The sequence below is a fragment of the Microbacterium karelineae genome (genome assembly GCF_009745985.1).
Lineage (GTDB): Bacteria > Actinomycetota > Actinomycetes > Actinomycetales > Microbacteriaceae > Microbacterium > Microbacterium karelineae.
The window spans coordinates 113,765-171,228 of sequence record NZ_WFIX01000184.1 but is presented as its reverse complement, the minus strand read 5'-3'; the positions used below and the strand labels follow the sequence as shown (position 1 = coordinate 171,228).

The following is a 57,464-nucleotide window of genomic DNA, read 5'->3' as shown; positions in this document are numbered from 1 at the left end:
CGTCGGCGAACGCACGCCGCACGACATTGCCCTTGCCCTTGAGTCGCTCCTGGCGCACGATCGCCCCCGCCTGTGCCGCGACATCGACGGTGCGATCGGTGCTGTTGTTGTCGTAGACGTATACGACGATGTCGGGGACAGCGGAGCGCAGATCGGAGACGACCTGCCCGACGGCCGCCTCTTCGTTGTAGCAGGGGACGATCGCCGCGATGACGGGCTCGGTCATTTCACTCCGACGCGTAGGATGGACTGGCTGTGCCCCGACCGGTCGGCACGCGCCGTCAGAGCGAAAATCAGGCTAACACGCATGATGCCGCGGACCCGGAGGGCCACACATGCCGCAGAATCCCGTCGTGAAGAAGGTCCGTCAGGCCGGCGCCTTCCTCGTCATCGGCGGTGTCGCGTTCCTCGTCGACGCACTCACGTACAACGCCCTCGTGTTCTGGGTCACGGGCGACGGACCCATGCGCGAGTTGCCGATCGCCGCAAAGATCATCGCGATCGTCGTCGCGTCGATCGTGACGTACGTAGGCAACCGCTACTGGACGTTCAACGACCGCCACATCCCGCACAAGTGGTCGCGCTACGCCCTGTTCGTGCTGTTCAACCTGGTCGCGATGGGCCTGCAACTCGGATGTCTCGGATTCTCGCGGTACGTTCTCGGACTCGACAGCATCCTCGCCGACAACGTCGCGGGGACGTTCATCGGGCAGGCGCTCGCGACCCTCTTCCGATTCTTCACCTACGACCGGTTCGTGTTTCCGCACTCCGAGGAAATCGAACCCGCGACAGTTGACTGATCAGTGCAGTCCTTCGGGCCGAGCCAACTCGTGCTCCCCGATAGAGCCGAACGATTTCTCCGGAAGGCAATTGACTCAGCCTACTCCTTCGACACTCACCAGTCGATGCCTTTCCATGGCCTGCCGAACGCCCTAGATTGACCGGCGTACGCATACCTCGGAGAGTCGGAGTCGATCATGATGTTCAGGCCCAATGCTTCGCGCGGATTGCGACGGGCGAGCAGAGTGCGCATTGCACTCGCTTCCCTGAGCGAGATCGGCACGACTGAGCCCACGCGATCCCTGCTTCACTCCTCGACTGGCGGAGTAGCGGCGGCGATCGACGAGGACATGCGATTCTCGACCGATCCCGGCTCTGCGTCGCAACTGTCTGCGCTGCTGCCCGACGACCACGGGGGCGGGGAGGGTTCCGCGATCAGCAACGACGCGACGGCGTCGACGAAGTGCTCGACCACGGCTCCCTATGCCCGCACCGGGGAGCACTGGGGGTCTCATCGCTATACCTGGTGGTACAACGGCGACGGCAACCCAGGCACAGGCTCAGCGACGCGGATCCCGACGGCAGGCGAGTACCTCATGAACGGCCGGACGTGACCGATGATGGATGCGGTGCCGGTACGGGAGGCAATGTCATCGGCTGGAACACCGCTCTCGGGAAGCACGCTGACGCGGGCGTGCTGGTGGTTCAGCGGGGGCTGATCGCGATCTACGGTGATGGATGATCCCAATTCGTCTATTGCAAAGCAGGGAGCCCCCGTGCCTCCGTTGTCGACATGTCGAGCGTCGATCACGTCGGCAATCGGCGCCTCCATCGCGAGCCGGTGGTAGCAGATGTGGTCGCCCGTGATCTCGACGGGCGGCGCGACGCCGCCAATCATACTCACCTCCCACTCGTCGAGCAGAAGTACCCCGGCGAAGGCGATCCCCGTTCCCAGACTTCCGCGCGCAGACAGCGTCGTCGCTTCGCAACCTGTGATCGACACCGAGGCTGGGAGCGCATGGTTGTCATTCGACGAGCCGCGAGATCTCGCGTTCGAGATATGGGCGCAGCGTCTGCGCGAATGTACGGGTCAGATGTTGTCCGTCCCGCGTCACGATAACCCCGCCTACGACCATGTCGCATCGGACCGGCGCACATTCGACGTCCATCAGGTCGATCAAGTGGGCGTTCGGCATCAGCGCGACAGCCTCCGGGAATCCCGACTCTCGGATCGCTTCATCGCGCGGGATCGAGCATTCGCCGCGCTCGACCGCGTCGCCGTCCAGAAGACAGTCGAGCATCTCGCTCGGGAAGATCGGATTATCTCGGATCGCGAGGATCGGCACGTCATCCGAAGCGCGATGGCGCCATGCCTCGAGGATCAACTCCGTATGGAACTCCTTGACCGACATCCCCTCGGGAGCAGGACGGAACCATGAATTCGACGAAGCCGTCGTCAGGATCGCGTCATAGTCTCCCGATGCCGCGATCTCATCGATCTCCGAACGCCAGTCGGCGCATTCCACCTGGACCGACTCCGGCCCCGACCGGTCAGGAGCGGCGCTGGATACCCACTGGCACCCGGCGCGCGACGCGAGATCGAATCGCCAGCCCAGCGAGTCTGCGATCTCCGCATAGGCGTCGGACAGTGCGTGATTATGGGAGTCGCCGACGACGAGCAGTCGCTTGTCGAAGCCCGACGTCGGGCCGAGCGCACACACCTTCGCCTCTGCGTCGCCCCATCTCGCATAGCAGTCCGGCCTGTCCGGCGTGTCTTCCGAGAGCAGGTCCAACGACGGAATCGGGGATGCGCCTGCTCCTTCCGCGGCGCACTCCGGCCGATCTGAGTCGAGCGACGGCGCACCGGCGCAGGTGCCCACGGTGTGCGCAGACGAGTTCGCAAGGATGGCGGCGTGAGCACCCGCAGCGGGTGCCGCCGCGACGACGATCGCGATGAGGGCGATTGCGAGCGATCGGATGGCTCGGCCGCGCGTCGCCCACACTGTCGGCGCACGCAGGAGGACCCGGGTGAGCATCGTCGCTCCGACAGAGGCTGCAAGCACGATGACCGCACCGAACCAGCTGATCGCATCGCTGTCGGTCACCGTGAGGACGAGGATCAGAAGTGGCCAGTGCCATAGGTACAGACCGTACGAAATGCCGTCGAGCCGGCGCAGGGGGCGGCTCGTGAGCAGGGCCGTCGGCGATGCAGGGCCGCCCGATGCCGACAGGATGACGAGCACGGCGCCGCCGACGGGCAGGAGCGCCGCGGGACCGGGGTACATCGAGCCGCCGTCGAAGACGAAGCCGCTCACGACGACCATCGCGAGCCCCACCCACCCCGCGAGAGGCCGCAGGACGGCGGCGACCACGCGCCGCGCGAGAACGAGGCCAGCGACGAGCCCGCCGATCCCGAGCTCCCAGAATCGCGCGAAGCTGTCGAAGTAGGCGGATTGCGGATCCGCGCCGTTCTCGCGCCACGCGTATGCGAACGACGCCATCGTGGCGATCATCAGCAGTGCCCAGAACGCGCGTTCGCGCATGCCGCGGGAGTGCACTGTGACGACGATGAGCGCGGGAAGGAGCGGGAAGACGAGGAAGAACTGCGCCTGCACCGACAACGACCAGAAGTGCTGCAGTGGGCTGGTCGCAGGCCCGGCGGCGCCGTAGGAGAGCTGGGACGTGATGAGCTGCCAGTTCTCGACGTAGAGGGCGGCCGAGACGACTTCGACGAGATTCTGCGCACGCAGCCATGGCGAGTACACCATGAACGCGAGGAACGTCACCGCCACGAGAACCAGGGCGGCGGGTGGCGCGAGCCGAGCAAAGGTGCGCGCCCAGCGCTGCAGGATGCCGAGAGGGCGCCCCGCCCCCACGGCTCTTCCGAGCGAGAGGATCAGCAGGAAGCCGGAGACGGTGAGAAACACGTCCACGCCGCCGGACACGCGGCCATTCCCGAACAGATGGAAGACCACGACGAGCGTCAGGGCGATGCCGCGGAGCCCGTCGATCTCGCCTATCCGCACCGATGTACGGCGGCGCCGCAGGGGCGGCGCCACCCGCGCGTCGATCGTCACCATCCCATCCTGTCGCACGATCGAGCGATGCGGGGTACCCGGGCACTCCCGGGTGCGTCGCCTCAGTTGTCGGCGTTGTAGGTGTCGAGCACCTCGGCGATCGGCGCGTCCATCGCGAGGCGGTGGTCGCGGATGTAGAGGCCGCGGTCGCAGAACCGCTTGAGGTCGCCCTCGCGGTGGCTCACGAAGAACAGGGTGCGGCCGCCTTCGAGCATCTCGTCGATGCGGCGATAGCACTTCTCGCGGAACGCCTTGTCGCCGACGGCGAGCACCTCGTCGACGAGGAGGATCGGCTCGTCGAGCTGCGACACGACCGAGAACGCGAGGCGCACCTTCATGCCATTCGAGAGGTGCCGGTACGGAGTGTCCTGGAACTCCTCGAGCTCCGCGAATTCGATCATCTCGTCGTAGCGGGCCGCGATCTGCTGCCTGCTCATGCCGTGCAGCCCCGCCGTCAGGCGCACGTTCTCGCGCACCGTGAGGTCGCCGACGAAGCCACCCGTGATCTCGATGAGCGGCGCGACGCCGCCGTTCACGCGCACCTCGCCCTCGTCGGGCAGGAGGACGCCGGCGACGAGCTTCAGGAGCGTCGACTTGCCCTGTCCGTTGCGCCCCACGACGCCGATCGACTCCCCCGGACGGACCGTGAATGATACGTCGCGCAGCGCCCAGAACTCGCCCTTCGGCGTGCGCCGCGACGCGCCGGCGAACATCGACTTGATCGACCTGCGGCCGCGGCGATTCCGGCGGAACCGCACGCCCAGGCCGTCGACCTCGATCGCGTTCTGCGCACCCGGATCGGTCATCACAGCTCCTTCAGCAGGGGGCGCTCGAGGCGGCGGAAGACGAGCAGGCCCGCGCCGAGGAAGGCGAGGCACATGACCGCGCTCACGACGACCGTGAACGTGTCCCACAGCTCGGGGAAGAACGCGGCCCGATACAGGGTGAGGATGCCGGCGAGCGGATTGAAGGCACCGAGGTGGCGGACCACCTCCGGAAGGTCCGCCACGCTGTAGATGATCGGCGTCGCATAGAACAGGGCGCGCAGGATCAGTCGTGTCGTGCGCTCGAGGTCGCTGTAGAGCACGCACAGCGGCGCGACGAGCAGGCCGAGGCCGAGGAGCAGGATCGTCTGCATCAGCACGGCGACGGGGAACCAGAGCACACCCCAGCCGATGGCCGCGCCTCCGAAGACGGCGAACAGCACGAGCACCGGGATCGAGAAGAGGAACTCGACGCCCTTCGACAGCACGATGCGCCCCACCCAGATCGATCGCGGGATCGCCGTCGAACGCACGAGCTTGGCGTCCTTGTTGAACGCGCGCGTGAAATCGGTCACGGCCGAGTTGAACCACACCCACGGCAGCAGCGCCGCGATGAGGAACACGATATAGGGGTCCGACCCCACCTCGCGGTGGAAGATCTGCGTGAAGACGAACCAGTAGATGCCGCTCATCACGAGCGGATCGAGCACGCTCCAGAGGTACCCGAGCCAGCTCGTCGCGTACCGCACGCGCAGGTCACGCGCGGACAGCAGCCACAGCGAATGCAGGTACCGGCGCGGTGTGCCCGGTTCGGCGACGGCTGCCGTCGCGCGACCCCCATCATCTATCACCTCGTCAGCGCCCCCGACGCAGTGCGTCGCGCGCACGGGCGGCGACGCGGCGTGTCGCTTCCTTAGCCAACTCAGCCGTTCGAATATCCTCGGCCGTCGGCCCGGACGAGTCCGCCGCTGGTGCGTTCCGAACACGATCCTCCGCATCCGCGGCGAGCGCCTCCGACACGCGGACGGCCGCATCGACCGGCACGTGCGCTGCGCGGTTGTGGTCTGCGGCATCAGTGGATCGAGACGCTGCCCGCAGTGCGTCGAGCGAGCCGACGACGCGCACCCTCGTGGCCGCGATCTCGTCGGCGTGCCGCCGGCTGCGCTCGTCGACCAGCTCGGCCGCCCAGGTCGGGAACGTGAGCCGACGTTCCTCACCGCGTGGCTCACGACGCAGAAGCTGCCGAGGAATGTCGATAGGCAGTCGCCCCAGGCGCTTCATCAGTGCGGAATCGGGATCCGCGTAGGACCTGTTGAGCGCGAGCATGAGACTGCTCTCCTCGACGGTCATGCTGCGATTGGCGACCGTCCCCGATCCCTGTGTGGCAAGCAGCCCACGCTCCAGACCGAGCAAGTCCTCGAACGCATTGGTGAGCTGATCCGGGTGGTCGGGATCCACCACGATGACCGTCACGTTCTCGGCGCCGAGGATCCGACTCCACCGCTCGACGATCGTCCCCTGCTGCGCTCGGAGATCCACATGCTCGACCTGCCACGCGGTCTGCGGATCCGGCGCCTCCGCCTCCGTCAGGATGTACGCGATCCAGTCCTCGAACTCGTGCAGCATCGTCGACTTGAGAAACTCCTGCCAGGTCGACCTGAGGATCGTGCCATAGTGGCGCACCGAGATCACGGCGTGGAGTCGATCGCCCAACTCGTCACGGAAACGACCGACCTGCTCGTCATCGCTCTCGCTGATCCATTCGTGCGAGATCCAGGCCCGGCGCTCGCGGTCGTTCTCCATGCGCGCCATGAGGTCGTGCCAATGATCGATGCTCGGCACACCGTCCGCCGTGGCGAGCTTGAGACCCATCAGCGCCGCTGCCGGGAGAAGGTGATCGTGGCGCTTCGTCAACGTGCGCGGGTACAGAACCCCGGCGTCCGCGAGCTGTCCCCGGCGGCGCACGGCCATACGCTGCAGCGCGGTCGTGCCCGTCTTCGGCAGACCGACGTGCAGCAGCCGTGCGCGTTCTGGGAGCAGCAAGGAGTTCGCCATGGCAGAGAGATCAGGCCAGCTTGTTGTTCCACATCGACAGGGCCGACCCGATGGCCATATGCATGTCGAGGTACTGGTACGTGCCGAGGCGGCCGCCGAAGTGCACGTCCTTCTCGTCGTTCTGCAGCTCGCGGTAGGCGAGCAGGCCCGTGCGGTCCTCGGATGTGTTCACCGGGTAGTACGGCTCGTCGTCGCGCGCCGCGAAGCGCGAGAACTCGCGCATGATGACCGTCTTGTCGGCCGGGTACTGGTCGGCCCGCTCCGGGTGGAAGTGCCTGAACTCGTGGATGCGCGTGTACGGGATGTCGGCGTCCGGGTAGTTCATGACGGGCGTGCCCTGGAAGTCTCCGACCTGCAGCACCTCCTGCTCGAAGTCGAGCGTGCGCCAGCTGAGGGCGCCCTCCGAGTAGTCGAAGTAGCGGTCCACGGGCCCCGTGTAGACCACGGGGATCTGCTCGACGACGGCGCCCTTGTGGAACGGCTGCGACGCGTCGAAGAAGTCGGTATCGAGCCGGACCGTGATGTTCGGGTGGTCGGCCATCCGCTCGAGCCACGCCGTGTAACCGTCCGTCGGGAGGCCCTCGTGGGTGTCGTTGAAGTACCGGTTGTCGTACGTGTAGCGGACGGGGAGGCGGCTGACGATGTCACCCGAGAGCTTCTTGGGATCCGTCTGCCACTGCTTCGCCGTGTAGTCGCGGAAGAACGCCTCGAACAGCGGGCGCCCGACGAGCGCGATGCCCTTCTCCTCGAAGTTCTGGGCCGTCTTCACGTCGAACTCGCCCGCCTGCGCCTTCACGAGGGCGCGCGCCTCGTCGGGCGAGTACGAGGCCTGGAAGAACTGGTTGATCGTGCCGAGCGTGACCGGCATCGGGTAGACGACGTTCTTGTGGTTCGTGTACACGCGGTGCACGTAGCTCGTGAACGTCGTGAAGCGGTTGACGTACTCCCACACGGTCTCGTTCGAGGTGTGGAAGAGGTGGGCGCCGTAGCGGTGCACCTCGATGCCCGTCTCGGGCTCGGCCTCGCTGTAGGCGTTGCCGCCGATGTGGTTGCGGCGGTCGATCACGGTGACCTTGCGGCCCGCGTTCGCCGCGCGCTCGGCGATCGTGAGTCCGAAGAAGCCCGAGCCGACGACAAGAAGATCGGTGTCCATGACGTCATTGTTTCATTCGGCGCGCGCCGTTCCTGGCAGGCGCGGGTGAATGTCTCAGTGTGCGAGCCAGTGCGAGAGGTCTCGCCCGATGAGCGCCTGCAGTCGTTCCACTTCGGGCGCGTAGTGCTCGATGAGGCGCGATCGCGCGCTCTCCGACAGCGCGGGCATCGCCTCCCACTTCCTCCCTGACTGCTTCATCGCTGCTGAGTTCACCTCGAACTCGAGCTCATCCACAGGGATGTCGTTCTCGACACCGAGCTCGTTCATGACGGCATCGATCAGGGCTGGCTTGTCTTGAAGGTCGTCGTAGAGGTGGAAGTGGATGTTCGGGAAGCGCTCGAGCCAGCGCTCGGTGATCCTCGCGTACTCGCCGAGCTGCAGCATGCGGTGCGCGTCCTCGACCTGGTCGATCGTCTCGCTGTAGGGGAACCGGCCCGCGTGCATGTGATGGATGAAGGCAGATTCATATCGCTCGACAGGATCTCGGAAGAGGACGATGATCTCCGGCTCGCCGAGAACACTTGCGATACGCGACGGCACGTCCTCGGATTCGATGACAGGGCGGTAGTAGTTCGGGCTGCTCTCGTACGTGTACCGCGCCTCAGCGTTCGCCTCGAAGTGGGCCGAGTAGGCGTCCAGCCGCTCGGCGCAGTCGCGTCCGAGGAAGAAGTCGAGCTCCTTGTTGTCGGGCGGCTGGAAGTGCGCCGACATCTTCAACGTGTGGTGCAGCCACGTCGTGCCCGACTCCTGTGTGCCCGCGATGATGAGGTTGGGAAGCACTCGCGCTTCCGCCGGCGCGGCTGGGGCAGGAGGCACGGAGGTCCGACGCCGAAATCTCGAGAGGAGCGAGTTCAGGACGTTGTCGCCAGCCATGGGGCCGCCTTCCTATGGACGAGCGGGAGTCGATGTCGCAGGAATCCGACACTAGTCGACGTCGACCACCGAGTCGATCGATCACATCCGCTTGGAGTCGGTGTCCTCGTCGCCGGTGATCAGAGAGGTTTCGTCACCCGAGTTCCCCTGGCTCCTCACGTACTTCGGCTCATGAGGCGCCGCGCGCGGCGCGCGATCCGCTCGCGCAGCGTGCGTCCCTCGCACCTCCACCAGCGGACGATCCACGGGTGGGTGTGTGTGAGCCCGAACTCCGCCGCGACCGACCGCGGCAGCATCCGCGCGTCGCCGTCGATCCGCTTGCCCGAGTGATTCTCGCCCGTATCGACGTGATAGACGGATCCGGGGAATGGGAGGGGTTCGAGCGGGAATCCGTGCTCGGCGAACCAGAGATCGGCGTCGCGATGCTTGCCGAGGACGAAGCGCGCCCTCTCGCCGAACGCCGCGATCACCTCGTCCTGCGACGCCGTCGTCGGCAGGAGCTCCGGCACCGCGTAGGCGCGCCAGGGGACGATGTAGCACGTGCCGCATACGCGGTAGAGATCGTCTATGCGCTCCCCCGCGCCGCGCGCGCTCGAGTAGCGCCACCCGTCGGCGATCAGCCAACCACCCGATTCCGCAGACCGCGCACCGACCCATCTCACGAGGTCCCGGTGCACGAAGTCGTCGGCGTCGACCACCATCACATGGTCCGGCTCGTACTCGCGCGCGGCGAGCAGGCCGACCCCCAGCTTGCTCCCCTTGTCGACGACGACCGTCTCCCAGCGCTCCTCGCGCTTCGTCGGCTCCGGCTGCGGTGGGAAGTCCACGGGCACGAACCGCATACGCGGCGGGAGCGCGAACGACGGCGCACGATTGCCGACCACGATCACGACGTAGTCATCGCTCGTCTGCGCGGCGATCGAGCGCAGCGTGCGGCGCAACAGCTCCTCGACCCGGCCATAGTCGGCCGCATTGTCCGGATGCCGCAGTGACGTGACGAAGGCGAGCATCAGGCGGAGGTGCCAGGAGGAGGGAGACGCACGCGGGAAGTATATGCGGAACGTTCGAGCGCGCTCTCAGCGGGCTAGCCAGTGCGACAGGTCCCGGCCGATCATCCGCTGAAGTCGCTCCACCTCGGGAGCGTATATATCTCTGAGGCGCTCCCGCAATCCGCTCGCGAGGCGGGGCATCTCCGGCCAGTTGTTCTGCTTCAGCTTCTGACCGGCGGTGTTCACCTGGATCTCGAGCGCGGCCTCTTCGATGTCGTTGTCGAGGCCGAGCTCACCCATCACTCGATGGACAAGCGCCGGCTTGTCGTCGAGGTCGTCGTAGAGATGAGAACGCGTCTGCGGAAGCTGCTCGAGCCACTGCTCAAGGAGGGTCGCGTACCGGCCGCGCGTGGTGAGGAGGTAGTCATCGCTCAGCTCCGTGATCTCGGGCTCGTACGGGATACGACCCGCCGCGATGTGATGGATGTAGCACGACTCGTACCGGTCGATCGGATCGCGGAAGAGCAGAATGACGGCGGGAGCGTCCAGCGTACGGGCGATGTTCCCCGGAACATCGCGCTCGGTCGTCACAGGCTGCAGGTAGTTCGGGCTGCTCTCGTAGAAGTACGCCGCGTCTGATTCCTGCGGGAAGTGAGCCGCGTACTCGTCGAGGCAGTCCGCGAAATCCTCCCGATAGAAGAAGTTGAGCTCCTTCGTATCGGGGTTCTGCAGATGCGCGGACGTCTTGAGCACGTGATGCAGCCAGGTGGTCCCGGCCTTCTGTGCGCCCGCGATGATGAGATTCGGAAGACGTTCTCCGCGATAGGTTCTCGTGCTGGCGGGGATCACGGGTGACATCGTCATCAACGCACTCGCTTTCGGATTCGGAATGGAACCGTCATCGTGAAGCGGATGCCCGGTACCGGGCATCCTATGACAGCGGCCCGCACTGGTCGATGCGGTAGAGCTCCGAGTCTCCGTCCGTGTCGACGAGTGTGAACAGGCCGTCCTCAACGGCGTCGTGGGGGCCAGGGAAGTGGTTGCCCGATGGGTCTCCCCCGCCGAACTCGTGCGGGTCGTACACGACGTAGCGCACGCGCAGCGCGTCGAGCGCGTCGCAGATCGCAGGATCCTTGTCGATCCACTCGAGGTTCCACGCGAGCTCGAGGCGGTCCGGATCCCACTGGCCGTTGACGTGCGGGAAGACCGGCTCGCGACCCGCGAACAGGCCCGTCAGGGCGGATCCGTCCCACGGGTCGCCCAGCACCCGCTGATCGGCCGGGACCTCGCGCCGCACGACGTCGGCGAAGAACTCCTCCTGCGCCTCCGACACGACCGCGTCGGTCGCGCGCGCGGCGGGCTGGCCGAAGACGGATCCGATCGCGCCCGCCGTTCCCGTCGCGGCGAGGACGAACGCGGAGGTCGCCGCGACGACGACGGCCGCGCCTGCCGCCAGGCGGGCGGCCCCGGCGCGCGACCGCGACGCGGCGCGGGCGATCGCGAGGATCCCGAGCGTCGCAAGCGGCGCCGCGAGCACCGGGATCGCCGCCGCGAGGCGGAAGCGATCCTTGTACCAGACGCCGGTCGCGAGCTTCGCGAAACCGCCGTCGGATCCCGCCGCGAGGGCGAACAGCGCGCCGACGATCACGAACGCGACGACGATCCACCGCGTGCGGGCGCGGCGCAGAGCGACCCCCGCGCCGACGACGACCGCCGCCGCGAGCAGCACCGCTGGAGCCGCGGTCTCCGCACCGACGCCCGTCATGGGCATCTGCGCGAGCACCTGGATCACGCCGTCCCACACGGTCTGAACAGCCGCGGCCTGCGGGCCGGACAGGCGGTCGGCGAGCGGCTCGTCGAACAGCCCGAGCCCCACGACCGCGTAGGCGAATCCCGCGGCGCAGGCCGCGGTGATCCCCGCGGCGACGCCGACGAGCCACCCCACCGCCCTGCGGCGTGGCCGGCCGCCGCGGCGCCACCCGCGCCGGAACGCAGCGGACAGCTCCCAGGCGACGAACGGCACGCCGACGAGCGCCCACGTCGCGAGCACCCGCGGATGCGCGATGCCGAGCGCCCCGATCGCGGCGAGGACGCCGGCGGCGCCCGCGACGGCGGCCCCCGCTCGCCCGGCTGGCCGTGCGGCGCGCACGCCGCGGATCGCGACGATCGTGATCGCGATCGCCGCGGGCAGGAGCGCGTGCGCGAGGAACGTCGGGTAGATCGTGCCCCAGGCGAGGAGCGCGTACGGGAAGGCGCCGAACGCGGCGCCGAGCGGCAGCGCGACGAGCGCGACCTCGGCCGCGCGCCCCGGGAGGATCGCCTGCGCGAGCCACGCGAGCCCCGGCAGCCAGGCGAGCGTCGCGACGGCGATCCACACGGCGGTGAAGGAGACCGCGACCGACGCCCCCGAGAGCTGTGCCGTCGCGGCCGCGAGCAGATGCCAGCCCGCCGGATAGAACGCGATCCCGCCTCCCTCCGTCTCGATGAGCGAACGCAGTGTGAGCGGCGAGCCCGAGAAGCCGTCGAGGATGGCGGCCGTCGCCGAGAGGTGGAAGACGTTGTCGTATGTCTGCGAGATGCGGTCAGGGTCGGGCACAAGCCAGAAGGCGACGCCGATCACGAGCGCTGTCGAGAGGATCCACATCGCGGCGAGCGGGAGGCGGCGCGGCGTCTCGACGCCCACGGCGAGGGCGGGCACGAGGCGGCGCACGCCCCACGCGATGGCGGCCGCGACCGACGCCGGGACGAGCACCATCCACGCCTGGAACGCGAGGCCCGCGGCTCCCGAGACGGCGCCCGCGACGCCGTATGCGCACACGCTCACGAGCCCGGAGACCGCCGTGCGGGACAGAGCGCCCATCCGCAGCGGCCATGTGGCGAGCAGGCCGGGTGCGAGAAGCACGATCGCTGCGATGGCGATCGCCGGGGCGGCCTCGATCCAGTTCACGCGCCGCGCCTCCAGCGCGATCGCGCGCGTGCGAGCAGGCCGGGCGTCGCAGGATCCTCCGGGGGCAGGGGATCCGCCTCGCCGAGGTGGGCGAGCCCGTCCGCGGAATCTGCCTCGCCGCGCGCGATCGCCCGCGCAAGGCTCACCTTCCCCGTCGCCGCGACACGGCACACGACGCCGCCGGATCCGTCGCCCGCCCCGCGCTCGGCGATCGCGCGCCGCAGGGCGCGTGAGACGCGACGATCGATGTCGCCGCGTGCATCGTTCTCACGGAGATACCGGACGGTCGCCGATGCGAGGTACGACCCGGTGGCGCGCACGCCCTCCGAACATGCCTCGAGCAGCGCCGTCAGCGCGGGCGGCTGCTCCGCGACGAGCTGCTGCGCCCTGAGGAGTGCCTGGGCGGCGCTGTCCGGCGCGTCGCGACCGATCGCGAGAGCGATCTCGTCTCGTGCACGCCAGGAGGCGTCGCGCTGGCGCGCGTACGAGCGCGACGTCGGGTCGACGAGGCGGCGCTCTCCCGCTTCCCAGAGATCGTCCGGGAACGCGCTCGCGAGCAGATCGAGGTCGACCTCGGCGGACCCGACGGGGCCGAGGTCGAGGGCCTCCTCGACCGACGAGGCGAATCGGACGTCCGGGCGCCCCGTGCCGGCGTAGTAGTCGAGGTACTTGAACGGGTGCTCGGCGGCGGGCACGAGCGGCCGCGACGGCACGCCGAACGCGTCGGCGAGCACGAGCGCGTGCAGCGAGCTCGCGACGACGAACCGCGCGCCCGCGATGCGCCGGGCGATGGCGAGAGGATCCCCGAGGGGACTGAGCACGTGCTCCCCGCTCACGCGGCCCAGCTCGTTGAGATTCGGCATCACGATCAGGTCGCAGGGCGCGTCGGGGACGAGATCGGGAAGGAGGCGCGGCAGCAGCAGCGCGGGGTCACCGAACACCGCGGGAGTCGGGATCCCGAACCCCAGCAGCACCGCCCGCGTGAGCGGGCCTCGGACTGCGCGCACGTCGAGGGGATGGCGCAGGCGCTGGCGCACCTTGCCGTTGATGCCGGCGCCCCAGACGACATCCCCGGGCTCCGTGAACTGCAGCACGCTGCCCACGGACAGCAGCCGCGGTTCCCCTTCCGCGTGCGCTTCCCCCGCGAGGGCCCGCACAAGCAGCGGGCCGATCTCGTCGCCGAAGTTCGACGGCGCCTCGGGGTCGTCGGGCGTCCATCGAGGGACCCGCACGCCGCCGATGACGACGTCCTCGAAACTCACGACCGGCCTCCCCCGACGCGCCGCGCGTCAGGTGCCGACACGAGTCCCCTTGCCGGGCGTCCAGTGGATCCATCCGTGCTGGAACTGCTGGCGGCAGCCGCCATCGCCGTATCCGCACGTCTCGCGCGAGGTCGGGTACCCGAGCCAGCTGTGCTCGTTGCCGACGGCCTGGTAGCGGTTCATGATCGAACCATAGATCGGCTTCGACCCGATCCCCTTCTTCCAGTAGACCTTGCCGCCTTCGAACAGCTGATAGCAGCCGCCGCCCTTGATGCCGCAGCGCGTGCTCGAGACGGGGTAGCCGAGCTTCCCGCCCTCGCGGTTCTTCATGTCCCATCCGCGGATCATGCGATCGGCGACGCCGTGCGCACCTGAGGATGACGACCAGTAGGTCGCCCCGCCCTGGAACACCTGGTAGCACCCGCCGTCGGCCAGCCCGCAGCGCATCCTCCGCTCCGGGTAGCCGAGAGAGCCGTTCTCGCGCCCCATCTCACTCCAGCCGCTGAGCATGGCGCGCGTGACGGGCGCGGATCCGGATGCCTTCGTCCAGTAGACGGCGCCGCCCTCGAATGGCTGGTAGCACCCGCCGTTCGTCAGGCCGCAGCGCCGGTTCGACGTCGGATATCCGAGCGAGCCGTCTTCCTTGTTCACGGTGCGCCACCCCGTCATGATCTGGCCCCACACCGAATGCGCGCCGGTGTCGGGCGACCAGAAGATCGCGGCGTTCTGGAAGGTCTGGTAGCACCCTCCATCTGCGAGACCGCAGCGCTCATCGGAGGTGGGGTAGCCGTGGTTGCCGTACATCATCGATGTCCGCTTCCACTGCGCGAGGATCGAGCCCGTCGAGAAGTGCGCGCCCGTCGCCGGAGACCACACGATGATCCCGTTCGCGAACGACTGTCGGCAGCCGCCGTCGGCGATCCCGCATTTCTGCCCGGAGGTCGCCTTGCCGAGCTTGCCGTCGGCGCCGCCGAGCGAGCGCCACTTCTCGCCGATCGCGCCGGGGACGCTCGGCCCCGAGGGCGCGGATGGCGTCCCGCGCGTGCCGCCGAACCAGTCGGTGTAGTAGTTGTAGAAGTTCCTGTTGCCGTACGCCGAGCAGGAGTCGCCGACGCCGTATCCGGCGTTCAGCGCCGCCTTGTTCGGCTGGTACGGCGTGTAGTAGTACAGCGCCGCCGTCGCCTTGTTCTCGATGTAGACGCTGCCAGAACCGCAGCTCGCGTTCGGGTGATAGCGCACGGGCGACGACTTCCCGACCGGGTACCAGCTGAAGTACGAGTCCTTCGTGTACCGCTGCAGCTGGTAGGCCGCCATGTACATCTGGTTCTGGAAGCCCATGTAGGTGCGGTCGCACGCCGCGTCGTCGGGGCAGGCGTAGCCCATCGCGATGTCGTATCGCCAGTCGCTCGGCCACGTGTGGGTGACGAGGCCCTGCTCCTTCTGCAGCATCACCGTGAGGACCTTCTCGCTGACACCGCACGCCTTCGCGACCTTCGAGATGATCTGGGCCGCCGACTCGTTCCGCGCGCCCTGATACGAGTTCGAGCAGTAGCTGTTGGGCGACTTCGAGATGGTGTTCATCCGGAAGTCCTTCAGGCACGTGTACCCCGACTGGCAGCTCTTGACCTTCTGATCGAAGAAGTACTGCAGCTGCTTCGCCGACATCGTGCCCGAGGTGTACATCTTGGCATCGCTGATGAGGTTCCCGGGGCGGAAGCCCGACAGGCTCGTGGCGCGCAGCGAGTCGTCGTGTGCGGAGTACGCCCCCGGATCCGCCTCGTCCTCCGTGTTCGACCCGATGTAGTCGCCGTTCTCGGGTGTGGGGATCCCCGGGGTCTCTGTCGGCTCGGGGGTGGGTGCGGGCGTCGCGACCGTCGGGGGGTTCGCCTCGAAGGTGGGTTCGGGCGACGGCGTTGCGACGGGCTCCGGGCTCGACTCGATCGTCGGCTCCGGCGTCGGGCTCTGCGTCGACGTGGCGGTCGGCTCCGCCGTCGGCGTCGCGGTGGGCGACGGCGACGGATCCGGTGTCGCCTGCCCCACGGCCGCGGTCGGGATCATGGCGCCGCACAGTGCCACGACGACCGCGATGCCGAACGCGGCACGGCCGCGACGGGCAGAGTCGTAGGCGATTCTGATGCGACGCATGATAACCAGTGTGACAGATGTGATTTGAATGCAACACCCGAAATCCGCCGATCAGGCGGCGAGGAATACGATCGAGGGATGCGATCCGGCCCCCGTGTGCTCGTCTTCCCGGCGTATCTGAACAACGCCTTCCTCAACCTGCTGCAGCTCTCGGCCGCCGCCGACGGGTTCCGCGTCGAGTCCGCCCGGTCGTACGACGAGCTCATCTCGGGCGCCGCGACCCTCGACACCGGGGACGTCCTCCACGTGCACTGGACGACGCCGATCGTGCAGCAGGCGCAGTCGGAGCCCGACGCCCGCCGACGCCTGCACCAGGTCGCGACGATGCTCGACCGCCTGCAGGAGCGCGGCGCGAAGCTCGTGTGGACCGTGCACAACCGCCTCCCGCACGAGCTCACCTTCCACGACCTCGAGGTGCAGCTCATGCGGCTCATCGCCGAGCGCGCCGACGCGATCCACATCATGGCGCCCCACACGCCGGAGGCGATCGCCGATGTGACGACGCTCGACCCCGCGAAGCTGCGGCGGATCCCCCACCCCAGCTATGAGGGGGTCTACGACACGTCGGTCACGCGCGCCGACGCCCGCGCCTCGTTCGGCATCGCCCCCGACGCGACCTCCGTGCTGTTCCTCGGCCAGATCCGCCCGTACAAGGGCGTCGGTGCGCTCGCCGCCGCGGCCACCGCCGCGAATGCCGCGCGCGACGACGAGCTCGTGCTCATGCTCGCGGGCGCCGTCAAGGAGATGCCACGCGCCGAGTTCGAGGCCTCGCTCCCCGACGGCCTGCGCACGATCACCCACCTCGAGTTCGTCGACGACGCCGACATCGCGCGCTGGTTCCGCGCCGCCGATGTCGCATGCTTCCCCTATCGCGCGATCCTCAACTCGGGCAGCGTGCACCTCGCCGCGACGTTCCACGTGCCCGTGATCCTGCCGAGGGATCCTGGGCTCGTGGCGCAGTTCGGCGGCGAACGCTGGGTGGCGTTCTTCGATCCCGCGGATCCGAAGGGGTCCATCGCCGAGCTCCTCGCGGATCCTGCGCTGTTCGCGGGCGTCGGCCCGGCCGACTTCGAGGCATTCCTCACCCCGATCGCCCCATGGGAGGTATCGCGGGACTACTCGGCCCTCCTGCGCTCCCTCACGGCCTGATCCCGTCCTCGCTGGTGCCGATTGGTCGTCAACGGGGCCGGCACCGACCACCCGGCACCCGCGAGCCGTCAGCGGCGCCTGGCCCGCTCCGCCGCGACGAGGATCGCGCGGCGCGCGGCGCGAGGGATCCAGTGCCGTCGGCGGCGCACCACGAGGACGCCGTCGATGACGTCGTAGAGGAAGGCGTCACGCGGCGCATACGGCGGCAGCTCGGGTTCCGCCTCGACTCCGAGGACGGCGCCGGAGGGCGTCACGACGACGGGCGTGACAGGGCGGTGCAACGGCAGCCCGGTCGCGGGGAACGCCGCCGAGAAGCCGCGCACGCCGTCGGGCGACGTCGTCCACGTGACGCTCGCCGGCTCGATCAGCCGCAGCTCGCCCGCGTCGATGCTCGCCTCACCGTCGATCAGGGCGGGCCGCACATCGGCGGCGCCGGGATCCACGACGCCGTCGATCGCGAGCAGGTGGCCGCCCGCGACGCCCTCGACGCGGGCGGCGGTGCGCGCACGCTCGGCGATGCGCTCGCCATCGCCTCCTGATCCCTGCCAGGCATCGGCCGCGAACAGCCGCACGCGCGGCCCGAAGACCGCCTCGGCCTCGGCGAGCAGTGCGCGCCAAGGAGCCGGATCCGCGGGGCGCGGCTGCGCGAGCTGGCGCGCGAGGCGCTCGAGGATCGCGTCGCGCTCGTCGTCCGAGAGCGGGCGGTGTCCCGGGATCGCTGCGAGGAGCGCCCGCCACGTGCCGACGAGGTCCGCGCGCTGCTCCGAGGCGTCGTCGCCGTCGGGGGCTCCGGCCGCGACGCGTGCGACGGCGTGTGCCGCGGCGAAGTCGCCCGCGGCGGCGAGCTCGAGCGTCAGCCGGCGCAGCGGCGCGACGTCCGGTCCGGGCTCCGGAGCCACCTCGAGGAGCTCCGTGAGGTGCCGGGCGACGAGCTCGTCGCCCGCACCGGCCTCGCGCCACGCGAGGGCGTACCGCGCGACGGCCACGAAGCCGTCGCGATCCCACACGAGGTTCGAGAACACGCGGTCCAGTTCGGGCCCGCCCCTCTCGCGCACGAGCCGTGCGCACGCGGCCTCCTGCGTGAGGTAGCTCACGAGCGAGGTCGCCGCCCCCGCGCGCGCCGTCATGGATCCGCGGCCGGGCCGCTCGCGGTAGACATAGACGACGTCCTCGACGACGTCGATCGCCTCCGCCCGCACGAGGGCGGTCACCATCGGGACGATGTCGTTCGAGCGCGGAACATCGGGGAAGCGGATCCCGCTCGTGCGCCAGAAGTCGGTGCGGAACGCGCGGTTCCAGCACGGCCGGCTGTACAGCAGCGTCGGCGCGTCGGCGAGCGAGATGCCGCGCGCGGGCCGATCGTACGCGGGCATCGCCGCCGTCGGACGCCACGTGTCGACCGCGCGGAACTTGAGGTAGTCGCCGACGGCCATATCTGATCCGGAGCTCTCGAGGCTGTCCACGAGCGCCCGGTACGCGCCGTCGGGGATGAGGTCGTCGCCGTCGGCGAAGATCAGGTATCGGCCGCGCGCGGCGTCCGCTCCCGCGTTGCGCGCGGAACCCCCGCCGGGCGCGGGCGACGACATCACCCGCACGCGCGGATCGCGCGCCGCATACTCCCGCGCCGTCTCGAGTGTGCCGTCGCTCGACCGGTCGTCGACGATCACGACCTCCATGTCGCCCTGCTGGCGCAGCACGGAGTCGAGCGTCTGCCGCAGCCAGGGGCGGACGTCATGGGTGGGGATGACGACCGTGAGCAGCGGAGCGCTGCTGTCGTCGGGATGGGGGCGCGGGGATCCTCGCATAGCCGCACCAGGATATGCGACGGTTCGCCGTGGCAGGATATGACGAGTGCCCTCCGCGGGCGGTGAATCGGCTCAGATGAAGGAGAACTCCCCATGCAGTTGAGCGTGATCGGATGCGGCTACCTCGGTGCCGTCCACGCGGCCGCGATGGCGTCGCTCGGCCATCAGGTCGTCGGGATCGACGTCGACGAGGCGAAGATCGCCATGCTCTCTGCGGGCCAGCCGCCGTTCCACGAGCCCGGCTTCGAGGAGATCCTGAAGGCGGGCCTCGCCTCCGGCAACCTCACGTTCTCGACCGACTACACGGCCGTGGAATCGGCCGATGTGCACTTCGTAGGCGTCGGCACGCCGCAGCGCCGCGACGGCGGCGGCGCCGACCTCACGTACGTCGACGCGGCCATCGACGGCCTCGTGCCACATGCCAAGGCCGGATCCCTCATCGCCGGCAAGTCGACCGTCCCCGTCGGCACGGCCGCGCGGCTCGCCGACATCGTGGCCCCGCACGGGATCCGCCTCGCGTGGAACCCCGAGTTCCTCCGCGAGGGATTCGCCGTCAAGGACACGGTCGACCCCGACCGCCTCGTCTACGGCGTGTCGCGCGAGACGGGCGACGAGGACGTCGCGACGCTCGATGCCGTGTACTCGTCGATCCTCGAGCGCGAGACGCCGCGCCTCGTCACCGACTATGCGACCGCCGAGCTCGTCAAGGTCGCCGCGAACTCGTTCCTCGCGACGAAGATCAGCTTCATCAACGCGATGGCCGAGATCGCCGAGGTCACGGGCGCCGACGTCACTCAGCTCGCCGACGCGATCGGTCACGACGTGCGCATCGGGCGGAAGTTCCTCAACGCGGGCGCCGGCTTCGGGGGCGGCTGCCTCCCCAAGGACATCCGCGCCTTCGTCGCTCGCGCCGAAGAGCTCGGCAAGGGCGAGTCGGTCGGCTTCCTCAAGGAGGTCGACGAGATCAACCTCCGTCGGCGCCAGCACGTCGTCGACATCGTCGTCAACTCGTTCGACGGCCAGCCGTTCGGGCACCGCGTGGCCGTTCTCGGCCTCGCGTTCAAGCCCGACAGCGACGACATCCGCGATTCCCCCGCGCTCGACGTGGCCGTGCGCCTCAAGGGGCTCGGCGCGGAGGTCGTCTCGTACGACCCGCAGGCGATGGAGACCGCGCGCCGGGTGCACCCGCAGCTCGACTACGCCGAGTCTCTCGACGCCGCGCTCGCGGGCGCCGAGGCCGTCGTGATCGTGACCGAGTGGAAGCAGTTCCGCGCGCTCGACCCGATCGAGACCGCCGAGAAGGTCGCGCGCCCCGTCGTGTTCGACGGCCGCAACATCCTCGACCCCGCGGCATGGCGCGACGCGGGCTGGACGTACACCGGCATGGGGCGCTGAGATGACCCAGCCGCGGGTCGCGATCGTCGTCCGCACGAAGGATCGCCCGCGGTTCCTCGATCGTGCGCTGCGGAGCATCACGGCGCAGACCGAGACCGCGTGGGAGTGCGTCGTCGTCAACGACGGCGGGGATCCCGGGGCCGTCGACGACATGGTCGCGCGCGTGCCCGAGCAGCACCGCGAGAAGGTCCGGGTCCTGCACCGTCGCGAGTCGCACGGGCGATGGGCGAGCGCGAACGCGGGCGTCCTGACGACGACGGCGCCGTACCTCGTGCTGCACGACGACGACGACTCGTGGCACCCCGAGTTCCTCGAGCGCGCCGTGCGCTATCTCGACTCCGAGAGGAACGCGCGCCGCGGCGGCGTCGTGTCGAGGATCGAGATCGTGTGGGAGCGCGCGGGCGACGACGGCGATCTCACCGAGATCGGCCGCGAGATCTTCCAGCAGCAGCTCACGGCGCCCACCCTCGGCGACACCCTGCTGTTCAACCGCTTCGTGCCGATCGGCTTCGTCTACCGTCGCGAGCTGCACGATGAGCTCGGCCTCTACGACGAGTCGCTGCCTGTCGTGGGCGACTGGAACTTCGCGCTGCAGGTGCTCACGCGCGGCGCGCTCGAGTATCTCGACGACGACACGCCCTACGCCTACTGGCACCAGCGCCCCGGTCAGTCGGGCGCGGATGGCAACAGCGTCATCTCGAGCGACCGCCTGCATCGCCGCTTCGACGCGCAGATCCGCGACGAAGCTCTGCGCGAGTACGTCGACGAGCACGGATCCGGCCTCGCCCTCTACCTGACGAAGTACATCGACCAGCGCCTGGCCGAGATGGAGACCAGGATCCGCGACGACATCGCGCGCTACAGCCTCCCCGAGCGCGCCCTCCGCATCCTCAAGCGCAAGCTCGGCCGCTGACGCGGGGCCGCACGCTCGCGGCTCAGTGGGGGGTGTTGCGGATGGTCTCGACGGCTTCCTCGATGGGCCCGTCGAAGAGCACCTTGTGCTCGTGGATGACGATGCCGCGCGAGCAGAGCTTCTGCACGGTCGCCATGTTGTGACTCACGACGAGCATCGTCACGCCCTGCTTCGTGAGCTCCTCGAGCTTGTCGTTGCACTTCTTGCGGAACGGCGCATCGCCGACGGACAGCACCTCGTCGACGAGGAGCACGTCGAGGTCGACGTGGATCGCGACCGAGAACGCCAGGCGCATGAACATGCCCGACGAGTAGTGCTTGACCTCCTGGTCGATGAAGTCGCCGATCTCGCTGAACGCGACGATGTCGTCGAAGCGCGCCTCGATCTCCTTGCGGCTCATCCCGAGGATCGCCGCGTTGAGGAAGACGTTCTCACGGCCAGACAGCTCGGGGTGGAAGCCGGCGCCGACCTCGATGAGGCCCGCGACGCGCCCGCGGGTGAAGACGCGCCCCTTATCGGGCTCCATGACGCCGGAGACCATCTTGAGCGTCGTCGACTTACCGGATCCGTTGAAGCCGAGGACCGCGACGGCCTCGCCCTCGCCGACCTGGAAGCTCACGTCGTCGAGCGCGTGGAACTGGTCGGCGCGCACCTTCTTGCCCTTCGTCCAGCCGACGAACGCCTCCTTGAAGGAGTGCGTGTTGCGCTTGAGGAAGGTCTTGGTGACGTGGTCGACGATGATCGCCGGCGAGGCGGCGGAGGTCTGCTGCAGCGTGTTCGACATCACAGGTCCTGGGCGAAGGTGCGCTCGAAGCGGCGGAAGGTGGCCTGGCCGACGGCCACGAAGATGAGGGCGAGCACGAATGTGCCGATCACGTAGAGCTCGAAGTGCGGGGCGAAGCCCATCCAGCGCCCGTCTCCTGCCTTCTCCGAGTCGCCGACGGCGGACTTCCAGAATGCGTAGTGGAACAGCTCGACCGACACCGTGATGGGGTTCATCATGTACAGGTAGAGCACCAGATTCCCCATGTGCTCCTGGATGAGCTGCCAGGTGTAGAGCACGGGCGACGCCCATGTCGCGAGCTGGCGCAGCACCTCGACGAAGTTGCCGGCGTCGCGGAAGCGCACGTTGAGGCCCGCGAAGAACAGTCCGAGGCCGAGCGCCGTCAGGCTGACGAGAAGGAGCGCGAGCAGTGCCGCCCCGACACCCGCGAGGGTCGGCACCCAGCCGTAGATGATCGCGACGACCAGGAGGATGACGAGCTGCGGCAGGAAGTGGATGAACGCGCCCGCGATCGCCGCGATCGGGAACAGCTCCCGCGGCAGATAGATCTTCTTCACGAGCGCCTTGTTGTCGAGCACGGAGCTCGTGGCGTTGCCGAACGCCTCGTTGAAGTACTGCACCGTGATGAAGCCCGCGAACAGGTACAGCGGGTACTTCTCGAGGCCGCGATCCATCCCGAAGATGAACCCCATGACGGCGTAGTAGATGAAGAACTGGATGAGCGGCTTGACGTATGACCAGGTCCACCCCAGCGCGGAGTTGCGGTACCGCGTCGAGGTGCCCTTGCGGATCAGCAGCGACAGCAGGTATCGCCATCGCAGCACATCGCTGAATCCGCGCCCACGGCCCGGCACGTCGTAGTCGGACAGATCGATCGTCGTCACAGAGCTGCGCCTCGCAGAAGTCGTCCGCAGAAAGTCACACTGGATCCTATCGCTCGGCCGGGCCGGTTCCTGGGAGCCGCACGTCCGCTCACTCGCCCTCGGGGTGCAGGGCGGCGTCGACCATCGCGCGGGTCGCCGCGGCGTCGGGCCACTCCTGGTCCACTCCCGCATCCGGGTTGAACTCGATCGACGTCATGGGCTGCTCGCGCGCGAGCACCGCGAGGTCGACGAACGTCGACACGAGCCCCTGCGGAACGTCGGTGCGGATCACGTCGGTTCCTGCCGCGGCGACCTCCTGGAAGCGGGCGAGCACGTTCTGCGGCGTCATCTGGCTGATGACGGCCTGCTGCAGCTCGCGCTGGCGCTCCATGCGGTCCCAGTCGCTCGTCGTATAGCGCGATCGGGCGTACCAGAGGGCGGTCTCGCCGCTCATGTGCTGGGTGCCCTCCTCGATCCAGCCCGTCGCCCACTCCTCGGCCGGCTGGCCGTCGTACGCGGGTCCAGGCCCCTCGGGCAGGCGCTCCGTCACGGTGATCTCGACGCCGCCGAGCGCGTCGATGAGCGCCTGGAAGCCGTGCATGTCGATCGAGACGAAGTACGGGATCTCGAGGCCAGTGAGGCCTTCGGCGGCGTCCTTCGTCGCCTCGATCTCCGGATCGGATCCATGGCGCTCGGCGTCGGGATACAGGCTCGCGCCGCCGTCCTCGCGGCAGAACGACACGGCGTTCGTCAGCTGGTTGACGCCGCTCCCCCAGCCGCACGTCTGATCGGCCAGACCCTCGAAGTAGTTCGGGTACAGCTCCTGCATCGGGCTGCCGTCGCTGAAGGGGAAGTGCTGCAGGTCGCGCGGGATGCCCGTGATCGTCACGGCACCCGTCTCGGCGTTCACCGAGATGACCGAGATGCTGTCGAAGCGCATGGAGTCGCGACCCTCGCCCGAGTCGGCGCCGAGCAGCAGCACGTTGTAGTAGCCGTCGCTCGGCTCGACGACGGGCGCCGAGCTGCTGAAGATGGACCCGATGCCGCCGGCGGCGGCGAACAGGCGCGGGGCGGCGAGCGCGCCCGCGGTCCCCTGCACGACGGCGAGGGCGATCGCGAGCAGCGCGATGAGGAAGCGCTGCGGGGCGCGGGTCCGCACGAGCCGGACGAGCCGGAGCGTGTCGATCGACAGGATCACCCATAGCACCGCGTACAGGACGACGACGACCGCCAGTGCGAACAGGGTGATCGGGTTCAGCAGGATCGACGTCGTGCCCGACCGCCACAACAGGCCGCCGAGGGCAGCGATCACGATGAGCGCCCACATCGTGAGCGTCGCTCCGAGCCCCAGCTTGCCGAGGCGATGGTTCCCCGCGAGCGACTGCGCGGATCCCGGGATCAGGAAGTTCAGCACGACGAGCCACCATCCCCGGCGCGTCATCATCGTCGCGTTCGCGACGTCCGGCGTGCGCAGCGGGGTCGCGTCGATGACCGAGCCCCGCGGAACCGCCATGCGATCGGCGGCCACGGTCACGACAGCGAGTCCTTGAGTCGCCGGTTCTTCTCCTCGACCTGCGTTTCGAGGTCACGCGCATACGCCTCGACGCGGTCGGCGACCGCCGCGTCTCCGGATCCGATGATGCGCGCCGCGAGGAGGCCCGCGTTCTTCGCGCCGTCGATCGACACCGTCGCGACGGGGATCCCCGCCGGCATCTGCACGATCGACAGGAGCGAGTCCATGCCGTCGAGACTCTTCAGCTTGACGGGCACCCCGACGACGGGGAGCGCCGTGAGCGAGGCGAGCATGCCCGGCAGGTGCGCCGCGCCCCCCGCGCCCGCGATGATCGCCTTCAGGCCGCGCCCGCGCGCCTCGCGCCCGTAGCTCACGAGCTTGTCGGGGGTGCGGTGGGCCGACACCACCTCGACCTCGTGGGCGATGCCGAACTCGGTCAGCGCCGCGGAGGCATCCTGCATGACGCGCCAATCGGAGTCGGAGCCCATGACGACGCCGACGAGGGGGGTATCAGACGAGGGGAGCACCCTGTCAGGGTAGGGGACGCGCTTGTGAACCGCTGAGAGCGGCGCGCGCGGCATCCTGTCGATGGGTCGAGGCCGAATGCTGTCTTTACGTGGCGACCCGTCACTCGAAGTGTGCGGCGGCGGCGCGCGCGACATACGCCGCGTCGTCGATGTCGTCGCTCGCGACGTTGACGTGGCCGACCTTGCGGCCGGGCCGCGATGCCTTGCCGTACGTATGGATCTTCGCCTCGGGGTGCGCGCGCATCGCGACCTCGAAGCGCTCGTCGATCGAGATCCCCGCCGGTCCGCCGAGGATGTTCACCATGCACGTCGCGTCGGCCGTCTGCTCCGCGGATCCGAGGGGCAGGTCGAGCACTGCGCGCAGGTGCTGCTCGAACTGGCAGGTGACGGCGCCGTCCTGCGTCCAGTGGCCGCTGTTGTGGGGCCGCATCGCGAGCTCGTTGACGAGGAGGCGCTCATCGGTCGTCTCGAACAGTTCGACGGCGAGCATGCCGGTCACGCCGAGGCCGTGCGCGATCTCGTTGCCGATGCGGGCGGCGAGCTCGACCGCGCGCTCGCTCGCCTGCGGGGCGGGCGCAAAGACCTCGGCGCACACGCCGTCCTTCTGCACGGTCTCGACGACCGGGTAGTGCGTCATCTCGCCGCGCGGGCTCCGCGCGATCTGCTGCGCGAGCTCGCGGCGGAAGTCGACGAGCTCCTCCACGAGGATCCGCTCCCCCGCGAAGGCGTCGAACCAGTCATCGGCCTCGCTCGCGTCGCGCACCACGCGCACGCCCTTGCCGTCGTACCCGCCGCGCGGCGTCTTCACGACGGCGCGGCCGCCATGGTCGTCGAGGAACGCCTGCAGCTCGACGCGCGTCGCGACGCCCGCCCAATCGGGCTGCGGAGCGCCGATCTCGGCCAGCTTCGCCCGCATGACGAGCTTGTCCTGCGCGAACCTCAGCGCGTCGGGCCCGGGATGCACGGCGACGCCGTCATCGACCAGGGCGCGCAGGACCTCCTGCGGCACGTGCTCGTGGTCGAAGGTGATCACGTCGACGTCGCGCGCGAACGCCCGCACCGTCTCGATGTCGCGGTAGTCGCCGGTCGCGGTCGCCGCGAGCCGCGCCGCCATCCCGTCCTGCTCCGCGAGCACCCGGATCTCGATCCCGAGCTCCACCGCGGGAGCGATCATCATCCGGGCGAGCTGCCCTCCACCGACCACACCGACACACTTCGTCATTCGTCCATCTTCTCAGGTCGGCGGCGCGATCTGTGCGCGCGATCAGCCGAGATCCCGGTCGAGGTAGGGGTCTGCCGCCTCCTGCTGGGCCGCGCGATGAGCGAGGATCTGGCAGATCTCGATCTGGTCGGACAGCGTCTCGCGCACGAGCTTCGGATTGTGGATGCTGCGCAGCTCGAGCACGGATTCGCCCGACGAGAGACGCAGCGTGCCCGTCCCGAACATGCCCTGCATCGGACCGCGGATGAGTTCGACGCCGTACCCGGTCGCATGCATGAGCTCGCTCCGGCGCCGGATCACGACGCCGCGCGTGGCGATGACCCGCCGCGTCGTGACGAGATAGCTTCGCGACGCCCACCGCCACCAGGGCACGATCACGGCGAAGAGCACGATGAGGCCCGCCGCGGCCAGCAGCATCCAGTCCTCGAACGGATCCGGCAGGTTCGTGAGCAGGTACCCGGTCGCCCCCGACACGGCGATGAGCACGAGCGCCGACCACATCAGCGCTGCCGCGCTGCGGCGGAACGTCGCGATGCGCAGCTCCTGCTGGGGGTCGGTCATGCGTCCATTCTCGCGCGGGTCCGCCCGCACGCGCGACGGCGCCCCGCGTCGGCGCGGATCCGGAGTCAGGCCGGGCGGAGGTGCACGATGTCGCCGGACGCGACGGCGATGCGCTCCCCCGCGTCGATGACGAGCCGCCCGTCCTCGTCGAGGTCGACTGCGGTGCCCGTGACCGCGTCGCCGCCGGGAAGGTGTGCCGTGACCCGCTGGCCGATCGTCACGCACGCGTCGCGCACGACGTCGCGCACGGATCCGCCTTCCAGCTGCGCGATCAGCTCGCCGAGCCGGCGCAGGTAGTCGGCGAGGAGGCGGTCCTCATCGACGTCGGCGCCCTCGACCGCAAACGATGTCGCCGTGTCGACGGGCCGCTGCTCCGCCGTCATGCGCGTGTTCACGCCGCTGCCGACGACCACGGTCTCGGCGTCGGCGACCTCGGCGAGGATCCCGCAGAGCTTGCGCCCGCCCGCGAGCACGTCGTTCGGCCACTTCACGCCGGCGCGGCTCGCCAGCTGCGCGGACGCGGCATCGGCCATCGCGACGCCCGCGACGAGCGGGATCCACCCGCGGCGCTCCGCAGGGATCCCTCCGACCCTCAGCACGACCGACGCGGCGAGCGCGGATCCGGCGGGCGTCGTCCACTGTCGGTCGAGCCGGCCGCGCCCCCCGCGCTGATCGCGCGTGAGCAGCACCGCCTGGTGAGGCCAGGCCTCTCCCCCGCGGATCGCCGCCACGAGATCGGCGTTGGTGGATCCGGTGTGCGACACCTCGACGACGCGGGGCGACACGTTCTGGGCGAGCGACCACATGCGCTCGAGCCTACGGGGTCAGCGTGCTCACATCCGCTGACTTCGGCTGGCTCTCCACAACGCCCCTTCCTGGCGCCGAGCGAGCGCGACGCGAACTCGGCATGCTCTGTCCGGAGGCGAGGCCGGATCACCGAGAATCACGGATCACCGCTGAAACCGCCTTCCCTCAGCGCTTTCGCCTCGCCTCCGAACCGGAACGGAGAACGACCATGAAGCTGACGCGGATCCTCCGCGCTCGCGGCGGCTGGTGCCACCGCGGCACGCTGCTCGACGACGGCTGGACGTCGCGCCGCATTCTTGCGGCACGGCGAGCAGAAGGCATCGACCTCGTGCGGCGGCAATGGCTCGCGCTGCCCGACGCGCCGATCGAGATCCGAGAAGCGGCCCGCGTCGGCGGCGTCGCGACGTGTGTGAGCGTGCTCGGGCGGTTCGGGCTGTGGGTTCCGACGTCGGTGGACCGCCGTCCGCACATCGCGTTGCCGCACAACGGAGCGCTGTCACCGGCCGACGCAGTGAGTCATCGTGCGAGGCCGATCATCACGCGTCCTCCCCGCAGGCTCGTGGATCCGATCGAGAACGTGCTCGCGCATGTCGCGACCTGCCTGCCGTATGACGACGCGTTCGCGATCTGGGAGTCTGCGATCCGCGCAGGCCTGCTCTCCGTGCCACGCATCCAGGCCATCCCGTGGCGGTCCGTCGCGGCGCGCCGCCTCGCGGCCGACGTCGGGTCGCTGTCCGACTCCGGGTTCGAGTCGACTTTCCTGGTGCGGGGCCGCCGCGCGGGGTTCCGGATCGTCCAGCAGTACGTCCTCGCGGGACGACCCGTCGACGCGCTGGTCGACGAGTGCGTCGTCGTACAGCTCGACGGATTCGCCTATCACTCCGACCCACAGCAGCGTCGAGCCGATATCGCCCATGACCGCGAGGTCATGGCGCTCGGCTATCCCGTCCTCCGATTCGCCTATCACGACGTCTTCGACGATTGGGAGCGTGTGGAGCACGACATCCGTCGCGCGAAGGCGACAGCCCCGCGTCGCGGTCCGAGATGAGGCGGAATCGCCGAGAATCGCGGATTTCGGCTCGATCCGCCTCAGTTCGGCGCATTCGCCTCCGCTCGTGACGGGTCGGTCATGCCGCTAACGTGTCTCCATGGATCCGCTTCGCCTCGCCGGTGAGTTCGTCGCCGAGCGCTTTCCGCGCGCGCAGATCGCAATCGTCGCGGGGAGCACGGCGCGCGGAACGCGCACCGCCACGAGCGACATCGACCTGCTCCTCATCGGCGCCGACATGTTCGACGCGGAGACGAACAGCCTCGCCGCGACATACGCCCACGCGGGCGAGGTGTTCGAGGTGTTCGCCTACACGCCGGAGGCGTTCGGCGAATGGGCCGCGAGCGGCGTCGCCCGGTTCCGACCGACGATCGTCGACATGCTCGTGAACGGATCCGCCGTCCACGACGATGGATCCCTCGCGGCGGTCCGCGATCGCTGGCGGCAGGTGCTGGACGCGGGAGCGGATCCGTCCCCCGCGCAGCTCGCGATGAGGCGCTACGTCGTGACCGACGTCCTCGACGACCTCGCGGACGCGACGGATCCGCTCGAGGCGCACGTGCTCATGCACACGCTCTTCCGCGAGGTCTCGGAGCTCGCACTTCTCGCGAACCGCCGATGGATCGGCGCCGGCAAGCACCTGCCGCGCCGGCTCCGCGACTGGGACCCCGCTCGCGCGTCGGCGCTCGCGGATCCCTATCTCTCCGGCGACCGTGCGGCATTCCTCGCGGCCGCGGCACGCGAACTGGAGGCCGCAGGCGGCAGGCTCCAGGCAGGGCACGTGCGCTGAATGCCCGAGCGTCGAGACAAGGCCAGATCACCGAGAATCTCGAATCTCCGCTCGAACCGCCTTCGTTCGGCGATTCCGCCTTCGCTCAGAGCCGCGCCGCCCCCGTTCCCCGCCCTTCAGCCCGAGAAGCGGCCCCAGGGCTGGCGGGAGTAGCGGCGCAGGCGATGGGAGCGGGTCCAGGCGTCGTGCGACGGGCCGTCCTCGACCGTCGCCGTCGCCGCCTCTTCGGCATAGTGCTCGGTGACGACGGCGATCACGGCGGCCAGCTCGTCGTCGGTCGGGTTGCCGCCCGTCACGCGGACGACGGGGAGGTCGGGGTTCATCGTGACCTCACAGGGGGATGTTGCCGTGCTTCTTGGGCGGAAGCTCGGCGCGCTTGCGGCGCAGCGACCGCAGCGCCTTCGCGATCATGACGCGGGTCTGCGCCGGCTCGATCACGCCGTCGAGCTCGCCGCGCTCGGCCGCGAGGAAGGGGCTGGCGACGTTGTACGTGTATTCGTCGGCGAGCTTCGCCCGCACGGCCGCGACGTCGTCGCCGGCCTCCTCCGCCTTCTTGATCTCGCCGCGGTACAGGATGTTGACGGCGCCCTGTCCGCCCATGACGGCGATCTCGGCGGTCGGCCACGCGAGGTTCACGTCGGCGCCGAGCTGCTTGGACCCCATGACGATGTACGCCCCGCCATACGCCTTGCGGAGGATGATCGTCACGAGGGGCACGGTCGCCTCGGCGTAGGCGTAGAGCAGCTTCGCCCCACGCCGGATGACGCCGGTCCACTCCTGGTCGGTGCCGGGGAGGTAGCCGGGCACGTCGACGAGGGTGACGATCGGGATCGAGAACGCGTCGCAGAACCGCATGAACCGCGACGCCTTCTCGCCCGCGTCGATGTTGAGCGTGCCCGCCATCTGCTGCGGCTGGTTCGCGATGATGCCGACAGAGCGCCCCTCGACGCGGCCGAAGCCGATCACGATGTTCGGTGCGAAGAGCGACTGCACCTCGAGGAACTCGCCCTCGTCGACGACACGCGAGATCACCTGGTGGATGTCGTACGGCTGGTTCGGCGAGTCGGGGATGACGCCGTTGAGCTCGCGGTCGAGGTCGGTCGTCTCGAACTCGAAGTCCGACGCGTAGTCGGGCAGATCCGCCATGTTGTTGTCGGGCAGGTAGCTGAGCATCGAACGCGCGTAGTCGAGCGCGTCCTCCTCGTCGTCGGCGAGATAGTGGGCGACGCCGGATCGGGTGTTGTGCGTGTGCGCCCCGCCCAGCTCCTCCATGCCGACGTCCTCGCCCGTGACCGTCTTGATCACGTCGGGGCCGGTCACGAACATCTGGCTGGTCTTGTCGACCATGATCACGAAGTCGGTCAGGGCGGGCGAGTAGACGGCGCCGCCCGCGGCCGGCCCCATGATGATCGAGATCTGAGGGATCACGCCGGAGGCCTGTGTGTTGAGGCGGAAGATCTCGGCATACTTGCCGAGCGCCAGCACGCCCTCCTGAATACGGGCGCCGCCCGAGTCGAGGATCCCGACGATCGGCATTCCGCCCTGCAGCGCGTACTTCATGACCTTGAGGATCTTGTCGCCGGCGACCTCGCCGAGGGATCCGCCGAAGGTCGAGAAGTCCTGCGAGTACACCGCGACGACCCGGCCGTGGATCGTGCCGACGCCCGTCACGACGGAGTCGCCGTACGGGCGCGAGCGGTCCATCCCGAACGCCGTCGTGCGATGGCGGACGTACTCGTCGAGCTCGACGAAGCTGCCCGGATCCATGAGCTGCTCGATGCGCTCCCGCGCCGTCTGCTTGCCCTTGGCGTGCTGCTTCTCGAGCGCCTTCTTCTCGGGCTCGACGACGGCCTCGGTGTAGCGGTTGCGCAGATCCTGGATCTTGCCCGCGGTGGTCGACATGTCGGGTTCGGTCACGCGTTCCACCCTAGCCGCGCCCCCGCCGACCCCCTTGGCGGACATACACAACGGATCTCCGCTTCCTGTGTCCCACATACACATCAGGGGGTGAAAATACCTCTCATTTGTCCCCCAAAAGGCCGACTTACGCGGATGGATCCGGCCGACTAACGTTGATGTCGAGCGCATCGCGCTCGCCGTCTCCTCCGCTCCAGGGTAGGCGGAGAAGGCAGGCTCCACAGCGGACGGTTTTCGGGTAACCGCTCTGCGTTCCACGGCCCGGGGCGGCTCAGTCCGCCCCGGGCCCTCTCTCATCCCGCGGCGCGCGGAATCTCACGCCAGAGTTCGACGTCGTCACCCTCGCCTCGGCCGACGACCGTGACGGCCGTCCCCGGCAGCCGCGCGGTGCGCACGATGATCTGCGGCGAGCGCAGGCCTCCCAGCACGTCGGCGAGCTCGCCGCGCACGCGGGCGAGGTCGCTCTCGTCCAGGTCGTCGAGGTCGCCCTCGTCGAAGAGCGTCACGGCGGATCCCGCGAGGCGCCGGTCTCGGAGCGCCGCCCGTACGGCATCGTCGAGGAGCTTCGCGCCGCGCAGCTCGTCGCGCAGGGTCGCCTCCGCGACGAGCGCCTGCTCGCGTTCTTCGGCGGTCAGCGCGCCGGACGTCTCGATCGCGCGGATGAGCACGGGGCCTGCCTCCGCGATCGCGAACTGCACGCGGGTGCGCCGCTCGCGCCTCCGCGACTCCTGGGCCGCGCGCCACGCGGCCGACTCGTGCTGGATCGCGACGAGGCGATCGGTGTCGCGGTGGGCGCGATCGGTGAACAGGACGACCAGCCAGGCGACGCCCACCCAGAGGATCGATCCGAGGATTCCGGCGACGAACGCCATCTCGACGCTCTCGAGCACGATCGATGTGCCGATGGCGAGGCCGAGGATGCCGATCGCCGCACAGAGCACGCGCCTGCGGGCGCATACGACGGTCAGGACGACACCGCCCGCGCCGATGAACCACGTCATGTGCGGCGCGCCCATCGACTCGTCGGCTCTCGCGCCGGCCGTCGCGAGGAACGGAAGGGCCACGGCGGCTGCGCTGGCGAGCAGCGCCGACCACAGCGGCATCCGCCCCGGGCCGCGGACGACGGCGTCGGCGGCGGGCGACGACGGAACCGCGAGCGCGAGCGCCGTCGCGGCCAGGAACATCGCGACCGCGACGATGCCGAGCAGCGGCGTCTCGTGCGGGATGGGCTGGATGAGCCCACGCGCCGCGAAGTACAGCGCGAGAACCCCCGCGAGCAGCGAGAGCGCGATGCGGATCCTCATCGGCTTCTCCCCGCCTGGTCGTCCTGCCGCTCGTAGTCGAGCGTGACGGTCGTCCCCGATCGCGACGGCTCGATCTTCGCGCGCCCGCCCGCCGCCGCGATGCGCGCGACGATGGATCCGCGGATCCCGAGCCGGTCGGCGGAGATCGCGTCGAGGTCGAAGCCGGGCCCCGAGTCGCGCACGGTGATCCGCACGCCGCCGCCCCGCGTGTCGATGTCGACCGCGAGCCCGGCCGCGTCGGCGTGCTCGATCGCATTCGCGACCGCCTGCGTCGTCGCGAGGACGAGAGCCCTGGCCGCGCGCGCGGGGATCTCGACCCCCGCGCCCGTCGGCATCCCCACGTCGATGTCGACGCCGAGCTGGGCCACGGCCTCGCGGACCTCGTGCGTGACGCGCACGACGCTGACGGGTTCGTTCGTGCCGATGACCATCTCGTCCTCGGCGTTCGCGAGGCGACCGAGCGCGTCCCTCGCCATCGACACCGCGAGCTCGCGCTCGCGGTCGCTCTCGGCACGGGACACGGCGATGAGGGCGGCGAGCACGCTGTCGTGCATGAGGGTCGCGACCTCGACGCGCTCCCGTTCGGCCGACTCGATCGACGTCGCGTCGGAGTACGCCGACAGGGCCTCCGCGCGCGCATCGTCGACGCCCGCGGCGATGCCGCGCAGCAGCCAGGCGACGAGAACGAAGGCGATCCCCAGCAGCAGCGCGATCGAGACGTCATAGGCCACGGGGATCCAGTACTCGCGTGCGCCGTCGCCGTGCAGGATCCGTCCGACGGCGAAGACGACGGGAACGCCGATCGCCGACACGATCTGCCACGCCAGGGTGAACGCGACGATGGCCGCGACGGTGGCGATCGCGAGCAGGAAGTAGGGCCAGGGCTGGCGTTCGGGAGAGATGCCGAGCGGTGGATCGATCGCGGCCCACGCGATGAGCACGGCCGGGAACAGGCAGGCGAAGATCCCGCAGGCGACGCGCGCGCCGCGCCCGAGGAGGCAGGCGACGATCATCGCGGCCATGGACGCGAAGAGGAGCACGATCACCGGCAGCCAGCCCCAGCCCGCGGTGCGGTCGTTGATGGTGAAGATCGCCGACTGCACGCCCATGATGCCGGTCCCGACCGCCACGATGATCTGGATCGCGCGCTCGATGCGGGCTCCGGTGTAGCCGTGGCGTGCGTACGGCGGATCCGGACGACGCGAGATCTGCTCCCAGGCCCGGTCGATCGTCGCGGTCGAGGCCCGCGCGGGCGCCCCGGCCCGGCCCTCAGCGCGCATCGGAGGCCCCCGGCTGCTCGAGGCTCCCGTCATCCGAAGCGGGAACGATGCCGTCCTCGATCGCACGGCGCAGGAGGTCGACCTTCGTCGGGGCCGGGCGGCCCACCTCGACGTACTTCCCGCGCACGCGGCGGAGATTCTCCCGCGCCGTCGAGAACGCGATGCCGAGTCGCTCGGCGACCGCCTTCATCGGCAGCCCCGCCGCGTAGAGGCGCAGCACGTCGCGCTCGCGGCCCGAGAGCTGGGCGTCGGCGAAGTCGACATCGCTCTCGACCGCGCTCGCCCACTCGACGTTGTCGAGGGTTTCGCCGCTCGCGACCGTGCGCACGGACGCGACCACCTCGCCGAGCGGAGACGCCTTGCTGACGACGCCGACGGCTCCGGCGGCGAGCGCCTCGCGGACGATCGCGGGGCGGTCGGCGACCGAGTGGATGATGACGTTCGACTGCCACGCGAGGCGCGAGACATTCTCCGTGACGGTCGTGCCGTCGCCGAGCGTGAGGTCGAGCAGGACGATGTCGGCAGGGCGCTGGCCCCGGGCGCGCCGGGCCCGCACGTACTCGGTCACGGTCGCGCCGCTGAACATGACGACGAATCCGTTGCCGTCGAGCGCCGAGTGCAGCCCGAGCCTGACGGACTCGTGGTCATCGATGAGCGCGACGGTCGTCATACCGCTCAGGGTATCGGCATGACGGGACCGCTCTCACGCGTCTCACGCGCGTCGGAGCACGGCGACGGCCTCGACGTGGTGCGACGACGGGAACAGGTCGAGCGCGCGCACCCCGTCGAGGTCGTAGCCGAGCTCGCGGAAGGTGCCGACATCGCGCGCGAGCGCGACGGGATCGCACGCCACGTACACGACGGCGCGCGGGTCGAGCGCCGCGATCCGGCGGACGACGCGCTCCCCTGCGCCGGCCCGCGGCGGATCCAGCAGGGTCACGCCGCGCGCGAGCGACGGATCCGGTTCGAGCGCGTCCATGAACCGCTCGACGCGCGCCGTGACCGCCTCGACGGGGACATCGCGGAGGTTGTCACGCGCGTGTCCGGTGGCGCGCTGCGCCGACTCGACGGTCGTCACGCGCGCGCCATCGCCGTGCCGCGCGAGCGCGGCCGCGAGGAGGCCGACGCCGCCGTAGAGGTCGAGGTGGTGCGCGTCTCCGTCTGCGGGGATCCCGTCGAGCGCGTGGCGCACGGCGGCGTCGAGAGCCGTCGCGGCCCCGCGGTGCACCTGCCAGAATCCGCCCACGTCGACGCGGAACTCCCGGCCCGCCACGCGCTCGACGACGACCTCGTCGGCGCCGCGGACCCGGCCCCGCGCCGGGCGGCGCAGGATCCGCACATCGCCGTCGGCGGGCTGCACGAGATCGATGCGCCCCTCCTGACCGCGGAGCGCCAGGGCGGCCTCCTCGATGCCCTCGGTCGCGAGCGGGTGCGCGCCGACCTCGATGACGTCGTGGCTTCGCGCGGCATAGGGGCCGACGCGGCCGTCGGCGTCGACGTGGAGGCCGATGCGGGTGCGCCACCGGGTGCCGTCCGGCGTCTCGTCCGGCGCAGGGTCGACCGCGACCGGGACGGATCCGCCCGCGAAGCGCGCGAACGCGTCCGCGACGACCTGCCGCTTGAGCTCGCGCTGGTGCGAGAGCGCGATGTGTCCGAAGTCGGCGCCGCCGGGCCGTCGTTCCGGCGCGTTGTCGATGTCCGCCTCGCGCCACACGTGGGCACGGCGGTGCGGCGATGGGTCGAGCACCTCGAGGGTCTCGGCCCGCGCGAACGACTTCTTCACCTGGGTCACGCGGACCCGCACCCGCTCGGCGGGGAGCGTGTCGGGAACGAAGACGACCAGGCCGGGGTCGTCGCCCGCCGCTCCGTGCCGGGCCACGAACACGCCGCCGTGCGCGACCCCCGTGATGTCGAGGTCGATGACGTCGCCAGTCTGCATCGCACAAGTCTTCCATGGCGAGTCCGCGAGTCTCCGTCGAGTCCGCAGTCAGCAGCTGCGGACGTGGGGAAGACTTGTGGACATGCAGGTGTGTCTCGCGTCGACGTCCCCCGCCCGCCTCATGCTCATGCGCCAGGTCGGCATCGAGCCGCGCCTCGCCGCGCCGCAGGTCGACGAGGAGGCGGTGATCGCCGAGGTCGAACGCGCCGAATCCCGTGTGCTCCCACCGGCGGAGCACGTGCTGCTGCTCGCCCAGCGCAAGGCCGAGGACGTCGCCCGGCGACTCGCGGGCGAGGGCTTCGAGGGCATCGTCATCGGCGGCGACTCGATGTTCGAGCTGGGCGGCACGATCTACGGCAAGCCCCACACGCCGGAGCGGGCGACCGAACGCTGGCGCGCGATGCGCGGGAAGACGGGGGTCCTCCACTCCGGCCACGCCGTGATCCGCCTCGCCGGCGGATCTCTGTCGTGGGCGCACGACGTCGCGGAGGCGTCCGTGACCTTCGCGTCCGACGTCACCGATCGCGAGATCGCCGACTACGTCGCGACGGACGAGCCGCTGCAGGTCGCGGGCGCCTTCACTGTCGACAGCCTCGGCGGCGCGTTCATCGAGCGCGTCGACGGGGATCCCTCGACCGTCGTCGGGATGTCGCTGTCGACGGTGCGCCGCCTCGTGCGGGAGCTCGGCGTCGAGTGGACGGATCTCTGGAACCGCCGCGACTGATCGATCGTGGCCTTCCGCATACGAAACGCGGCGTATGTTGTGGAGGTCAATCAAAAGACGAGGCGCTGGGCTGGATAGGCTCGAATCCATGCCCGCTATCCGCAAGGTGCTCATCGCCAACCGTGGAGAGATCGCCGTCCGCATCATCCGTGCGGCCCGCGACTCCGGAATCTCCTCCGTCGCCGTCTACGCCGACCAGGACCGCGACGCGCTGCACGCGCGCCGCGCCGACGAGGCGTACGCGCTCGGCGGATCGACGAGCGCCGAGACGTATCTCGTCGCCGAGAAGATCCTCTCGGTCGCCCGCCGCTCCGGCGCCGACGCCGTGCACCCCGGCTACGGCTTCCTCGCCGAGAACGCCGAGTTCGCGCGCGCCGTCATCGATGCCGGCCTCGTCTGGATCGGCCCCTCCCCCGAGGCGATCGAGTCGCTCGGCGACAAGGTCACGGCCCGGCACGTCGCCGAGAAGGTCGGTGCGCCGCTCGCTCCCGGCACGCCCGGCCCCGTCGAGACGGCCGACGAGGTCATCGCCTTCGCCGAGGAGCACGGCCTGCCCATCGCGATCAAGGCCGCCTACGGCGGCGGCGGGCGCGGCCTCAAGGTCGCGCGCGAGCTCGACGAGGTCGCCGAGATGTTCGAGTCGGCGACGCGCGAGGCCGTCGCGGCGTTCGGCCGCGGCGAGTGCTTCGTCGAGAAGTACCTCGACAAGCCGCGCCACGTCGAGACACAGTGCCTCGCCGACGCCGAGGGCAACGTCGTCATCATCTCCACCCGCGACTGCTCGCTGCAGCGCCGCCACCAGAAGCTCGTCGAGGAGGCGCCCGCGCCCTTCCTCACGGAGGAGCAGAACCGGATCCTGTACGAGTCGTCGAAGGCGATCCTCAAGGAGGTCGGCTACGTCGGCGCGGGAACGTGCGAGTTCCTCGTCGGCGCCGACGGCACGATCTCGTTCCTCGAGGTGAACACGCGCCTCCAGGTCGAGCACCCCGTCAGCGAAGAGGTCACGGGCATCGACCTCGTGCGCGAGCAGTTCCGCATCGCGGCCGGCGGCACGATCGACTACGACGACCCGACGCCCGAGGGCCACTCGTTCGAGTTCCGCATCAACGGCGAGGACGCCGGCCGCGGGTTCCTGCCGCAGCCCGGCCCCATCCACGCCTTCAAGATCCCGGGTGGCCCCGGCATCCGCGTCGACTCCGGTGTGACGACGGGGGACGAGATCGGCGGCGCCTTCGACTCGATGCTCGCGAAGCTCATCGTCACGGGCCGCTCGCGCACCGAGGCGCTCGAGCGCTCGCGCCGCGCCCTCGCCGAGTTCGAGATCGCGGGACTGCCGACCGTGATCCCCTTCCACCGCGCCGTCGTCAGCGACCCGGCGTTCACCGCCGAGTCGGGCGAGTTCGGCGTGTTCACGCGCTGGATCGAAACCGAGTTCGACAACGACATCCCGCCGTGGGACGGCGAGGCGCACGACGTGCAGCCCGCCGAGGACCGCCACAGCGTCGTCGTCGAGGTGGGCGGCAAGCGCGTCGAGGTGAGCCTGCCCGTCCAGGTCACGCAGCCGACGGCCTCGCGCGGCCGCCCCGCGAACGTGCCGCCGTCGCGCCGCAGCCACCAGGCGTCCGGCGTCTCGAGCGGGGCCTCGGGCGACGCGCTGAAGTCGCCCATGCAGGCGACGATCGTCAAGCTCGCCGTCGAAGAGGGCCAGGAGGTCGTCACGGGCGATCTCGTGCTCGTCCTCGAGGCGATGAAGATGGAGCAGCCGATCCACGCCCACAAGGACGGCACCGTCACGGGCATCGACGCGCCCGTCGGCCAGACGATCAGCTCGGGCCACCAGCTCCTGCAGATCGTCTGACGCACGCACAGAAGAAGGGCCGCCCCGCGGGGCGGGGCGGCCCTTCTTCTGTGTCGCTGCGCCTCAGGCCTCGCCGCGCAGGTCGACGCCGTGCATCGCGCGGGCGGCGTCGGTGACGGATCCCGCGAGCGACGGGTAGGCCGTGAACACGCGGGCCACCTGGTCGACCGTGAGGCGGCGCTCGACCGCCATCGCGATCGGGAAGATCAGCTCGCTCGCCTTGGGTGCGACGACCACGCCGCCCACGATGGTGCCCGAGTGGTCGCGCGCGAAGAGCTTCACGAAGCCGTCCTTGACACCCATCATCTTGGCGCGCGGGTTCTCCTCGAGGTCGAGCTTCAGCTCGACGGAGTGCCTCGCGTCGTTCGTCCAGCCGACCGTCGCGATCTCGGGCGAGGTGAAGATGTTCGACGCGATCTTGTGCTTCGCGAACGGGATGACGGCATCGCCCATCGCGTGGAAGACGGCCGTGCGACCCAGCATCGACGACACCGAGGCGAGGGGCACGAGGTTCGTGCAGTCGCCGACCGCGTAGATGTTCGGAACCGAGGTGCGGCCGACCTTGTTGACGAGGATGTGCCCCGAATCGGCGAGCTGCACGCCCGCGCCCTCGAGGCCGAGGTCCTTCGTGTTCGGCACGCCGCCGACGGCCATGAGACAGTGCGAGCCCTCGACTGTGGATCCGTCGGAGAGCGTCGCGACGACGCCGTCGCCGGTGTTCTCGACCCTCTCGGCGCGCGACTTCGCGAGAAGAGTCATCCCGCCGCGCGTGAAGACGTTCTCGAGCACCTTCGCGGCGTCCGGATCCTCTCCCGGGAGCACCTGCTCGCGGCTCGAGACGAGGGTGACCTTCGAGCCGAGGTTCATGTACGCCGACGCGAACTCGGCGCCCGTCACACCCGATCCGACCACGATGAGGTGCTCGGGAACGGACGACATGTTGTACATCTGCTTCCACGTGAGGACGCGCTCGCCGTCGGGCTTCGCCGTCGGCAGCTCGCGCGGCGACGCGCCGACGGACACGATGATCGTGTCGGCCTCGATGCGGTCGAAGTCGGTGCCCTCTGGTCCTGTCGACACGACGATCGCGTCGTCGCCCTCGAGACGGCCGTGGCCCGAGATGATGCTCACCCCCGCCTCGATCAGCCGCTCGCGCATGTCCTCCGACTGCTGGCCGGCGAGGGCGAGGATCCGCTTGTTGATCGCGAGGAGGTTGATCGCGACCTCGGGCTTGAGCGGCCTGCCGCTGTCGCCGCGCGCGAAGAACTGCACGCCGAGCTCGCCCGCATCCTCGATCGCGCGGGCCGCGTCGGCCGTGGCGATGAGCGTCTTGGAGGGGACGACGTCGGTGAGCACCGCCGATCCGCCGACTCCTGTGCTCTCGACGAGCGTCACGTCGGCGCCGAGCTGCGCGCCCGCGAGGGCCGCCTCGTATCCGCCGGGTCCGCCGCCGATGATGGCGATCCTCTGCTTGCGCGCGAAGTCGAAGGTCATGGATCCATTCTTCCCTATGTCGTCTGGGCGATTCGACGGGGTGCGGCGGTTATCGTGACTGCATGACGAACCAGTCGCATCCGCTCGATGCCCCCGCCGACCCGTTCGCCGTCGCCCAGACGGCGGCCGCAGACATCGTCCGCCTGACCGGCGTCGACACCCACGACATCGCGGTCACGCTCGGGAGCGGGTGGGGCCCCGCCGCCGATCTCATCGGCGAGACCGTCGCCACGATCCCCGCGACCGAGGTGACGGGCTTCTCGAAGCCGGCCCTCGAGGGGCACGTGGGCACGCTGCGCAGCGTGCGCACGCCCGACGGGCGCCACGTGCTCGTGATCGGGGCGCGCACCCACTACTACGAGGGGCACGGCGTGCGACGCGTCGTGCACAGCGTGCGCACGGCCGCCGCGGCCGGCGCGAAGACGATGGTTCTCACGAACGGCGCGGGCGGCATCACGGACACCTGGTCGGCGGGCCAGCCCGTGCTCATCAGCGACCACATCAACCTGACGGCCGATTCGCCGCTCGAGGGCGCGACGTTCATCGACCTCACCGACCTCTATTCCTCACGCCTGCGCGGCATCGCGCGCGAGGTGGATCCCTCCCTCGACGAGGGCGTGTACTGCCAGTTCCGCGGCCCGCACTACGAGACGCCCGCCGAGGTGCAGATGGCGAAGTCGATCGGCGGCCACATCGTCGGCATGTCGACGGCCCTCGAGGCGATCGCGGCGCGCCAGGCAGGCATGGAGGTCCTCGGCTTCTCGCTCATCACTAACCTCGCCGCCGGCATCTCGCCGAGCCCGCTCAGCCACGAAGAGGTCATCGAGGCCGGCCAGGAGGCCGAGGGCCGCATCTCGCGCCTGCTCGCGGACGTGATCGGGCGGATCCGATGAACGCGCTCGCGGACGCGCGGGCGTGGCTCGCGCAGGATCCGGATCCCGTCACGCGCGACGAGCTCGCGGACCTGATCGATCGCGCCGAGGGCGGCGACGCCGAGGCGGTCGCGGACCTCGCCGACCGCTTCTCGGGACGCCTGCAGTTCGGCACGGCCGGCCTGCGCGGCGAGCTCGGCGCCGGCCCCATGCGCATGAACCGCGTGCTCGTCGCGCAGGCCGCCGCTGGTTTCGCGCGCTTCCTCACCGGGCGCTCGGGCGGATCCGTCCCGACGATCGTCGTCGGATACGACGGCCGCCGGAACTCGGACGTGTTCGCGCGCGACTCCGCCGAGCTGTTCCAGGGCGCGGGGCTCGACGCGATCCTCCTCCCCCGCGCGCTTCCCACGCCCGTGCTCGCCTTCGCCGTGCGCCACCTCGGCGCGGCGGCGGGCGTCATGGTCACCGCCAGCCACAACCCGCCCGACGACAACGGCTACAAGGTGTACCTCGGCGGCGACGACGCCGGCGCGCAGATCGTGTCGCCCGCCGACGCCGAGATCGCGGGCGCCATCCAGGCGGTCGCCGACGCCGGATCCGTCGCCGATCTGCCGCGCTCGGAGGGGTACGCGATCGCGGACGAGGACGTCGTCGCGGCGTACGTCGCGCAGACGGCCGCGGTCTCCCCCGCGCCCGCATCGGCCGCCGGCATGCGCTGGACCTACACGGCGATGCACGGCGTCGGATGGGAGACGCTGCGCGCCGTCCTCGAGCAGGCGGGATACCCGCTGCCCGACGTCGTCGCCGAGCAGATCGAGCCCGATGGGGCGTTCCCGACCGTGGCCTTCCCGAATCCGGAGGAGCCGGGGGCGATGGACCTCGCGTTCGAGACCGCGACGCGCACGGGCGCCGAGTTCATCATCGCCAACGACCCCGACGCCGATCGCGTCGCGGTCGCCGTCCCGACCGGATCCGGCTGGCGCCGCCTCACGGGCAACGACATCGGGCTGCTGCTCGGCGCGCGCGCGGCGCGCGCCGCCGAGGGCGCACAGGGCGCGTCGCTCGCCTGCTCGCTCGTGTCGTCTCCCGGGCTCGGAGCGATCGCCGAGCGGCACGGACTCGCCTGGCACGAGACGCTCACAGGCTTCAAGTGGATCTCGCGCGCACCCGGCCTCGTGTTCGGCTTCGAGGAGGCGCTCGGCTACCTCGTCAACCCCGACACCGTGCGTGACAAGGACGGGATCTCGGCCGCCGTCGCCGTGCTGGGGCTCGCTGCGGAGGCGCGCTCGCGAGGGGCGTCGATCGCGGATCTCGTCGACGAGCTCGCCGACGAGATCGGGCACTTCGCGAGCGGCCAGGTGTCGATCCGGGTCGACGACCTGTCGATCATCGGCCGCACGATGGCGTCGCTGCGCGCGGATCCGCCCGCGTCGTTCGGCGAGCTCGCGGTCGAGCGCGCCGACGACCTGCTGCGCCCGGCGGACGGCGAGCCGGGCGGGGACATCCTGCGCTACCTGCTCGCGGGCGGCTCGCGCGTGATCTTCCGCCCGAGCGGCACGGAACCGAAGCTCAAGGCGTACCTCGACGTCCGCGCGTCCACCGCGGAGGACGCGCGGGCCCGCCTGGCGTCGCTCGAGGAGGCCGTCCGCGCCCGCCTGGCCTGACTCCCGCCCGTTCGTATGACCCGCACCGACCGGTCGCCCGCCGAAACCGAGCGGTACGGAGTAGGTCAGCCCTCGTCGATGAGGGCCGCGAGCTCCGTCAGGAACGCCGGCAGCGTCTCGCCCCGACGCGTGAGGCGCCGCGCGTTCTCCGGATCCGCGAACACGTCGACGAACTGCTCGAAGATCGTCTGGAACGCGGCGCGATCCGACTCACTGAAGGCGACGAGCGCCACGACGTGCACCCGGTCGGATCCCCACTCGATCGCGTGCTCGTTCACCGCCACGGCGATCGCCGTGCGCGATGCCGACATCGTCATCGCGTGGGGCACCGCAAGCGACTCCGTGAACGCCGTCGACGACAGCCGCTCGCGCTCGATCGCGCTCGCGACATAGGCCTCGTCGATCGCGCCGTCCGCCACGAGCGCGGCGCCCAGGCGGCGGATCACGTCCTCCGGTGACGCCGCGTCGACGTCGCGCACGAAGCCCGCCGGCACGAACCACCGCTCCATCTCGGCGCGCAGCCCGCCCAGGCGACGCTGACGGCGCACGCGATTCGCCGCGTCGGCGATGCGGGCGACATCGCGATCGCCGAGGAACGGCGGGATCCGCACCACCCGCTCCGACCCACCCGGCACGTGGGCGGGAGGCTCGATCGTCGTCAGCACGAGATCCGTGCCGATCGCGCCCCAGTCGGGGTCGTAGCCCTCGTGGATCCCCGTCACGTCGAGCTCGTGGCCCAGCGCGCGGACGAGGCTCGCGCGCAGCTGGCGCCGCATCGTGTCGTATCCGGGGCTCACGAGGGTCGCCGTCAGCCGCGACGACGCCTGACGATCGAGGTCGAGCGCCGTGCCGAGGTGCATCGCGATGTCGGTGATCTCGTCGTCGGGGATCGGCACGCCGAGCGCCTCCGACAGGTCGCCCGCGATCGCGACCGCCATCTCGAAGACCATGGGCGACGCCGCCTTCAGCGACCGCGTCATCGGGTTGCGCGACCAGAGCTGCTCCGCCGCGCGCCGCACGAGGTTCTCGACGTGCAGCGCGAGGCGATCGACGAACGGATCCTGGGCGACCTCGAGCCCGTAGGTGTCGGCCGCGCGGGCGACCGCCGCGCGCACGGCGTCGACGATCTCGGGCGCGACCTCCCGCCCGGCCCCCTCGCCCGCGGAGCCGGGATCCACGATCGACAGCAGCACGAGCGAGGCGAGGTGGCGCCGGTCGCCCTCCCCCATCTCGGCGCCGAAGTGGCGCGCGGCGAGCTCGCCGACGATGTCCGCGACGGCGTCCCGATCGGCGTCCGTCCGCTCGTCGGCCGCGCCCAGCGCGTGCCCACGGGAGACGCGGTCCGCGGCGATCGCGACGTGCAGCACGACGTCGGCGGCCGAGAGCTCGTTCACGACGTGCCCGAGGCCCGCCAGCCGCTCCACGAGGTCGGCCTTGAACGCGCCGAACGCCTCGGCCGGGATGTTCATCGCGTCGGCGGCGCGACCCAGGGCGTCGATGTCGAAGGACCCCTCGTCGACGTCATCATGGACGACGCGGCTCACGAGGCGTCGCCGCGCGAGCTCGGATCCGGTGAGGCGCACGACCGCCCCCTGCCGCTCGAGCGCCAGCTCGGATCCGCGCAGCAGGCCGCGCACGCGCCGCAGATCGCCCTCGAGGGTGCCCGCGCTGACATACAGCCGATCGGCCGTGGCGTACACGTCGACGCCGCTGGATTCGTCGAGGAGCAGGCGCAGCAGCGCGTGCAGGCGCTCGCGCGGCGTGCCGCGATCATGCTCGAGGGCCGAGAGGCGCAGGCCACGCGCGGCCGGCGTCGCGCGATAGCCCTGCGGGCCCGACTCGACGGCGTCGCCGCCCGAGGAACGCCGATTGATGCCCGTCACATACGAGCGCACGCTGCGCGGCGTCACGCCCAGGTGATCGGCGAGGTATCCGGCAGTGACCCAGTCGCCGCGGCGAAGCAGGACGCTGAGCACCCGCGCCTGCCGTCTCGCCGTCATGGGATCCAGTCAACCATCACGGGCGCCGCGCCACCCGAGAGACCACGCGGCGGCGGCGACGAATCTCCGCCCCCGCGGCGGTGACGAATTTCCGCCCCCGCGGAAAGAACCCCCCATTGTCCCCGCCCCGCGCGAGGAACAGGATGGGTGGGAAGAAGGAGAAGTGAGATCGATGAAGATCATTGTGATCTGCGGCGCCGGCGCCTCGAGCACGTTCGTCGCCCTGCGCCTGCAGCGCGCAGCCGATGCCGCCGGCATCGATCTCGACGCCTCCGCCTGCCCGCTCGCGTCGCTCGCGCAGGAGGTGGGATCCGCCGACGCGATCCTCCTCGGCGCACACATGGGCGGGGCCGAAGTCGACGTGCGCGCGCTCGCCGACGCGCATCGCGTGCGCGTCACGACCCTGCCCGCCGACATCGCCGGCGACCGCGACGGCTCACGCACGCTCGCGCTCGTCCGCGACGACAGCCTCGGATCCGCGCCCGCGGCATCCGCCCGTTGAAAGGAAACACCATGGCCACTCGCACCGTCACCATCGCCTCCTCGCACGGCCTGCACGCGCGCCCCGCGAAGCTGTTCTCGGAGGCCGCGAAGAACTCCGGCCTGGCCGTGACGATCGCCAAGGGCGACGGCGCCCCGGTCAACGCGGCGAGCATCCTCGGCGTCATCTCGCTCGGCGCGAACACGGGCGACGAGGTCACCCTGACCGTCGAGGGCGACGGCGCCGACGGCGTGCTCGACCAGCTGACAACGATGCTCGAGACCGACACGGACGCGGAGTGACCCCGATGCCTGCGATCCACGGGACGGGCGTCGGCCAGGGCGTCGCACAGGGGTCCGTCGCCCGCATGGCCGACGGCCTCGCGGCGCCGGACGACGCGCCCTCGACGCGCACGCCCGACGAGGAGAAGGCCGCCGTCGCCGAGGCCGTCCAGGCCGTCGCGGCCGAGCTGAATGCGCGCGGCGAGCGGGCAGGCGGATCCGCGCGCGACGTCCTCGAGGCGCAGGCGATGATGGCCGAGGACCCGACCCTCGAGGAGACGGTCCACGCGAAGATCGACGCGGGCGCCACCGGCGAATACGCCGTTCACCGGGCGTTCGCTGAGTTCGCGGAGCAGCTGCAGGCGCTCGGCGGGTACCTCGGCGAGCGCGCCGCCGACCTCGCGGACGTCGCGCAGCGCGTCATCGCGCACCTGCGCGGCGTGCCCGCACCGGGAGTGCCCGAGCCCGGGCATCCGTTCGTGCTCGTCGCGACCGATCTCGCGCCCGCCGACACGGCGCTGCTCGACCTCGACCAGGTGCTGGCCGTCGTCACGACGGAGGGCGGCCCCACCTCGCACACGGCGATCCTCGCCCGCGAGAAGGGCATCGTCGCCGTCGTCGGCACGGGATCCGCCGAGCTCGCCGACGGCCAGACGGTCATCGTCGACGCCGCGCAGGATCTCGTGATCGCCGATCCGACCGACGAGCAGCTCCGGGAGGCCGCCGAGCGCGCCGCCGCACGGAAGGCCGCTGCGGCCGCCCCCATCACGCCGGGCGCGCTCGCCGACGGCACGCCCGTCCCGCTGCTCGCGAACCTCGGATCCGCCGATGGCGCCGCCGAGGCCGTCGCGCTCGGGGCGGAGGGCGTCGGGCTGTTCCGCACCGAGTTCCTGTTCCTCTCGAGCGACGAGGCCCCGTCGGTCGAGGCCCAGCAGGAGAGCTATCGGCGGATGCTCGCCGCGTTCGCCGGCAAGAAGGTCGTCGTGCGCGTGCTCGACGCGGGCGCCGACAAGCCCCTCCCCTTCCTGACCGACGCGGCGGAGGAGAATCCGGCGCTCGGGCGCCGCGGGATCCGCGCCCTCGCGCACCGCGAGAGCATCCTGCGCGACCAGCTCACGGCGCTCGCCCGCGCCGAGGCGGAGACCGACGCCGATGTGTGGGTCATGGCGCCCATGATCGCGACCGTCGACGAAACCGAGTACTTCACGGCGCTCGCGAAGGAGCTCGGCCTGAAGACGGCCGGCGTCATGGTCGAGGTCCCGTCGAGCGCGCTGCTCGCGGAGGAGATCCTGAAGACCGCCGACTTCGCGTCGATCGGCACGAACGACCTCGTCCAGTACACGATGGCCGCCGACCGGCTGCTCGGATCCGTCGCCCACCTGCAGAGCCCCTGGCACCCCGCCGCCCTGCGCCTCATCAAGATGGTCGGCGACGGCGGCGCCGCGAACGGCAAGCCCGTCGGGGTGTGCGGCGAGGCCGCCGCGGATCCGCTCCTCGCGGTCGTGCTCGTCGGCCTCGGCGTGCAGACCCTCTCGATGTCGCCCTCCGCGCTCGCCGATGTGCGCGCGGAGCTGAAGAACCACACCCTCGACGACGCGAAGCGCATCGCCCAGGCGGCGCTCCGCGCGGCGAACGCCGACGGCGCGAAGTCTGCCGCCCGCGACGCCGCCTGACCCGCCTCTCCCTCACCCAGAAAGCAGACACAGCCATGTCAACGCAGACATCAGATACGAAGGCACCCGGCGGGTTCCGGGTGGTCGTGCAGAAGGTCGGATCGTTCATGTCGGGCATGGTGATGCCCAACATCCCCGCGCTCGTCGCGTGGGGCCTGTTCACGGCGTTCTTCATCGAGGTCGGCTGGACCCCGGTCCCGGCGCTCGACACGATCGTCGGCCCGATGATCCACTACCTCCTGCCGCTGCTGATCGCCTACACGGGCGGGCACATGATCCACGACAAGCGCGGTGGCGTTGTCGGTGTCGTGGCCACGATGGGTGCGATCGCGGGAAGCGACTGGCTCATCGCCCTCCGCGTCGAGGGCGTCGAAGAGGGTCTCGGCCAGATCCACATGTTCCTCGGCGCCATGATCATGGGCCCGCTCGCGGCGTGGGCGATCAAGAAGCTCGACGCGCTGTGGGAAGGGAAGGTCCGCGCGGGCTTCGAGATGCTCGTGTCGATGTTCTCGGCGGGGATCTTCGGATTCCTCGCCGCGATCTTCGCCTTCTACGTGCTCGCGCCCGTCGTGAACTGGATCACCGGCGTGCTGTCGGGCGGTGTCGGGTTCCTCGTCGAGAACGGGCTCCTGCCGCTCACGAGCATCCTCATCGAGCCGGCGAAGGTGTTCTTCCTCAACAACGCCATCAACCACGGCGTGCTCACGCCGCTCGGCATCGGCGAGCTCGACGAACAGGGCAAGTCGGTGCTGTTCCTGCTCGAGGCGAACCCCGGGGTGGGCCTCGGGCTGCTGCTCGCGTTCACGTTCTTCGGCGTCGGCGCCGCGCGGGGCTCCGCGCCGGGCGCCGCGATCATCCACTTCTTCGGCGGCATCCACGAGGTGTACTTCCCGTACGTGCTCATGAAGCCGCTGCTGCTCATCGCGGTCATCGCCGGCGGGATGTCGGGCGTCGCCGTGAACGTCCTCTTCGACACGGGACTGCGCGCCCCCGCGGCGCCGGGATCCATCATCGCGGTCATGATCCAGACCGCCGGCGGCGATTACCTCGGCGTGATCCTCGCGGTGATGGTCTCGGCCGCTGTCACCTTCGTGATCGCCGCGATCATCCTCCGCGCGAGCCGGAAGCGCGACCTCGCGAACGCCGACGACAGCTTCTCGTCCGCCGTCGCCCGCACGCAGGCGAACAAGGGCAAGGAGTCGTCGGTTCTCGCCGGTCTCGCGGGCGCGCAGACGGTTGCGACGAAGGCCATCGAGCGCGTCGTCTTCGCGTGCGATGCGGGCATGGGATCCTCCGCCATGGGCGCCGGCGTCCTGCGCAAGAAGTTCAAGGACGCGGGGATCGACGGCGTGAACGTGACGAACAAGTCGATCGCGAACCTCGACGGCACCGCCGACCTCGTCGTGACGCAGGCGCAGCTCACCGATCGCGCCAGGCACAACGAGCCCGACGCGATCCATGTCTCCGTGGGCCAGTTCATGAACGCCCCGGAGTACGACGAGGTCGTCGAGATGGTCCGCGCGCAGCGCGCGGGCGACGCGCCGGCCGCGGCCGAGGCGGAGCCGACCGCCGCGGCGCCCTCCTCAGACGGCGACGTCCTGAAGCCCGAGTATGTGCGGATCCACGCCGGATCCGTCACGCGCGACGAGGCCCTCGCCGAGGCCGCGGGGATCCTCGTGGCGGCTGGCGCCGTCACGGGCGACTACCTCGAGGCGATGAAGGCCCGTGAGGAGACGGTGTCGACGTTCATGGGCAACGGCCTCGCGATCCCCCACGGCACGGACGCGGCGAAGGACGCCGTGCTCGGATCAGCCCTCTCCGTCGTCCGCTACGACGGAGGCGTCGACTGGGGCGACGGCGACACGGCCACCTTCGTCGTCGGCATCGCCGGCAAGGGCGGCGCGCACCTCGAGATCCTCCAGTCAGTGGCCGTGCAGTTCGGCGACGATGCGGCGGTCGCGAAGCTGTCGGCCGCCGGAACCCCCGCCGAGCTGTACGCGCTGCTGAGGGAGGGCCTCGCATGATGCCCGTACACAACGACGCCGATTCTGGGCCCGCAGCCCCGATGCACCGGCGTGTCGCACAAGTCCGCACAGAATTGGCGTCGTCGTGCAGTTCCGAGGAGGGGTTGACATGACGAAGACCGCCGTGCACTTCGGGGCCGGGAACATCGGGCGCGGCTTCGTCGGCATGCTGCTCGCGGAGGGCGGCTACGAGATCGTCTTCTCCGACGTCGCCGCTCACCTCGTCGCGGCGATCGACGCCGCCGACAGCTACACGGTGCACGAGGTCGGCCAGGGCGGGCGCGACGTCGTCGTGACCGGATTCTCGGCGCTCGACAGCGCCGCGGATCCGGACGCGGTGGCGGAGGCCGTCGCGGCCGCCGACCTCGTCACCTGCGCCGTCGGCCCGACCGTGCTGAGGTTCATCGCGCCGCACGTGCTCGCCGGGCTCCGCCGGCGCGATCCGTCCGCGCCGCGCCTGCAGGTCATGGCGTGCGAGAACGCCATCGGGGCGACGGATCAGCTGCGCGCGCACATCGCGGAGCTCGCAGGATCCGAGTGGCCCGACCTCGAGGCCCGCGCCGTGTTCGCGAACACGGCCGTCGACCGCATCGTGCCCGGCCAGCCCGAGGGCGCCGGCATCGACGTCACGGTCGAGCCGTTCTTCGAGTGGGCGATCGAGCGGGGCCCGTTCGGCGGCGAGCTGCCGGACATCCCCGGCGCGCACTTCGTCGACGACCTCGCGCCGTACATCGAGCGCAAGCTCTTCACGGTCAACACGGGGCACGCCGCGACGGCGTACCACGGCGCCCGCGCGGGCATCGAGCGGATCTCCGACGCCCTCGCCGATCCCGCGGTCGCCCGTGCGGTCGAGGCGGCGCTCGCCGAGACGAGCGCCGTCATCGCCGCGAAGCACGGCTTCTCGGATGCCGAGCTCGCCGAGTACCGCGCGACGATCCTCGGCCGCTTCCGCAACCCGGCGCTCCCCGACACGGTGCACCGCGTCGGGCGGCAGCCCCTGCGCAAGCTGTCGCGCCACGAGCGGTTCATCGGCCCCGCGGCCGACGCCGCAGAGCGCGGGCTCCCCACGGATGGGCTGCTCGCTGCGGTCGATGCGGCGCTCGCGTTCGATTCGGCCGAGGACGAGCAGGCTGCCCAGATGCACGAGAAGCTGCGCACGCAGGGCGCCGACGCCTTCACCGCCGAGGTGACGGGGCTCGATCCGTCGCACCCGCTGTTCGCGCCCGTGCACGACATCGTCGCACGCCACACGGCGTAGCGGCCCACACGTTCGGAATCCGCACTTCCGAACCCCGCCCCGCTCCCCGCGCCGTGCGCGAGGGGCGGGGCATTCCCCTGCTCAGGGCTCGGGATGACCCGATAGTTTCCGCGTTCCGTCGCTTTCGCCGCGCCGGCGCGGGAGAATCGTCCTATGAGCTACCCGCAGCCTCCCGCCGGAACGCCCGGACAGCCCGATCACGCGCCGACCGCTCCCCTCCCACCGCAGAACGCGCCGACACCGCCTCCCGCAGAGCCGGCCGCGCGGCCCGGGAAGACGATGGCGATCCTCGCGCTCGTCTTCGCCATCGCGGGGGCCGTCATCGTCTGCCTCGGCTTCGCCGCGTTCATCCCCGAGGTCGGGCGGATCCTCGGATACGTCTCGTTCGCCGGCTGGCCGTTCCTCATCGCGGGACTCGTGCTGTCGATCGTCGCCCTCGTGCGGCGCGCCCAGGCCACGGGGCTGAGCGTCTCGGCGCTCATCGTCTCGATCGTGGGCGGCGTGTTCGGCATCGTCGCGGGCGTCATCGTCGCCGTCGCCGGCGTGCTGAGCGTCACGATGACGGTGATCGACGAGTTCGGCGACCTCGTCCCGGAGCAGGACTCCGGCTACTCGATGCCCGAGGGCTCGGGCGACTTCGACGTGCTCGCGGACTGCGCGGCCGTCATCGCCGCCGACCCGGGTCGCGCGGGCGGGCAGGGCTCGATCCCCGAGCTGCTCGACGGCCTCGCGGCCGAGGTGACGACCGACGAGGTGCGCGAGCCGCTCGAGGACCTGAGCGCGGCCTACGACGCGATGGCCGAGGCCGATGGTCCGGACGAGACATCCGATGCCGAGGCCGAGCTCGATCGAGCGGCCGCCGAGCTCGGCACCGTGTGCGGCATCGACCTCGACGAACTGGGGTAGCGCGGGGCCCGCGCCGCCCCGTCAGTGACGGGGCTTGCGCGGGGGCCGGCGGTCGTCGCGCCCGCCGCGATCCCGATCGCCGCGTCCGCCGCGGTCGTCGCGCCCGCGCGCTCCGCGCGGGCCCCCCGTCGCGCGGAACGGGCGGGGATCCGGCTTCAGCTCGATGAGCCGGCCGCCGATGCGGGTCGTCTCCAGCCGGTCCAGGACGTCGCGGGGCAGGCTCGACGGCAGCTCCACGATCGAGAAGTCAGGGCGGATGTCGATGCGGCCGAAGTCGTCGCGCCGCAGCCCGCCCTCGTTGGCCAGTGCACCGACGATCTGGCGGGGCTCGACGCGCTGGCGCCGGCCGACCTCGATGCGATAGGGCGAGAGATCCCCGCGCGACGCACGCGGCGCGCGGTCCTCGCGCTGATCGCGGTCCTCGCGCCGATCGCGGGCGGGGCGCTCTCGCCTCTCGGGATCCGGCGGCAGCAGCAGCGGTGTCTCCCCCTGAGCGACGACCGCGAGCGCGGCGGCGACATCGCTCTCCACGACGTCGTGGTGCTCCACGTAGTGCGCGATGATGTCGCGGAACTTCACGATCCGGTCCTGCTCGGCGAGCGCCGCGGTGATCGCGTCGTCGAAGCGGCTCAGGCGCGTGACGTTGACGTCCTCCGCGGTGGGAAGCCGCATCTCGGTGAGCGGCTGGCGCGTCGCCCTCTCGATCGCCGTCAGCAGTCGCCGCTCGCGCGGGGTCACGAAGCTGATGGCGTCGCCCGTGCGGCCGGCGCGGCCCGTGCGGCCGATGCGGTGGACGTACGACTCGGTGTCGACGGGGATGTCGTAGTTGACGACGTGCGTGATCCGCTCGACGTCGAGCCCGCGCGCGGCGACGTCGGTCGCGACGAGGATGTCGAGCTTCCCCTTCTTGAGGTGGTCGACGGTGCGCTCACGCTGCGCCTGCGCGACGTCGCCGCTGATCGCGGCGGCGGTGTAGCCGCGTGCGCGCAGCTTCTCGGCGAGCGTCTCGGTCTCGCTCTTCGTGCGCACGAACACGATCATCCCGTCGAAGTTCTCGACCTCGAGGATCCGCGTGAGCGCGTCGACCTTCTGCGGGTAGGACACCATGAGGTACCGCTGGGTGATGTTCGCCGAGGTCGTCGTGCGGCTCGCAACCGTGATCTCCTCGGGGTCGTTGAGGTGCTGCTGCGAGATGCGGCGGATCTGGGCCGGCATCGTGGCGGAGAACAGCGCGGTCTGCTTGTCGTCCGGCGTGTCGGAGAGGATCGTCTCGACGTCCTCCGCGAAGCCCATCTTCAGCATCTCGTCGGCCTCGTCGAGCACGAGGAACCGCAGCTCCGACAGATCGAGCGTGCCCTTGTCGAGGTGGTCCATCACACGCCCCGGCGTGCCGACGACGATGTCGACGCCGCGGCGAAGCGCCGACAGCTGCGTGCCGTAGCCCTGCCCGCCGTACACCGGGAGGACGCGCACGCCCTTCATCCGCGCGGAGTACTTCTCGAACGCCTCGCACACCTGCAGCGCGAGCTCGCGCGTGGGCGCGAGGACGAGCGCCTGCGGCGTCTTCCGCCCCGGCTCGAGCCGGTCGAGGATCGGCAGCGCGAACGCCGCCGTCTTGCCCGTGCCCGTCTGGGCGACGCCGAGCACGTCGCGCCCCGCGAGCAGCAGTGGGATCGTCTGGTTCTGGATCGCGGACGGCGTCTCGTAGCCGACGTCCTTCAGTGTGCGGAGAACGGCCTCACCGAATCCCAGATCGGAGAACGAGGGGGCGTGATCGCCCTCCGTCCCGGTGGGTGTCTCGGGGGATTCGGTTGCAGTCATACGACAACGCTATTCTGCCGAGGCTGTGTTCGCCGTGTCATCCGCGAGATCCGTGGTCCGCGGCGCCGTGCGCGGGCGCCTCCTCACGGGCAGAATGGCCCCATGCCGAAGATCGTAGACAGGGACGCCCGCCGCCTCGAGATCGTCGACACCTATCTCCGACTCGTCAGCAGCGTCGGTGTCGGTGCGGTCACGACACGAGCGCTCGCCCAGGAGCTCGGCGTCGCGACGGGGTCGCTCTGGCACTACTTCCGCGGCTTCGACGAAGTCCTGCAGCGAGCCTTCGAGCGCATCTTCGAAGCGACGAACATGCGCATCGCAGAGGCCGTCGACGGGCGCACGGGGATCGACGCGCTCTGCGCCATGATCGAGCAGGTGCATCCCCTCGACAAGACCACGAACGACGAGGCGGGGGTCGTCGTGAGCTTCTGGGGACGCATCCCCTTCCGGCACAGCATGTCCGCCGTCCAGGCCGAGGTTGAGCGCCAGTGGCACGATCAGTACCGTCGCCACCTCTCCCGCGCGGTCGACCTCGGAGAGCTCACCGGCGACACGCCCGTCGACAGGATCGCCGATGCGCTGCTCGCGCTCGTCACAGGCGTGCAGGTCGAGCACGTGATGGGGACGAAGATCGCGAGGCCCGATCGGCAGTGGCAGATCATCGAGACGGTGATCGGTTCCTGGCTCACGCAGGTCGGTCGCGCCGCCGCGCGGCTCGACGAACGCACGTCGGCCGTGTGAGACGCTCTCAGACGAGCGCGGATCCCGTACGGAGGAGCATCACCCCGAACATCACGGCCATCGCGATGAGCTCCGTCCGCGATCGGGAGGCAGGCGAGCGCCATGAGGATCTCCAGAGGCATCGCCGTGGCTCCTCACGAGCCTCGCCTCGACGGCGGCGCCCGAGATGTCGGCCGACAACGACAACCTGCCCGAGGCGGACGAACTCGCGTGCGAGGATCGAGGCATGGCCTCGCAGACCCCTCCCGGCGGATCCCAGACCCTCAGCAGGGGGATTCGCATCCTCGAGGCGCTCGCAGGATCCGATCGCGCCCTGTCGATCGATGAGCTCGCAGGCGCGCTCGACGTGCATCGCTCGGTCGCATACCGACTCCTGCGCACACTCGAGCACCACGGTCTCGTCGCGCGGGACGACGCGGGGCGCGCGCGCCTCGCGGCCGGCGTCGCAACGCTCGCCTACGCCGTCTCCCGCGATCTGCAGCAGGCCGCCTACCCGCAGCTCGTCGAACTAGCCGACGAGCTCAGGATGACCTGCCTCATCGCGGTGCTCATCGACGGCGATGAAGCGGTCACGCTCATGAGCGCCTCGCCACGGAGCGAGGTGGCCGTCTCCTACCGCCCCGGCCACCGCCACCCGATCACACGCGGCGGGCCGGGCAAGGCGATCCTCATGGGCCTGCCGAGCGCGTCGTGGCCTGCAGATGTTGCCTCCGAGGTCGCCGTCGAGATCGACGAGAGCCGCGCGCGCGGGTATGCGCTGAGCGAGAGCGAGGTGGTCTCGTCGCTTCACGCGGTGTCTGTTCCGCTCGATCTGCCAGGCCAGCCACCGGCGTCTCTCTCCGCGATCCATATCAGCCTCCCTCGCCCTGCGCCCGAGATCGCGGCGGCCCTGGACCGTTCCGCGACGCGGATCTCCGAATCCTTCGGCGCCCGCCGGCCGCCGCGCGAGGGTTTCTGAGCCCGGCGAGCATCGGCACGGGTGCCCCGTGCCGATGCTCGTTCGAGAAGAAGCGGTCAGCCCTCGAGATCCGCCAGCAGGAACTCAGCGCCCTTCTCTCCGATGAGGATCGCCGGCGCGTTCGTGTTCCCCGTCGTGATCGTCGGCATGACGGATGCGTCGATCACGCGAAGCCCTTCGACTCCCCGCACACGCAGGCGCGGATCGACGACCGCCTCACCGTCGAGCCCCATGCGGCAGGTGCCGACCTGGTGGTGATAGGTCGCGACGTTCTCACGGATATAGGCTTCGAGCTCTTCGTCGGTCTGCACCTCCGGACCGGGATACACCTCCTCCGCTCCCCATCCCTCGGCGAGAGCCGGCTGCGACATGATGGTGCGGCACTGCCGCATGCTGAAGAGGAAGGGCGCCAGATCGGCTGGATCCTTCAGGGCGCCGAGGTCGATCCGCGCGGCGTCGTCGAGCCCGGGTCCGGACAGCGTCACCTCGCCGCGGCTCTTCGGAGCGAGGATGGCCGCGTACAGGGTGAAGCCGGTGCCGTCGACGGGCGCCATCCCCTCCGAGTACATCGGAACGGCGAAGAAGATCGGCTGCGTGTCGGGCACGGCGATGCTCTCGTCGCTGCGCGCAAACAGGTGCGTCTGCGTGACGGAGACGCCTTCCCGGGGCGCATCGATCTCGCGTGCGCGGGTGACCCCGATCACCGGTGCGAGCAGGTGATCGTGCAGGTTCTTGCCGACGCCGGGTGCGTCGTGCACCACGTCGATCCCGATCGCGGCGAGCTCCTCGGCCGGCCCGATCCCCGAGCGCAGCAGAACCTGCGGCGAATCGAGCGCGCCACCCGAGAGGACGATCTCGTCCGCGCGCAGCTCGCGCATCGTCCCCTCGATCCGGTAGCGCACGCCGACTGCACGCCCCTCGTCGATGATCACGGAGTGCACGTGCGCACCCGTCAGGATCTCCAGGCGATCCCGCACGGGTTTGAGATACGCCTTCCACGTGTTGATGCGTTCGCCGTCGACGATGTTCACCTGCTCCTGCGAGACACCGTCGAGCCGCTCTCCGTTGTAATCCGGATTGCGCGGCACGCCCGCTTCGATGGCCGCCTCGACGATCGACTGATGGATCGGGTCGAGCTCGTAGTCGCCGTCGACCGGGATCAGACCTCCCACACCGCGCAGCTCGCTCTCCCCGCCCGAGAAGTCCTCGATGGCGCGGTAGACGGGAAGCACGTTCTCCCATGCCCACTCCGGCCCACAGCTTTCGGCCCAGCCGTCGTAGTCGCTCGGCGCGCAGCGCACCCAGATCGTTGCGTTCAGCGCGTGCGATCCGCCGAGAACCCGGCCGCGCGGAAGGTGGAGGGGACGGTTCGCCGTGTGCCCGCTCGGCTCCGTGTGGTAGTCCCAGTCGTCCGCGCTGTGCCAGAGCTCGCCCAGGCGCGACAGATCGTGGATGGCCGGGTTGACGTCCTCGCCGCCCGCTTCGAGCAGGGTGACGTCGTGTCCCGCGTCGACGAGGCGACGGGCGACGACCGATCCCGCGGAACCGGCGCCGACGACGATCACGGATCTCTTCGCCATGATGTTCTCCCGCGCCCTCAGCCGTTGATGACGCGCGGTTCGGAGACGGATTTCAGCCCGGCGACGCTGAACTCCAACCCGTAGCCCGACTGCTTGACGCCGCCGAAGGGAACCTTCGGATGCAGCGTGCCGTGCTGGTTGATCCACACGGTTCCCGCGCGGAGGCGCTTCGCGATCTCGCGGGCCTTCTCACGGTCGCCCGACCACACGGATCCGCCCAGTCCGACATCGAGGCGATTCGCGCTCGCGACCGCCTCATCGATGTCGCTGTATCGGATGATCGGCAGTGCCGGTCCGAACTGCTCCTCGTCGACGATGCGGTATCCGTCCGCCACCTCGGCGACGATCGTCGTCTGGAAGAAGTTCGCACCCAGTTCGGGGGCCGCCTCGCCGCCGACGACGATGCGCGCGCCGCGCGCCTTGGCGTCTTCGACGAGTTCCTGCACGATCTCGAACTGCGCGGCGTTCTGCACCGGTCCGAGCACATTGCCCTCGTCGAGGCCATTGCCCATGGGAACCTGCCGCGCAACGGCGGCGACCGCGTCGACGACATCGTCGTAGACGTCCTCATGCACGTACAGTCGCTTCAGCGCGGCGCACGTCTGCCCCGTGTTGATGAAGGCCCCCCAGAACAGATCCTCGGCGATCGCCTGCGGGTCGACATCGGGCAGCACGATGCCGGCGTCGTTTCCGCCGAGCTCGAGCGTGAGCCTCGCGAGGTTGCCGCCCGCCGACTCGGCGATCCGCCGGCCGGTCTCGGTGGATCCGGTGAACATCACCTTCGCGACGTCCGGGTGCGCGGCGAGGTGGCCGCCGCCGGCGCCGTTCGTCACGACCGGGATGAGCACATCGGCGGGGAGAGCCTGGTTCATCACGTCGATGAGCGCCAGCACACTCAGCGGGGTCGACGAGCTGGGCTTCGCGACGACCGTGTTGCCCATCCGCAGCGAGGGCGCGGACTGCCACATCCCGATCATCATGGGCCAGTTCCACGGACCGATCGCGGCGACGACGCCGAGCGCCTGGTAGCTCATCTCGGCGTAGGTCTCACCGTCGTCGACCAGCACCTCGGTCTCGAGCTCGGTTGTCGCCGCATCGCGCAGCCATGTGCTGCAGGCTCCGACCTCGAAGCGTGCGTTCGGGCCGTTCAGGGGCTTGCCCTGCTCGCGGGACAGGATCGTCGCGAGCTCCTCGGCGTGCGCGTCGATCGCGTCGGCGGCCGCGAGGAGCGCCGCGCGGCGTCCCTCATGCCCGAGCGCGTCCCACG

General features: G+C 70.2%; 50 protein-coding genes (2 of these 50 running past the window's edge). 18 read left to right on the top strand and 32 right to left on the bottom strand.

Annotated elements, in window-relative coordinates:
• Window positions 1–226: the start of a glycosyltransferase gene (locus tag GB932_RS12110; protein ID WP_156760956.1), read on the bottom strand. 698 nt of this gene lie to the left of the window's left edge; 226 of the gene's 924 nt are visible here — the first part of the coding sequence; it begins with the start codon at window positions 224–226; its stop codon lies off the left edge, out of view.
• A 109-nt stretch (window positions 227–335) separates the two neighbouring features.
• Between GB932_RS12110 and GB932_RS12105 the strand changes: the two genes are divergently transcribed.
• The gene (locus GB932_RS12105; protein ID WP_156760955.1) at window positions 336–800 is read left to right on the top strand and encodes a GtrA family protein; all 465 of its coding nucleotides are present in this window, start codon (window positions 336–338) and stop codon (window positions 798–800) included.
• Between the two features lie 497 nt (window positions 801–1,297).
• Here the strand turns inward: GB932_RS12105 and GB932_RS12100 are convergent, their stop codons facing one another.
• The 12 genes from GB932_RS12100 to GB932_RS12050 all read right to left on the bottom strand — a co-directional run bounded on the left by GB932_RS12100 (window position 1,298) and on the right by GB932_RS12050 (window position 16,045).
• Complete coding sequence (locus GB932_RS12100) at window positions 1,298–1,783, bottom strand: hypothetical protein (protein ID WP_156760954.1); 486 nt, start codon at window positions 1,781–1,783, stop codon at window positions 1,298–1,300.
• A 22-nt stretch (window positions 1,784–1,805) separates the two neighbouring features.
• Window positions 1,806–3,860: an acyltransferase family protein gene (locus GB932_RS12095; RefSeq protein WP_156760953.1), complete on the bottom strand. Its 2,055-nt coding sequence runs from the start codon at window positions 3,858–3,860 to the stop codon at window positions 1,806–1,808.
• A gap of 59 nt (window positions 3,861–3,919) precedes the next feature.
• Window positions 3,920–4,663: an ABC transporter ATP-binding protein gene (locus GB932_RS12090; protein WP_156760952.1), complete on the bottom strand. Its 744-nt coding sequence runs from the start codon at window positions 4,661–4,663 to the stop codon at window positions 3,920–3,922.
• Window positions 4,663–5,472, bottom strand: coding sequence for an ABC transporter permease (locus GB932_RS12085; RefSeq protein WP_231916157.1), 810 nt, complete (start codon window positions 5,470–5,472; stop codon window positions 4,663–4,665). Before GB932_RS12085 ends, GB932_RS12090 begins: the two co-directional genes overlap by 1 nt.
• Window positions 5,473–5,476: 4 nt before the next feature.
• Window positions 5,477–6,664, bottom strand: coding sequence for a hypothetical protein (locus GB932_RS19465; RefSeq protein WP_231916156.1), 1,188 nt, complete (start codon window positions 6,662–6,664; stop codon window positions 5,477–5,479).
• A 22-nt stretch (window positions 6,665–6,686) separates the two neighbouring features.
• A complete protein-coding gene (gene glf, locus GB932_RS12080) occupies window positions 6,687–7,829 on the bottom strand; it encodes a UDP-galactopyranose mutase (protein WP_156760950.1) in 1,143 nt (380 codons plus the stop codon).
• A 54-nt stretch (window positions 7,830–7,883) separates the two neighbouring features.
• The gene (locus GB932_RS12075; protein WP_197517458.1) at window positions 7,884–8,609 is read right to left on the bottom strand and encodes a sulfotransferase family protein; all 726 of its coding nucleotides are present in this window, start codon (window positions 8,607–8,609) and stop codon (window positions 7,884–7,886) included.
• Window positions 8,610–8,857: 248 nt separating this feature from the next.
• Window positions 8,858–9,712 carry a glycosyltransferase family protein gene (locus tag GB932_RS12070; protein ID WP_156760948.1) on the bottom strand — a complete coding sequence of 285 codons (855 nt, stop codon included), beginning with the start codon at window positions 9,710–9,712 and terminating at the stop codon, window positions 8,858–8,860.
• Window positions 9,713–9,778: 66 nt separating this feature from the next.
• Window positions 9,779–10,540: a sulfotransferase domain-containing protein gene (locus GB932_RS12065; RefSeq protein WP_197517457.1), complete on the bottom strand. Its 762-nt coding sequence runs from the start codon at window positions 10,538–10,540 to the stop codon at window positions 9,779–9,781.
• Between the two features lie 82 nt (window positions 10,541–10,622).
• Complete coding sequence (locus GB932_RS12060) at window positions 10,623–12,638, bottom strand: DUF6541 family protein (RefSeq protein ID WP_156760946.1); 2,016 nt, start codon at window positions 12,636–12,638, stop codon at window positions 10,623–10,625.
• On the bottom strand, window positions 12,635–13,900 hold the full coding sequence (locus tag GB932_RS12055) for a polysaccharide pyruvyl transferase family protein (RefSeq protein WP_156760945.1): 1,266 nt from the start codon (window positions 13,898–13,900) through the stop codon (window positions 12,635–12,637). The genes GB932_RS12060 and GB932_RS12055 overlap by 4 nt, the downstream gene beginning before the upstream one ends.
• A gap of 27 nt (window positions 13,901–13,927) precedes the next feature.
• Window positions 13,928–16,045, bottom strand: coding sequence for a hypothetical protein (locus GB932_RS12050; RefSeq protein WP_156760944.1), 2,118 nt, complete (start codon window positions 16,043–16,045; stop codon window positions 13,928–13,930).
• 78 nt (window positions 16,046–16,123) lie between these two features.
• On the opposite strand from GB932_RS12050, the gene GB932_RS12045 reads away from it, so the two are divergent.
• On the top strand, window positions 16,124–17,194 hold the full coding sequence (locus GB932_RS12045) for a glycosyltransferase (protein WP_156760943.1): 1,071 nt from the start codon (window positions 16,124–16,126) through the stop codon (window positions 17,192–17,194).
• A gap of 68 nt (window positions 17,195–17,262) precedes the next feature.
• Here GB932_RS12045 and GB932_RS12040 read toward each other — a convergent pair whose 3' ends face one another.
• Window positions 17,263–18,999 (bottom strand): glycosyltransferase family 2 protein, encoded by a 1,737-nt coding sequence (locus GB932_RS12040; protein WP_156760942.1) that lies wholly within the window; start codon window positions 18,997–18,999, stop codon window positions 17,263–17,265.
• A gap of 93 nt (window positions 19,000–19,092) precedes the next feature.
• Here GB932_RS12040 and GB932_RS12035 point away from each other — a divergent pair, with 93 nt between their 5' ends.
• Together GB932_RS12035 and GB932_RS12030 are read left to right on the top strand one after the other, a co-directional pair.
• Window positions 19,093–20,394, top strand: a complete 1,302-nt coding sequence (locus tag GB932_RS12035) for a UDP-glucose dehydrogenase family protein (protein WP_156760941.1) — start codon at window positions 19,093–19,095, stop codon at window positions 20,392–20,394.
• A gap of 1 nt (window position 20,395) precedes the next feature.
• Window positions 20,396–21,307: a glycosyltransferase family 2 protein gene (locus tag GB932_RS12030; protein WP_156760940.1), complete on the top strand. Its 912-nt coding sequence runs from the start codon at window positions 20,396–20,398 to the stop codon at window positions 21,305–21,307.
• A 22-nt stretch (window positions 21,308–21,329) separates the two neighbouring features.
• Here the strand turns inward: GB932_RS12030 and GB932_RS12025 are convergent, their stop codons facing one another.
• From GB932_RS12025 to GB932_RS11995, 7 genes are all read right to left on the bottom strand, one after another.
• The gene (locus GB932_RS12025; RefSeq protein WP_156760939.1) at window positions 21,330–22,091 is read right to left on the bottom strand and encodes an ABC transporter ATP-binding protein; all 762 of its coding nucleotides are present in this window, start codon (window positions 22,089–22,091) and stop codon (window positions 21,330–21,332) included.
• Window positions 22,091–22,975: an ABC transporter permease gene (locus GB932_RS12020; protein WP_231916155.1), complete on the bottom strand. Its 885-nt coding sequence runs from the start codon at window positions 22,973–22,975 to the stop codon at window positions 22,091–22,093. The genes GB932_RS12025 and GB932_RS12020 overlap by 1 nt, the downstream gene beginning before the upstream one ends.
• Window positions 22,976–23,063: 88 nt before the next feature.
• Window positions 23,064–24,488: an LCP family protein gene (locus tag GB932_RS12015; RefSeq protein ID WP_231916153.1), complete on the bottom strand. Its 1,425-nt coding sequence runs from the start codon at window positions 24,486–24,488 to the stop codon at window positions 23,064–23,066.
• Complete coding sequence (gene purE / locus GB932_RS12010; protein ID WP_156760968.1) at window positions 24,485–24,955, bottom strand: 5-(carboxyamino)imidazole ribonucleotide mutase; 471 nt, start codon at window positions 24,953–24,955, stop codon at window positions 24,485–24,487. The genes GB932_RS12015 and purE overlap by 4 nt, the downstream gene beginning before the upstream one ends.
• Window positions 24,956–25,094: 139 nt before the next feature.
• On the bottom strand, window positions 25,095–26,216 hold the full coding sequence (locus GB932_RS12005) for a 5-(carboxyamino)imidazole ribonucleotide synthase (RefSeq protein WP_156760937.1): 1,122 nt from the start codon (window positions 26,214–26,216) through the stop codon (window positions 25,095–25,097).
• A gap of 42 nt (window positions 26,217–26,258) precedes the next feature.
• Entirely contained in the window at window positions 26,259–26,777 is a 519-nt protein-coding gene (locus GB932_RS12000) for a PH domain-containing protein (protein ID WP_156760936.1), read from the bottom strand.
• Window positions 26,778–26,842: 65 nt separating this feature from the next.
• Complete coding sequence (locus GB932_RS11995) at window positions 26,843–27,583, bottom strand: biotin--[acetyl-CoA-carboxylase] ligase (protein ID WP_156760935.1); 741 nt, start codon at window positions 27,581–27,583, stop codon at window positions 26,843–26,845.
• Between the two features lie 209 nt (window positions 27,584–27,792).
• Here GB932_RS11995 and GB932_RS11990 point away from each other — a divergent pair, with 209 nt between their 5' ends.
• Both GB932_RS11990 and GB932_RS11985 read left to right on the top strand, forming a co-directional pair.
• Window positions 27,793–28,632, top strand: a complete 840-nt coding sequence (locus tag GB932_RS11990) for an endonuclease domain-containing protein (RefSeq protein WP_197517456.1) — start codon at window positions 27,793–27,795, stop codon at window positions 28,630–28,632.
• A 100-nt stretch (window positions 28,633–28,732) separates the two neighbouring features.
• On the top strand, window positions 28,733–29,422 hold the full coding sequence (locus tag GB932_RS11985; RefSeq protein ID WP_156760933.1) for a nucleotidyltransferase domain-containing protein: 690 nt from the start codon (window positions 28,733–28,735) through the stop codon (window positions 29,420–29,422).
• A gap of 116 nt (window positions 29,423–29,538) precedes the next feature.
• Here GB932_RS11985 and GB932_RS11980 read toward each other — a convergent pair whose 3' ends face one another.
• From GB932_RS11980 to GB932_RS11955, 6 genes are all read right to left on the bottom strand, one after another.
• Window positions 29,539–29,745, bottom strand: coding sequence for an acyl-CoA carboxylase subunit epsilon (locus tag GB932_RS11980; protein ID WP_156760932.1), 207 nt, complete (start codon window positions 29,743–29,745; stop codon window positions 29,539–29,541).
• A 7-nt stretch (window positions 29,746–29,752) separates the two neighbouring features.
• A complete protein-coding gene (locus tag GB932_RS11975) occupies window positions 29,753–31,384 on the bottom strand; it encodes an acyl-CoA carboxylase subunit beta (protein WP_156760931.1) in 1,632 nt (543 codons plus the stop codon).
• Window positions 31,385–31,632: 248 nt separating this feature from the next.
• Complete coding sequence (locus tag GB932_RS11970) at window positions 31,633–32,643, bottom strand: hypothetical protein (RefSeq protein ID WP_156760930.1); 1,011 nt, start codon at window positions 32,641–32,643, stop codon at window positions 31,633–31,635.
• Window positions 32,640–33,923, bottom strand: coding sequence for a sensor histidine kinase (locus GB932_RS11965; RefSeq protein ID WP_156760929.1), 1,284 nt, complete (start codon window positions 33,921–33,923; stop codon window positions 32,640–32,642). Before GB932_RS11965 ends, GB932_RS11970 begins: the two co-directional genes overlap by 4 nt.
• Complete coding sequence (locus tag GB932_RS11960; RefSeq protein WP_156760928.1) at window positions 33,913–34,593, bottom strand: response regulator transcription factor; 681 nt, start codon at window positions 34,591–34,593, stop codon at window positions 33,913–33,915. The genes GB932_RS11965 and GB932_RS11960 overlap by 11 nt, the downstream gene beginning before the upstream one ends.
• 42 nt (window positions 34,594–34,635) lie before the next feature.
• Window positions 34,636–35,862, bottom strand: coding sequence for a class I SAM-dependent RNA methyltransferase (locus GB932_RS11955; protein WP_156760927.1), 1,227 nt, complete (start codon window positions 35,860–35,862; stop codon window positions 34,636–34,638).
• Between the two features lie 82 nt (window positions 35,863–35,944).
• On the opposite strand from GB932_RS11955, the gene GB932_RS11950 reads away from it, so the two are divergent.
• Window positions 35,945–36,586, top strand: coding sequence for a Maf family protein (locus tag GB932_RS11950; protein WP_156760926.1), 642 nt, complete (start codon window positions 35,945–35,947; stop codon window positions 36,584–36,586).
• 88 nt (window positions 36,587–36,674) lie between these two features.
• Window positions 36,675–38,444, top strand: coding sequence for an acetyl/propionyl/methylcrotonyl-CoA carboxylase subunit alpha (locus tag GB932_RS11945; protein ID WP_156760925.1), 1,770 nt, complete (start codon window positions 36,675–36,677; stop codon window positions 38,442–38,444).
• Window positions 38,445–38,507: 63 nt separating this feature from the next.
• Here the strand turns inward: GB932_RS11945 and GB932_RS11940 are convergent, their stop codons facing one another.
• Window positions 38,508–39,938 (bottom strand): NAD(P)H-quinone dehydrogenase, encoded by a 1,431-nt coding sequence (locus GB932_RS11940; RefSeq protein ID WP_156760924.1) that lies wholly within the window; start codon window positions 39,936–39,938, stop codon window positions 38,508–38,510.
• 62 nt (window positions 39,939–40,000) lie between these two features.
• Here GB932_RS11940 and GB932_RS11935 point away from each other — a divergent pair, with 62 nt between their 5' ends.
• Both GB932_RS11935 and GB932_RS11930 read left to right on the top strand, forming a co-directional pair.
• Window positions 40,001–40,831 (top strand): purine-nucleoside phosphorylase, encoded by an 831-nt coding sequence (locus GB932_RS11935; RefSeq protein WP_156760923.1) that lies wholly within the window; start codon window positions 40,001–40,003, stop codon window positions 40,829–40,831.
• Window positions 40,828–42,474, top strand: coding sequence for a phospho-sugar mutase (locus GB932_RS11930; protein ID WP_156760922.1), 1,647 nt, complete (start codon window positions 40,828–40,830; stop codon window positions 42,472–42,474). The genes GB932_RS11935 and GB932_RS11930 overlap by 4 nt, the downstream gene beginning before the upstream one ends.
• Before the next feature lie 65 nt (window positions 42,475–42,539).
• Here the strand turns inward: GB932_RS11930 and GB932_RS11925 are convergent, their stop codons facing one another.
• Entirely contained in the window at window positions 42,540–44,474 is a 1,935-nt protein-coding gene (locus tag GB932_RS11925; protein ID WP_156760921.1) for a BglG family transcription antiterminator, read from the bottom strand.
• A gap of 172 nt (window positions 44,475–44,646) precedes the next feature.
• Here GB932_RS11925 and GB932_RS11920 point away from each other — a divergent pair, with 172 nt between their 5' ends.
• From GB932_RS11920 to GB932_RS11895, 6 genes are all read left to right on the top strand, one after another.
• The gene (locus GB932_RS11920; protein WP_156760920.1) at window positions 44,647–44,976 is read left to right on the top strand and encodes a PTS sugar transporter subunit IIB; all 330 of its coding nucleotides are present in this window, start codon (window positions 44,647–44,649) and stop codon (window positions 44,974–44,976) included.
• 11 nt (window positions 44,977–44,987) lie between these two features.
• Window positions 44,988–45,257 (top strand): HPr family phosphocarrier protein, encoded by a 270-nt coding sequence (locus GB932_RS11915; protein ID WP_156760919.1) that lies wholly within the window; start codon window positions 44,988–44,990, stop codon window positions 45,255–45,257.
• 5 nt (window positions 45,258–45,262) lie between these two features.
• Entirely contained in the window at window positions 45,263–46,909 is a 1,647-nt protein-coding gene (ptsP, locus tag GB932_RS11910) for a phosphoenolpyruvate--protein phosphotransferase (RefSeq protein WP_156760918.1), read from the top strand.
• A gap of 35 nt (window positions 46,910–46,944) precedes the next feature.
• Window positions 46,945–48,933, top strand: a complete 1,989-nt coding sequence (locus GB932_RS11905; protein ID WP_156760917.1) for a PTS mannitol transporter subunit IICBA — start codon at window positions 46,945–46,947, stop codon at window positions 48,931–48,933.
• Window positions 48,934–49,042: 109 nt separating this feature from the next.
• Complete coding sequence (locus tag GB932_RS11900) at window positions 49,043–50,191, top strand: mannitol-1-phosphate 5-dehydrogenase (protein WP_156760916.1); 1,149 nt, start codon at window positions 49,043–49,045, stop codon at window positions 50,189–50,191.
• Between the two features lie 153 nt (window positions 50,192–50,344).
• Window positions 50,345–51,097: a hypothetical protein gene (locus tag GB932_RS11895; protein WP_156760915.1), complete on the top strand. Its 753-nt coding sequence runs from the start codon at window positions 50,345–50,347 to the stop codon at window positions 51,095–51,097.
• Window positions 51,098–51,118: 21 nt separating this feature from the next.
• Here the strand turns inward: GB932_RS11895 and GB932_RS11890 are convergent, their stop codons facing one another.
• Window positions 51,119–52,918 carry a DEAD/DEAH box helicase gene (locus GB932_RS11890; RefSeq protein WP_156760914.1) on the bottom strand — a complete coding sequence of 600 codons (1,800 nt, stop codon included), beginning with the start codon at window positions 52,916–52,918 and terminating at the stop codon, window positions 51,119–51,121.
• 102 nt (window positions 52,919–53,020) lie between these two features.
• On the opposite strand from GB932_RS11890, the gene GB932_RS11885 reads away from it, so the two are divergent.
• Complete coding sequence (locus tag GB932_RS11885) at window positions 53,021–53,659, top strand: TetR/AcrR family transcriptional regulator (protein WP_156760913.1); 639 nt, start codon at window positions 53,021–53,023, stop codon at window positions 53,657–53,659.
• Window positions 53,660–53,885: 226 nt separating this feature from the next.
• Window positions 53,886–54,617, top strand: coding sequence for an IclR family transcriptional regulator (locus GB932_RS11880; RefSeq protein ID WP_156760912.1), 732 nt, complete (start codon window positions 53,886–53,888; stop codon window positions 54,615–54,617).
• Window positions 54,618–54,673: 56 nt separating this feature from the next.
• On the opposite strand, the gene GB932_RS11875 is transcribed toward GB932_RS11880, so the two are convergent.
• Complete coding sequence (locus GB932_RS11875; protein ID WP_156760911.1) at window positions 54,674–56,197, bottom strand: GMC family oxidoreductase; 1,524 nt, start codon at window positions 56,195–56,197, stop codon at window positions 54,674–54,676.
• Window positions 56,198–56,214: 17 nt separating this feature from the next.
• Window positions 56,215–57,464: the 3' portion of an aldehyde dehydrogenase family protein gene (locus GB932_RS11870; RefSeq protein ID WP_156760910.1), read on the bottom strand. 160 nt of this gene lie beyond the right edge of the window; the window shows 1,250 of its 1,410 coding nt (coding positions 161–1,410); its start codon lies off the right edge, out of view — the gene reads right to left on this strand; the stop codon is at window positions 56,215–56,217.

Coding starts and splice junctions, on each gene's coding strand:
- GB932_RS12040 (WP_156760942.1), bottom strand. CDS start 18,999: ATGCGAGGATCCCCGCGCCCCCATCCCGACGACAGCAGCGCTCCGCTG.
- GB932_RS11885 (WP_156760913.1), top strand. CDS start 53,021: ATGCCGAAGATCGTAGACAGGGACGCCCGCCGCCTCGAGATCGTCGAC.
- ptsP (WP_156760918.1), top strand. CDS start 45,263: ATGCCTGCGATCCACGGGACGGGCGTCGGCCAGGGCGTCGCACAGGGG.
- glf (WP_156760950.1), bottom strand. CDS start 7,829: ATGGACACCGATCTTCTTGTCGTCGGCTCGGGCTTCTTCGGACTCACG.
- GB932_RS11965 (WP_156760929.1), bottom strand. CDS start 33,923: ATGCGCGCTGAGGGCCGGGCCGGGGCGCCCGCGCGGGCCTCGACCGCG.
- GB932_RS11920 (WP_156760920.1), top strand. CDS start 44,647: ATGAAGATCATTGTGATCTGCGGCGCCGGCGCCTCGAGCACGTTCGTC.
- GB932_RS11985 (WP_156760933.1), top strand. CDS start 28,733: ATGGATCCGCTTCGCCTCGCCGGTGAGTTCGTCGCCGAGCGCTTTCCG.
- GB932_RS12095 (WP_156760953.1), bottom strand. CDS start 3,860: ATGGTGACGATCGACGCGCGGGTGGCGCCGCCCCTGCGGCGCCGCCGT.
- GB932_RS11880 (WP_156760912.1), top strand. CDS start 53,886: ATGGCCTCGCAGACCCCTCCCGGCGGATCCCAGACCCTCAGCAGGGGG.
- GB932_RS12000 (WP_156760936.1), bottom strand. CDS start 26,777: ATGACCGACCCCCAGCAGGAGCTGCGCATCGCGACGTTCCGCCGCAGC.
- GB932_RS12070 (WP_156760948.1), bottom strand. CDS start 9,712: ATGCTCGCCTTCGTCACGTCACTGCGGCATCCGGACAATGCGGCCGAC.
- GB932_RS12045 (WP_156760943.1), top strand. CDS start 16,124: ATGCGATCCGGCCCCCGTGTGCTCGTCTTCCCGGCGTATCTGAACAAC.
- GB932_RS11925 (WP_156760921.1), bottom strand. CDS start 44,474: ATGACGGCGAGACGGCAGGCGCGGGTGCTCAGCGTCCTGCTTCGCCGC.
- GB932_RS11935 (WP_156760923.1), top strand. CDS start 40,001: ATGACGAACCAGTCGCATCCGCTCGATGCCCCCGCCGACCCGTTCGCC.
- GB932_RS11955 (WP_156760927.1), bottom strand. CDS start 35,862: ATGCAGACTGGCGACGTCATCGACCTCGACATCACGGGGGTCGCGCAC.
- GB932_RS12105 (WP_156760955.1), top strand. CDS start 336: ATGCCGCAGAATCCCGTCGTGAAGAAGGTCCGTCAGGCCGGCGCCTTC.
- GB932_RS11970 (WP_156760930.1), bottom strand. CDS start 32,643: ATGAGGATCCGCATCGCGCTCTCGCTGCTCGCGGGGGTTCTCGCGCTG.
- GB932_RS12090 (WP_156760952.1), bottom strand. CDS start 4,663: ATGACCGATCCGGGTGCGCAGAACGCGATCGAGGTCGACGGCCTGGGC.
- GB932_RS11915 (WP_156760919.1), top strand. CDS start 44,988: ATGGCCACTCGCACCGTCACCATCGCCTCCTCGCACGGCCTGCACGCG.
- GB932_RS12050 (WP_156760944.1), bottom strand. CDS start 16,045: ATGCGTCGCATCAGAATCGCCTACGACTCTGCCCGTCGCGGCCGTGCC.
- GB932_RS11940 (WP_156760924.1), bottom strand. CDS start 39,938: ATGACCTTCGACTTCGCGCGCAAGCAGAGGATCGCCATCATCGGCGGC.
- GB932_RS11960 (WP_156760928.1), bottom strand. CDS start 34,593: ATGACGACCGTCGCGCTCATCGATGACCACGAGTCCGTCAGGCTCGGG.
- GB932_RS11975 (WP_156760931.1), bottom strand. CDS start 31,384: ATGTCCGCCAAGGGGGTCGGCGGGGGCGCGGCTAGGGTGGAACGCGTG.
- GB932_RS11890 (WP_156760914.1), bottom strand. CDS start 52,918: ATGACTGCAACCGAATCCCCCGAGACACCCACCGGGACGGAGGGCGAT.
- GB932_RS11980 (WP_156760932.1), bottom strand. CDS start 29,745: ATGAACCCCGACCTCCCCGTCGTCCGCGTGACGGGCGGCAACCCGACC.
- GB932_RS11950 (WP_156760926.1), top strand. CDS start 35,945: ATGCAGGTGTGTCTCGCGTCGACGTCCCCCGCCCGCCTCATGCTCATG.
- GB932_RS12005 (WP_156760937.1), bottom strand. CDS start 26,216: ATGACGAAGTGTGTCGGTGTGGTCGGTGGAGGGCAGCTCGCCCGGATG.
- GB932_RS12030 (WP_156760940.1), top strand. CDS start 20,396: ATGACCCAGCCGCGGGTCGCGATCGTCGTCCGCACGAAGGATCGCCCG.
- GB932_RS12025 (WP_156760939.1), bottom strand. CDS start 22,091: ATGTCGAACACGCTGCAGCAGACCTCCGCCGCCTCGCCGGCGATCATC.
- GB932_RS11900 (WP_156760916.1), top strand. CDS start 49,043: ATGACGAAGACCGCCGTGCACTTCGGGGCCGGGAACATCGGGCGCGGC.
- GB932_RS11945 (WP_156760925.1), top strand. CDS start 36,675: ATGCCCGCTATCCGCAAGGTGCTCATCGCCAACCGTGGAGAGATCGCC.
- GB932_RS12035 (WP_156760941.1), top strand. CDS start 19,093: ATGCAGTTGAGCGTGATCGGATGCGGCTACCTCGGTGCCGTCCACGCG.
- GB932_RS11995 (WP_156760935.1), bottom strand. CDS start 27,583: ATGTGGTCGCTCGCCCAGAACGTGTCGCCCCGCGTCGTCGAGGTGTCG.
- GB932_RS11875 (WP_156760911.1), bottom strand. CDS start 56,197: ATGGCGAAGAGATCCGTGATCGTCGTCGGCGCCGGTTCCGCGGGATCG.
- purE (WP_156760968.1), bottom strand. CDS start 24,955: ATGGGCTCCGACTCCGATTGGCGCGTCATGCAGGATGCCTCCGCGGCG.
- GB932_RS11905 (WP_156760917.1), top strand. CDS start 46,945: ATGTCAACGCAGACATCAGATACGAAGGCACCCGGCGGGTTCCGGGTG.
- GB932_RS11990 (WP_197517456.1), top strand. CDS start 27,793: ATGAAGCTGACGCGGATCCTCCGCGCTCGCGGCGGCTGGTGCCACCGC.
- GB932_RS11930 (WP_156760922.1), top strand. CDS start 40,828: ATGAACGCGCTCGCGGACGCGCGGGCGTGGCTCGCGCAGGATCCGGAT.
- GB932_RS11895 (WP_156760915.1), top strand. CDS start 50,345: ATGAGCTACCCGCAGCCTCCCGCCGGAACGCCCGGACAGCCCGATCAC.